The organism is Thermopirellula anaerolimosa, assembly GCF_054657335.1.
On record NZ_BAAHYX010000006.1, the window covers coordinates 2,883,577 to 2,941,247 of the forward strand.

43 protein-coding genes (1 of these 43 running past the window's edge) are annotated in these 57,671 nt (G+C 63.1%); 13 read left to right on the forward strand and 30 right to left on the reverse strand.

All coding sequences use genetic code 11. From position 1 onward, the window contains the following. Positions 1 to 41 precede the first annotated feature (41 nt). Together ACYQ6J_RS16310 and ACYQ6J_RS16315 are read left to right on the forward strand one after the other, a co-directional pair. Positions 42 to 872, forward strand: a complete 831-nt coding sequence (locus tag ACYQ6J_RS16310; RefSeq protein ID WP_460185254.1) for a phosphoribosylformylglycinamidine synthase subunit PurQ — start codon at positions 42 to 44, stop codon at positions 870 to 872. A 95-nt stretch (positions 873 to 967) separates the two neighbouring features. Then, complete coding sequence (locus ACYQ6J_RS16315; protein ID WP_460185255.1) at positions 968 to 1,363, forward strand: nucleotide pyrophosphohydrolase; 396 nt, start codon at positions 968 to 970, stop codon at positions 1,361 to 1,363. Between the two features lie 455 nt (positions 1,364 to 1,818). Here ACYQ6J_RS16315 and mobA read toward each other — a convergent pair whose 3' ends face one another. From mobA to ACYQ6J_RS16395, 16 genes are all read right to left on the reverse strand, one after another. Further along, complete coding sequence (gene mobA, locus ACYQ6J_RS16320) at positions 1,819 to 2,400, reverse strand: molybdenum cofactor guanylyltransferase (protein WP_460185256.1); 582 nt, start codon at positions 2,398 to 2,400, stop codon at positions 1,819 to 1,821. Beyond that, the gene (gene moaCB / locus ACYQ6J_RS16325; protein ID WP_460185257.1) at positions 2,397 to 3,428 is read right to left on the reverse strand and encodes a bifunctional molybdenum cofactor biosynthesis protein MoaC/MoaB; all 1,032 of its coding nucleotides are present in this window, start codon (positions 3,426 to 3,428) and stop codon (positions 2,397 to 2,399) included. The genes mobA and moaCB overlap by 4 nt, the downstream gene beginning before the upstream one ends. After that, positions 3,421 to 4,644 (reverse strand): molybdopterin molybdotransferase MoeA, encoded by a 1,224-nt coding sequence (locus tag ACYQ6J_RS16330; RefSeq protein WP_460185258.1) that lies wholly within the window; start codon positions 4,642 to 4,644, stop codon positions 3,421 to 3,423. Before ACYQ6J_RS16330 ends, moaCB begins: the two co-directional genes overlap by 8 nt. Then, on the reverse strand, positions 4,641 to 5,051 hold the full coding sequence (locus ACYQ6J_RS16335) for a molybdopterin synthase catalytic subunit (protein WP_460185259.1): 411 nt from the start codon (positions 5,049 to 5,051) through the stop codon (positions 4,641 to 4,643). Before ACYQ6J_RS16335 ends, ACYQ6J_RS16330 begins: the two co-directional genes overlap by 4 nt. Continuing rightward, on the reverse strand, positions 5,048 to 5,299 hold the full coding sequence (locus tag ACYQ6J_RS16340) for a MoaD/ThiS family protein (protein ID WP_460185260.1): 252 nt from the start codon (positions 5,297 to 5,299) through the stop codon (positions 5,048 to 5,050). The genes ACYQ6J_RS16335 and ACYQ6J_RS16340 overlap by 4 nt, the downstream gene beginning before the upstream one ends. After that, the gene (locus ACYQ6J_RS16345; RefSeq protein ID WP_460185261.1) at positions 5,299 to 5,658 is read right to left on the reverse strand and encodes a carboxymuconolactone decarboxylase family protein; all 360 of its coding nucleotides are present in this window, start codon (positions 5,656 to 5,658) and stop codon (positions 5,299 to 5,301) included. The genes ACYQ6J_RS16340 and ACYQ6J_RS16345 overlap by 1 nt, the downstream gene beginning before the upstream one ends. Positions 5,659 to 5,662: 4 nt before the next feature. After that, positions 5,663 to 6,619: a GTP 3',8-cyclase MoaA gene (moaA, locus tag ACYQ6J_RS16350; protein WP_460185262.1), complete on the reverse strand. Its 957-nt coding sequence runs from the start codon at positions 6,617 to 6,619 to the stop codon at positions 5,663 to 5,665. A gap of 126 nt (positions 6,620 to 6,745) precedes the next feature. Continuing rightward, complete coding sequence (locus tag ACYQ6J_RS16355) at positions 6,746 to 7,360, reverse strand: molecular chaperone TorD family protein (protein WP_460185263.1); 615 nt, start codon at positions 7,358 to 7,360, stop codon at positions 6,746 to 6,748. Continuing rightward, complete coding sequence (locus tag ACYQ6J_RS16360; protein ID WP_460185264.1) at positions 7,357 to 8,223, reverse strand: ethylbenzene dehydrogenase-related protein; 867 nt, start codon at positions 8,221 to 8,223, stop codon at positions 7,357 to 7,359. Before ACYQ6J_RS16360 ends, ACYQ6J_RS16355 begins: the two co-directional genes overlap by 4 nt. Positions 8,224 to 8,236: 13 nt before the next feature. After that, positions 8,237 to 9,364 (reverse strand): 4Fe-4S dicluster domain-containing protein, encoded by a 1,128-nt coding sequence (locus ACYQ6J_RS16365; RefSeq protein ID WP_460185265.1) that lies wholly within the window; start codon positions 9,362 to 9,364, stop codon positions 8,237 to 8,239. 2 nt (positions 9,365 to 9,366) lie between these two features. Then, complete coding sequence (locus tag ACYQ6J_RS16370; RefSeq protein WP_460185266.1) at positions 9,367 to 12,852, reverse strand: molybdopterin-dependent oxidoreductase; 3,486 nt, start codon at positions 12,850 to 12,852, stop codon at positions 9,367 to 9,369. Next, positions 12,849 to 14,507, reverse strand: coding sequence for a c-type cytochrome (locus ACYQ6J_RS16375; protein ID WP_460185267.1), 1,659 nt, complete (start codon positions 14,505 to 14,507; stop codon positions 12,849 to 12,851). The genes ACYQ6J_RS16370 and ACYQ6J_RS16375 overlap by 4 nt, the downstream gene beginning before the upstream one ends. A 5-nt stretch (positions 14,508 to 14,512) precedes the next feature. After that, complete coding sequence (locus tag ACYQ6J_RS16380) at positions 14,513 to 16,063, reverse strand: cytochrome b N-terminal domain-containing protein (RefSeq protein WP_460185268.1); 1,551 nt, start codon at positions 16,061 to 16,063, stop codon at positions 14,513 to 14,515. Further along, entirely contained in the window at positions 16,060 to 16,545 is a 486-nt protein-coding gene (locus ACYQ6J_RS16385; protein ID WP_460185269.1) for a QcrA and Rieske domain-containing protein, read from the reverse strand. The genes ACYQ6J_RS16380 and ACYQ6J_RS16385 overlap by 4 nt, the downstream gene beginning before the upstream one ends. Further along, on the reverse strand, positions 16,542 to 18,464 hold the full coding sequence (locus ACYQ6J_RS16390; RefSeq protein WP_460185270.1) for an FAD-dependent oxidoreductase: 1,923 nt from the start codon (positions 18,462 to 18,464) through the stop codon (positions 16,542 to 16,544). Before ACYQ6J_RS16390 ends, ACYQ6J_RS16385 begins: the two co-directional genes overlap by 4 nt. Positions 18,465 to 18,501: 37 nt before the next feature. Continuing rightward, positions 18,502 to 19,014 (reverse strand): RrF2 family transcriptional regulator, encoded by a 513-nt coding sequence (locus ACYQ6J_RS16395; RefSeq protein WP_460185271.1) that lies wholly within the window; start codon positions 19,012 to 19,014, stop codon positions 18,502 to 18,504. Positions 19,015 to 19,322: 308 nt separating this feature from the next. On the opposite strand from ACYQ6J_RS16395, the gene ACYQ6J_RS16400 reads away from it, so the two are divergent. Both ACYQ6J_RS16400 and ACYQ6J_RS16405 read left to right on the forward strand, forming a co-directional pair. Continuing rightward, the gene (locus ACYQ6J_RS16400; protein ID WP_460185272.1) at positions 19,323 to 20,378 is read left to right on the forward strand and encodes an Rrf2 family transcriptional regulator; all 1,056 of its coding nucleotides are present in this window, start codon (positions 19,323 to 19,325) and stop codon (positions 20,376 to 20,378) included. A 55-nt stretch (positions 20,379 to 20,433) separates the two neighbouring features. Continuing rightward, positions 20,434 to 22,701, forward strand: coding sequence for a nitric-oxide reductase large subunit (locus ACYQ6J_RS16405; protein ID WP_460185273.1), 2,268 nt, complete (start codon positions 20,434 to 20,436; stop codon positions 22,699 to 22,701). Between the two features lie 74 nt (positions 22,702 to 22,775). On the opposite strand, the gene ACYQ6J_RS16410 is transcribed toward ACYQ6J_RS16405, so the two are convergent. Further along, the gene (locus ACYQ6J_RS16410) at positions 22,776 to 25,574 is read right to left on the reverse strand and encodes a DUF5703 domain-containing protein (protein ID WP_460185274.1); all 2,799 of its coding nucleotides are present in this window, start codon (positions 25,572 to 25,574) and stop codon (positions 22,776 to 22,778) included. 559 nt (positions 25,575 to 26,133) lie between these two features. On the opposite strand from ACYQ6J_RS16410, the gene ACYQ6J_RS16415 reads away from it, so the two are divergent. The 4 genes from ACYQ6J_RS16415 to ACYQ6J_RS16430 all read left to right on the forward strand — a co-directional run bounded on the left by ACYQ6J_RS16415 (position 26,134) and on the right by ACYQ6J_RS16430 (position 29,710). Continuing rightward, on the forward strand, positions 26,134 to 26,415 hold the full coding sequence (locus ACYQ6J_RS16415) for a hypothetical protein (RefSeq protein WP_460185275.1): 282 nt from the start codon (positions 26,134 to 26,136) through the stop codon (positions 26,413 to 26,415). 32 nt (positions 26,416 to 26,447) lie between these two features. Then, complete coding sequence (locus tag ACYQ6J_RS16420; protein ID WP_460185276.1) at positions 26,448 to 27,425, forward strand: DUF1559 family PulG-like putative transporter; 978 nt, start codon at positions 26,448 to 26,450, stop codon at positions 27,423 to 27,425. 17 nt (positions 27,426 to 27,442) lie between these two features. After that, on the forward strand, positions 27,443 to 28,402 hold the full coding sequence (locus tag ACYQ6J_RS16425) for an ABC transporter ATP-binding protein (RefSeq protein ID WP_460185277.1): 960 nt from the start codon (positions 27,443 to 27,445) through the stop codon (positions 28,400 to 28,402). A gap of 108 nt (positions 28,403 to 28,510) precedes the next feature. Further along, positions 28,511 to 29,710 carry an MFS transporter gene (locus tag ACYQ6J_RS16430; protein ID WP_460185278.1) on the forward strand — a complete coding sequence of 400 codons (1,200 nt, stop codon included), beginning with the start codon at positions 28,511 to 28,513 and terminating at the stop codon, positions 29,708 to 29,710. Positions 29,711 to 29,790: 80 nt separating this feature from the next. Here the strand turns inward: ACYQ6J_RS16430 and ACYQ6J_RS16435 are convergent, their stop codons facing one another. From ACYQ6J_RS16435 to ACYQ6J_RS16460, 6 genes are all read right to left on the reverse strand, one after another. Then, a complete protein-coding gene (locus tag ACYQ6J_RS16435; protein WP_460185279.1) occupies positions 29,791 to 30,918 on the reverse strand; it encodes an ABC transporter ATP-binding protein in 1,128 nt (375 codons plus the stop codon). After that, on the reverse strand, positions 30,905 to 31,699 hold the full coding sequence (locus ACYQ6J_RS16440; protein WP_460185280.1) for an ABC transporter permease: 795 nt from the start codon (positions 31,697 to 31,699) through the stop codon (positions 30,905 to 30,907). Before ACYQ6J_RS16440 ends, ACYQ6J_RS16435 begins: the two co-directional genes overlap by 14 nt. Then, positions 31,696 to 32,556 carry a molybdate ABC transporter substrate-binding protein gene (gene modA, locus ACYQ6J_RS16445; RefSeq protein ID WP_460185281.1) on the reverse strand — a complete coding sequence of 287 codons (861 nt, stop codon included), beginning with the start codon at positions 32,554 to 32,556 and terminating at the stop codon, positions 31,696 to 31,698. Before modA ends, ACYQ6J_RS16440 begins: the two co-directional genes overlap by 4 nt. Further along, positions 32,553 to 35,873, reverse strand: coding sequence for a glycosyl hydrolase (locus tag ACYQ6J_RS16450; RefSeq protein ID WP_460185282.1), 3,321 nt, complete (start codon positions 35,871 to 35,873; stop codon positions 32,553 to 32,555). Before ACYQ6J_RS16450 ends, modA begins: the two co-directional genes overlap by 4 nt. A 303-nt stretch (positions 35,874 to 36,176) precedes the next feature. Continuing rightward, on the reverse strand, positions 36,177 to 37,310 hold the full coding sequence (locus tag ACYQ6J_RS16455; RefSeq protein WP_460185283.1) for a hypothetical protein: 1,134 nt from the start codon (positions 37,308 to 37,310) through the stop codon (positions 36,177 to 36,179). A 17-nt stretch (positions 37,311 to 37,327) separates the two neighbouring features. Beyond that, positions 37,328 to 38,965, reverse strand: a complete 1,638-nt coding sequence (locus tag ACYQ6J_RS16460) for an outer membrane protein assembly factor BamB family protein (RefSeq protein WP_460185284.1) — start codon at positions 38,963 to 38,965, stop codon at positions 37,328 to 37,330. Positions 38,966 to 39,273: 308 nt separating this feature from the next. Between ACYQ6J_RS16460 and ACYQ6J_RS16465 the strand changes: the two genes are divergently transcribed. Continuing rightward, positions 39,274 to 40,116, forward strand: coding sequence for a C-GCAxxG-C-C family protein (locus ACYQ6J_RS16465; RefSeq protein ID WP_460185285.1), 843 nt, complete (start codon positions 39,274 to 39,276; stop codon positions 40,114 to 40,116). Between the two features lie 524 nt (positions 40,117 to 40,640). Here ACYQ6J_RS16465 and ACYQ6J_RS16470 read toward each other — a convergent pair. The 4 genes from ACYQ6J_RS16470 to ACYQ6J_RS16485 all read right to left on the reverse strand — a co-directional run bounded on the left by ACYQ6J_RS16470 (position 40,641) and on the right by ACYQ6J_RS16485 (position 45,938). Further along, complete coding sequence (locus ACYQ6J_RS16470; RefSeq protein ID WP_460185286.1) at positions 40,641 to 42,158, reverse strand: SDR family oxidoreductase; 1,518 nt, start codon at positions 42,156 to 42,158, stop codon at positions 40,641 to 40,643. 131 nt (positions 42,159 to 42,289) lie between these two features. Beyond that, positions 42,290 to 43,216: an LpxI family protein gene (locus ACYQ6J_RS16475; RefSeq protein ID WP_460185287.1), complete on the reverse strand. Its 927-nt coding sequence runs from the start codon at positions 43,214 to 43,216 to the stop codon at positions 42,290 to 42,292. A 95-nt stretch (positions 43,217 to 43,311) separates the two neighbouring features. Continuing rightward, positions 43,312 to 44,367, reverse strand: coding sequence for a UDP-3-O-(3-hydroxymyristoyl)glucosamine N-acyltransferase (gene lpxD / locus ACYQ6J_RS16480; RefSeq protein ID WP_460185288.1), 1,056 nt, complete (start codon positions 44,365 to 44,367; stop codon positions 43,312 to 43,314). A gap of 248 nt (positions 44,368 to 44,615) precedes the next feature. Then, positions 44,616 to 45,938 carry a Gfo/Idh/MocA family protein gene (locus tag ACYQ6J_RS16485; RefSeq protein WP_460185289.1) on the reverse strand — a complete coding sequence of 441 codons (1,323 nt, stop codon included), beginning with the start codon at positions 45,936 to 45,938 and terminating at the stop codon, positions 44,616 to 44,618. Between the two features lie 427 nt (positions 45,939 to 46,365). Here ACYQ6J_RS16485 and ACYQ6J_RS16490 point away from each other — a divergent pair, with 427 nt between their 5' ends. The 3 genes from ACYQ6J_RS16490 to ACYQ6J_RS16500 all read left to right on the forward strand — a co-directional run bounded on the left by ACYQ6J_RS16490 (position 46,366) and on the right by ACYQ6J_RS16500 (position 52,174). Beyond that, positions 46,366 to 47,139: a class II glutamine amidotransferase gene (locus ACYQ6J_RS16490; RefSeq protein WP_460185290.1), complete on the forward strand. Its 774-nt coding sequence runs from the start codon at positions 46,366 to 46,368 to the stop codon at positions 47,137 to 47,139. Positions 47,140 to 47,439: 300 nt separating this feature from the next. Then, on the forward strand, positions 47,440 to 50,589 hold the full coding sequence (locus ACYQ6J_RS16495; RefSeq protein ID WP_460185291.1) for a PSD1 and planctomycete cytochrome C domain-containing protein: 3,150 nt from the start codon (positions 47,440 to 47,442) through the stop codon (positions 50,587 to 50,589). A 109-nt stretch (positions 50,590 to 50,698) separates the two neighbouring features. Further along, complete coding sequence (locus tag ACYQ6J_RS16500) at positions 50,699 to 52,174, forward strand: DUF1501 domain-containing protein (protein ID WP_460185292.1); 1,476 nt, start codon at positions 50,699 to 50,701, stop codon at positions 52,172 to 52,174. Between the two features lie 201 nt (positions 52,175 to 52,375). On the opposite strand, the gene ACYQ6J_RS16505 is transcribed toward ACYQ6J_RS16500, so the two are convergent. Beyond that, entirely contained in the window at positions 52,376 to 53,710 is a 1,335-nt protein-coding gene (locus ACYQ6J_RS16505; protein WP_460185293.1) for a Gfo/Idh/MocA family protein, read from the reverse strand. 490 nt (positions 53,711 to 54,200) lie between these two features. Here ACYQ6J_RS16505 and ACYQ6J_RS16510 point away from each other — a divergent pair, with 490 nt between their 5' ends. Beyond that, entirely contained in the window at positions 54,201 to 55,196 is a 996-nt protein-coding gene (locus ACYQ6J_RS16510) for a type I phosphomannose isomerase catalytic subunit (RefSeq protein ID WP_460185294.1), read from the forward strand. 112 nt (positions 55,197 to 55,308) lie between these two features. On the opposite strand, the gene ACYQ6J_RS16515 is transcribed toward ACYQ6J_RS16510, so the two are convergent. Further along, positions 55,309 to 56,892 (reverse strand): hypothetical protein, encoded by a 1,584-nt coding sequence (locus ACYQ6J_RS16515; RefSeq protein WP_460185295.1) that lies wholly within the window; start codon positions 56,890 to 56,892, stop codon positions 55,309 to 55,311. Between the two features lie 182 nt (positions 56,893 to 57,074). Then, positions 57,075 to 57,671, reverse strand: partial view of a beta-xylosidase family glycoside hydrolase gene (locus ACYQ6J_RS16520; protein ID WP_460185296.1) — the 3' portion only. The gene runs 66 nt beyond the window's last position; the window shows 597 of its 663 coding nt (coding positions 67-663); its start codon lies off the right edge, out of view; the stop codon is at positions 57,075 to 57,077.

Genomic DNA, 57,671 nt, shown 5'->3' on the forward strand with positions numbered 1-57,671 from the left:
GGCGCCGGCCCGTGGAATTAGAAATCACCGAGACGCAGCCCATGGCAAGCCCCCGAGTTTTTATCTTGAGAGCACCAGGAACCAATTGCGACCTGGAAACCGCCTACGCATTCGAGCGGGCGGGAGCGAAGGCCGATCGCGTTCACGTACGCCGGTTGCTGGAATCGCCGGCCATACTGCGAAACTATCAAATCCTTTGCATCCCCGGCGGTTTCAGTTACGGCGACGACATCGCAGCGGGGCGAATCTTGGCCCTGCAACTGCGTCAGCACTTGGAAGCCGTGCTCGAAGAGTTTCACTCGGAAGACAAGCTCCTTTTAGGAATTTGCAACGGATTTCAGGTGTTGTTGAAGGCGGGGCTTCTGCTGCCGCGCGATGAAGAAGGCGTCGTGCCCGCCACTTTGACGTGGAACGACTCGGGCCGCTACGAGGACCGTTGGGTACACTTGGAGACACGCACTTGGGATCGGCAGCGGCGCGGACCATGCCCTTTTCTCGAAGGCATCGATCGCTTGGAACTGCCCATTGCCCATGCGGAAGGCAAGTTCGTGCCGCGCGACGCGGAGACCTTGTCGCGATTGGAGGCGGCCGGCCACTTGGTCCTTCGCTACGCTGCGCCGCCGGAGAACAACCCCTGTTCCCGAACGCCGCCTGCCGACGCAGACGGGATTCTGCCGTTTCCCTACAATCCCAACGGTTCCGCGGCGAACGTGGCGGGAGTCTGCGACGCCTCCGGTCGAGCGTTGGGGTTGATGCCTCATCCCGAGCGATTCATCGACGCCGTGCATCATCCCAGATGGACCCGCGAAACGCCGCCCGACCCGCCATGCGGATTGCGGATATTCCGCAACGCGACGGCCTACTTCGCCTAAGAGCGTGAACCGCGGACCGTCCGCGAGCGCGGCGTCGGATGAGGAATGCAAGCCGCATCGCCGAGTCCTTGGAAACGCGAATCGGAAGTCGAGTCATGAGCACCCATCCCCCCGCCGATGATTCTACGACGGTGGCCGACCTCCGCCGCCTGGTGGAGGATTTCGTCTCCGCTCGCGATTGGCATCGGTTCCACTCGCCCAAGAACTTGGCGATGGCGCTGGCGATCGAGGCCGCCGAGCTGATGGAGCATTTCCAGTGGCTGACGCCCGAGCAGTCGCGGCGGATAGCCGACCAACCCGAAAGGCGCGACGCCGCCGCCGAGGAACTGGCGGATGTGGTGTGCTATGCCTTGGCCATGGCGAACGAGTTGGGGATCGACGTCGCCGCCGCCGTCGTGGAAAAGATGAAGAAAAACGTCGCGAAATACCCGGCGGAGAAATATCAAGGCTATTTCGGCCCGGACGATCCCGCGCTATCCGGGGATTTGTGAATGCGCTTCCCGCGCGGCGCGAAACGCAAGTACCCCCCAGTGCTTTGAACCTCCGCCGCAGGCTTGCATCTCGAGTCTCACCCTCTTCCTCATGCGCCGATTGGACTCTCGTGCGTTATTTGAGTCTCGCGTTACCTGGAGCCGCGGGCGTCATCTGGAACCTCGTGCGTTTCCTGGAGCCTCGGGCGTAAGCCCGAGGTGGACGCAGCGCCGCAAAGCCCCAAAATCGAGACGTTCGCAGCGTTTCCACCGCCGGCTTACGCCGGCGGCTCTAGTTAACGCTTCTCGCAATCACGGGGGGCTTACGCCGGCGGCTCTAGTTAGCGGCTCCAGTTAACGGTTCGCGCGATCACCCTCGGCTTACGCCGGCGGCTCATCTTCATGCCTTGGGTAATCGCCGGCGGCTTCTATTCTTACTTTTCGCAAACGTACGTTTCGCAATCGTGGGCGGGGATTCAATCTGCGTGATCCGTATCGCGTAAACGTTCTAACTCTTGCGGCGTGTTGACCTGCCATATTCGCGAGCGAAGTTCGGGGCAGGACGCCTCGCGGGCGCGGAGCGTTTCCAGCAATCCGTGCAGGCTGCGTTGATTCGATTGGAGGCGGCGCTCCACCTCCGGTAGACAGCGAATCGAAAAAACGGCGGGGAGCGGTTCCGGACGTTCGTCGCAAAGCGCGACCACATCGCACGGATCGTCTTCTCGGGGCAGCAAACGCTGCAACCACTCGGGGCGCAAGCCGGGCGCATCGCACGGACAGAGGAGCAACCACGCTTCGCCCGGTTTCAGATCGCGGAGCGCGGCGTGCAATCCTGCCAAGGGGCCTAAGCCGCCGTGGAGATCCGAAACGGTCCGCAAGCCGAGGTCGTCGTATTTTCCGGCACGGTCCGCGACGACGGTGATCCGGGAAGCGACCGCCGACGCGGCATCGGCGACGTGCAGAATCATCGGTCGGTCCCGCAGCAATGCCCTCGCCTTGTCCGAGCCGAAACGGCGACTGCGTCCGCCCGCCAGGATGTACGCCGGTAAACGAATCATACGGGCCGCGAATCTTCGTCCCCAGGAGCACGAGGCGGCTCCCTCGCGGAATGGTCCGTCGCCTCGCCGCGGAGCGTCTTGACGGCGTGGGGCAGGATATCCAAGAGCGCCTCGAGCGACTCGACCGCGCCGGTCCGCGAACCGGGCAGGTTGATGACGAGCGTGGAACCGATGACGCCCGCCTCTCCCCGCGATAGATACGCCCGCGGCGTCTTCGCATAGCAACGAAGTCGGATCAATTCGGTCAAGCCCTCGTGACGCCGCTCGACGACGTCTCGCGTGGCCTCCGGCGTGACGTCGCGAGCGCTGAGGCCGGTGCCGCCGGTGGTGAGGATCAGATCGGGCGGCGGCTCATCATTTGCCCAGCGGCGGAGCAGCGAAGCGATCTGCTCTCGTTCGTCGGGAATACAAGCGGCGGTCGTGATCTCCGCCCCCAAGCGCGATTGCAGCACTTGCACCAAGGCGGGACCGGATGTGTCGGCGGCCTCACCTCGGGAGCAACGGTCGCTGACCGTCAGAACCGCCGCCCGGATCGGAGTCTCCGTTCGTTCCCCGGCGGCGGTGCCTCGGTTGCCGTGAACGCCTCCGGATTTCTCGACCAGGCGGATGCTCTCGATCACCATGGTTCGGTCCACGGCCTTGCCCATGTCGATCACCGTGAGGGCGGCCACGCTGACGGCGGTGAGAGCTTCCATCTCCACGCCCGTCTTCCACACCGTGCGAACTTCCGCCCGGATTTCCACGACCTCGCCCCGCAAACGCACGGTAACGTCGACCGCGTCGAGGGGTAACGGATGACACAAGGGGATCAATTCGGCGGTTCGTTTGGCGGCCTGGATGCCCGCCAGGCGTGCCGTCTCGATGAGGTTGCCTTTGGTGAGGGTGCGGGCTTCAATCGCGTCCGCCAGTGCGCGACTGATTCGGACCCGGCCTTCGGCAACGGCTCGGCGCGAGGTGAACGGTTTGGCGCCCACGTCCACCATCCGGGTGGATCCGGCCTCGTCGAAATGCGTCAGGCCGTCAGTCATCGGCGAGGCTCCACGAGAAAAAGGGGCGAGGTTCGCCGTCCGTCGCATGGGGCGGGATCTCCACGAAACCGTCGCTCCGGGCCGCGCTGATGAGGTCTCCCGATCCCTGCGAAGGCACGGCCTCGGCCTCGCCCGCCGCATTCCATTGCACAAGGCGATAACGAAACAATCCCGCCGGCTTGCCGGCGGATTCGCGAAAGACGACGAGCGGTCGCGGCGCTAGCGGCACGGCACAACCGGCCAGCCGTCGCAGGAGCGGGACGGCGATGCGACGGGCCGTGATGAGGGCGGAGACGGGATTACCCGGCAGTCCCACGATCGCCTGCCCTTGCGGTCCTACCGCTCCCAACACCGGCTTGCCCGGCCGAATCGGCAGCTTGTGAAACACGATTTCGCAGCCCATGGCCCGAAGGACGTCGGGGACGAAATCGTAGTCCCCCATCGAAACGCCGCCGGTGAAGAGCAAGGCGTCGGCGTCGCCGGCCAGACGTTCCGCAGCGGTCCGCAGCGCGGTCGGATCGTCCGGCACGTGCCGAGGCCCTTGCAGTTCGATGTACGGCAGGGGCGCCAGCATGGCGGCCAGCGCCGGGCCGTTGCTGTCGCGGATTTGCCACGGACGCACTTCCGCGTCGGGTCGGTGTACTTCGTTGCCGGTGATGAGGATCGCGACGCGGACGCGGCGATGCACCTTGGGTCGCGAGACGCCGAACGCCGCCAAGGCCCCGGCCACGCCCGCGGAAATAGCGGTACCCCGCTCGACCACGATCTCTCCCGCTTGCCCGTTCTCGCCGCGCCGCCGAATGTGTCGCCCCAATTCCAGGGCGAAGGCCTCGGGAAGGACGATCGCGTCGGAAAGTTCCCGGACATCCTCGCGGGGGACGACGGCATCGCAACCGGGCGGGATGGGCGCGCCCGTGAAGATGCGCAGGACCGCTCGCGGCGGTAGCGGAGGCGGCTCGCCGCCGGCGATCACTTCCCCGGCAACGGGAAGCCGTCCCATGCCGAGGTCCTCCAGTCGAATCGCATAGCCGTCCATAGCGCTGACGTCGCAGGGCGGGCTGGGGCGATCCGCGACGACGGCCTCCGCCAAGATTCGCCCCGCCGCTTCGCTCAAACCCACCGACTCGGTCCCGATTGGTGCCAGGCGATCCGCCAAGGCTTGCACGGCGAGCGACGGCGATTCGTAGGCGAATTTTCCCGGTTGGAGGGGCGTCATGCGGACTCCTCGGCGATTCCGTCGGCGCCGACGGCGCGTTTCCAGATCGGCACTTCCTGCTTGAGTCGATCGACGTACCAATCGACCGCCGCCAAGGCTTCCTTGCGATGCACCGCCGCCACGCGGAGGCGGAACGAACAGCGCCCGACGGGCACGCGCCCGCGGCTATGCCAAACCTCCACGCCCAGCAAGGCGAAACGGTCGGCGGCCTCGCGGGCCAGTCTCAACAGTTCGGCCCGGGCCATGGGATCGTAACTCTCGTATTCCAGCGCGACGATCGGGCGACCGCCTTCGTCCGGTCGGACGACGCCTTCGAAGACCAGCACGGCGCCGGCCCCGGGCACCGTCCAAGGTTCGGCGTCGGGCAGCGGCCCATCCACGATCTCGGCGCCAACGTCGTCGCTCATCCGCCGCTCACCAAGCCGATAACGGCCAATTCGTCATTCGCTCGAACGGGATGCGTCGGCGGAACGGCCTTGTGATTGACCGCCAACACCGCCGCCGCGAGCATCTCGCGCAACTCGGGATGCCGCATCGCGAGGAGGCGAAGGACGCCGCCCGCCGTGCGATCCCCCGGGTCGGACAATTCCATCACCACCGACCGGCGGCCCGCCTTGTCGGCGTACGGTCCGAATAACAACACTTCCACGCGCATTAGGACCGGCCGCCCTCCTCGCGATCACGCTGAATCTGCTGCCAGGCCCACTGCCAAGCGGCCACGGTGCGGGGAAATCCCACCGTATTCATGGCCAACAGAACGGCTTGCTCGATCTCTTCCACGGTGGCGCCGTGGGCCAGCGCCCGGCGAACGTGACTGCGAAACGCCGACTCCAAGCCCGCCCCCATGCAAATACCCATCTTAACTAAGGCGCAGGTCTTGGCGTCCAAGGGGCCGGCCTTGTCCACGGCTTGGGCCACCTGTTCGTGCGCGGCGCCCAGTTCGGGAAATTTGCGGACAAAATCCTTGAAGGTTTGCGGAACCTTCTCCTTCGCGTCCTCAACGGGGCTGTTCATTCTGTCAACCTCCCACGGCGGTCATCACGCCGGAACCTACGGTCGGATGGATCAACGGTTTGGCGATCCAGGCTTCGTGCAAAAGACGGTCGAACTCGTCGGGATCGAATCGCGGACGGACGGCGGCGAGGTACGAACCGCGCGGGCCGTCCATCAGACAGGGGAAGATGCGACCGTCGGCGGTCAATCGCAAACGATCGCACGAATCGCAGAACGGCACGCTCATGGGGGTAATGAATCCCACCGTGACGGAGCGACCGTCCTTGAGGGTCAGACGATAGTTTCGGGCGGACTCGCGACGGCGATCGAGCGGTTCCCAGTGGGTGACGGCGGGGGCGATGCGATCCCGCACGGCTTGGGCGGAGACGTAATCGGCCGCCCAATTGGCTGCCGTCGGTCCCATCGGCATCAGTTCGATGAAGCGAATCTCCGCTCCCAGAGAGGCGGCGAACGAGATCAGGTCGATCGCTTCGCCGTCGTTCCGACCGGCCAGCACCACGGTATTCAGACGCAGCGGCCGCAAGCCGGCATCCAGCGCCGCCTCGATCCCCGCCTTGACGCGATCCAGCGCGTCCAGGCCGGTGATTTGGGCAAAGACCTCGGGTTTGAGAGAGTCCAAGGATACGTTGACGCGATGCAATCCGGCGCGGCGATAGTCGCGCGCGGATCGCGCTAGCGTCAGTCCGTTGGTGGTCATCGCCAGGTCGCGGATCGCCGGGATGCGCGCCAGACGTTCGATGATTTCCACGAGATCGCGCCGGGCCGTGGGGTCGCCGCCCGTCAGGCGGACCTTGGTCAGCCCGTGACGGTCCGCCAGATGCCGCACCACGGTTTCCAATTCGGCGGCATCCAGCAGGGCTGTCTCCTGCGCAGACTTGAATCCGGGCGGTCGGCAATACGTGCACCGCATGGAACAAGCCGAAGTCAGGGATAGCCGAAGATAGCGAAAAGTCCGCGTCATCAAAGGTTCATCTCGGCGAATATGCAGCGGGCCGCGCGTCCTAGCCGAAGCGCGCATCGGCACCCTCGCGAGGCGATCGACTCGACCGTGGGCCAAGCCGCGGGGACGTGCATCGGCGACGCTTCGCTATTGCGAAGGCGTGCCGGAGGGCGACTCCGAAATCATGTGCGGGCCGACCTGTTCCGCCAACCACTCCCCCGCCGCGATCATATAGGGAATGGGGAAAAGTCGCAAGTCTTTCATGACCGCCTCGCTCAGGGTGCCGAGGTGCCGACCCGCGAAATTCTTCTCGGCCCGGGCGATGTCCCGAGCACGATCGGCCTCGTCCGATGCCAGGGCGTAAGCCTGCTTCATCAACAAAAAGGCCGTGAAATCGGATTCCACGGCGATGTGATCCGGCGGTTCTCCGTCCTTGGGGTGATAACCGAAAGCCTCATAATGGATGGCCAATTCGGCCAGCAAGGCCCCCGGCGTGACGTGCAGCGAGTGGGTGACTTGCCGGAGCGAGACGGGGCCGCCCGGTCCGAACGTCGAATGATAAACGGCCGGATCGGCCTCGCTGAGGGCCTGCCGAGCGGCGGCGATCAGCGCGGGGTCCGCAATTTCGTCGGCCAAGGCCCTAACTTCCCGTGCCCGATTCTCGTCGGGCGGAGCAAAGAGGAGTGCGGCCAGTCGGCGGCAAGCGGCGTCGTGAAGGAGTCGCCGTGCCGTGGAATCGAGTGCGGCGGCGGAAACTGTCACGGCGTTCCTCCCATCTTCAAGGGAATCCAAGCGGTTCGCATTTTTCTTGATCCGACCTCGCCGTGGGCCGCATCCCATACGGCGAATGCGATTTGTCCGAGGTGGTCGGGAGTGAATCCGCGTCCCAATTTGCGAACGATGACCACGGCCCAACCCGTCTGCGTGCGTCGTCCTCGGCCGATCGAGCCTTGCGGTTGGACGGTGATCGTACCGGGCCCTTCCGCCGTGAGGTCTTGAACGGGAGACGACTTCGGTTGGGCGATGTCATTTCCCACGTGCTTAGCGGGGGCGTAGCGATCGGCCATCTCGCGCTGGGGCGGCGACCCCGGTTTCAGCGACGCCGCTTCGAACGGATAGTGGTCCACAACCGCATTGGGATAAACCGAACGAATCCCACGGTCCTCGCTTTCCAGGTTGCGTTGCCAAACCGCCTTCCAAAGGGTGATTTCCACGGGCCGGCCCGACTCCCCCATCTGCGGCGCGGGAAGAACATCCTCCACGACTTGCGGGACCTGCACGGCACAGGCATCGCTGAAGGCGGCAGCGCCGAGCACGTCGTCCTGCGTGGCGTCGTCCCATTCCAACCGGACCGCAAGTCGTTCGCCCGCGAGGAGGGCGCGGACGCGAAGCACGGGCGTGGAAGCCGTCATCAATCGCGGTTCCACGAGATCCTGTAAGAGCAGCGCGGCTTGGTACTCGGGCGCCGCCCGCCAGGCCGGATCGTCCGGATCTTCCGGCAGAGTGTCGGCCGTTATGGCCGTGACTTCGGCGAGAGGAGCGGTTCCGGCGGGCTTGCGGCAGCCCGTCGCCCACATCGAGGCGAGGCACGCCGAGCCGATGACGATGATCCAAGAAGTACGCATGTTAGCACCTCTCTTATGGGCAGTTGGTTCGGGCGACGCCGCGGGCAGCGTCGAAGGCTTCCCGGACGTAGACCGGTTCGCGGAGGGGAACGCGAACGATTTCTCGCTGCTGCTCGTCCCTCCCCAATACCCAATCGCCCTGCCGCTCCCAGTGAGAAATCCATTGTTCCGTACAACCGAAAAGCTGAAGCAGACCGGCGAGGTCGGGGTCGTTCGGCGCATTGCGATATACCTGCACGGCTGCCGCCGCACGCGGCCCGAAAAGCTGCTCTAAGAACCGCGTCGGTGCATGCACCGGCGGAATGTAGTACACGTTCGGTTCCAGCCCCAGTTGCGGAAAGAGCGGTAGCGCCGCCTTGCGGACGTGAACCAGATAGTCGATGGGATTGTCCGGCCGGGCCTGATCGGGCGGAGAAATGTAGCCTGCCAGACGAATCTTGCCGATGCAATTCACGAAGCACTGCGGTTGCAATCCCCGTTCCCGCTTGGGATAGCAAGCGATGCACTTCTCGGAGGTGCCCGTCAAGGGATTGAAAAAGACCTTCTTGTACGGGCAGGCTTTGACGCACTCGCGATACCCGCGGCAACGCCCTTGATCGACCAAGACGATTCCGTCTTCGGGACGTTTGTAGATGGAACCGCGAGGACAGGAGGCCAGGCAGGCGGGATAGGTGCAATGATTGCATATCCGCGCCAGGTAGAAGAACCAAGACATGTGCGGTAACTGCATGGCCGCACCGTGATCGACTTGGCCCGCGCAGTCGTCCTCGCCCACGTTGGGATTGGCGTAATCCAGGTCGCCGGGGCGCCAACCGAGCACGCGTTCACCGGCGGGAGCGGCCTCGAAGATCGTCCGGCCCGCGTAGCGATCGCCCTCCCACGACTGCGCTCCCAACGCGGAGAGCAGGTTCACGTCCCAGGCCAAGGGATAGCCGCCCCACGGCTTGGTCTCGACATTGTTCCAAAGCATGTATTCCTGTCCCTTGCCCGAGGTCCATGTCGTCTTGCAGGCCAGGGTGCAGGTCTGACAGGCGATGCATTTATTGATGTCGAATACGGCCGCGAACTGGCGTTGGGGACGCGATTCGGGATACCAATACGACATCGTGCGACCGATTTGCCAATTGAAGACGGGTGCCATGGCTATCCTTTCCGCGGAATATCGGACTGCGAGTTATCGGAGGGGGCTGAGTTCCCGATGACGAAATCGCCTTGCAGGTATTGACGCATGGCCTGGGACTCGTAGGTGGGGCGAATCCCCAGTTCGGCCGGCCGCCAAAGGCCGTTGCCTTCCAGACCTCCCGGTTCCGCCCGGGTAATCTTCACGATGGACTCGCGGGGAGCGCCCGTCGGACAATGGATATCCGGCATGAAGCCCTTGCCGATGACTTGGCCGAACATGGTCTTCCAAACGAGCGAATCGGTCATCCACGTGGGCTTGAGCCAACCGCGGGTAGCGGATTGATGCGAACCGGAGCGGAACATGGCCTGATATTGCGTTCGAGGATTCTTGGCCAGACCGTCCTCGCGAGTCTCCTGCCCCTCTTGCGATCCCGGCGTCGCGCCGTACATGTTGAACCACATGCGCGTGACGCCCCGCGGAGTGCCCGGATAGTACCTCGCACGGCACAATAATCGAGAGAACTTGTAATCCTTGGCGTTTTGTTGCCAGCCGCGGAAGGGCCGGTCCTCCGGGTCGGAGTCGATCCACACGTAGTCACCGTCCTCGATGCCCAACGCCTTGGCGTCGGCCGGGTTGATATCCACGTACCCTTCGGCCGCGAAGGGGCTTCGTTTGTCGCGGCGATAAACGTCGCCGAACGGCCCGAAAAGCATGGCGATCACGTCCGTATCGACGGGATTGGTGTGGGCGCCGTGGCGATACTTGGGCGTGTGGAAGATGAAGCGGTAGCCTTCCTTGGCCAAGGGATGGGCGGATTTGGCGGCGTCCTGCCAGGAGAGGACCACATTCCGCCCGCACCGCGTGTCGCAAGAGAGATCGTCGCGCGCCACGCCGTATTGTTCGGGACCGGCAGGCCGAATCGCTTCGTGCGGCGGCGCCACGATCACGTTCGGTTCGTAAAAAGTGGAATCGACCGGCTCTCGATACACCGGCAGATTCTCTCCCGCCTCGATGAATTCGCTTTCTTCGCGATAGAACTCGAGCCGCCCCGTCTTGGTGTACCAGGGTCGGGAGTCGGCCGTCTGCTCGTATCCTACCGACTTGGGTGTGGTGCGACTTTGCAGTACGGTCGGCACCCCTTCTTGAGCCGACTTTTCCAGGCGGCCGAAATCGAATCCTTTGGCGTCGGCGGAGTGATCCAGAATCCGCTGAAGGTAGACGTCGGTCCGCCCTTCCCGCACGAACTTCCAGTAGTCCTCGAAGCGTGTGTCCCCCGTCAAGGCGGCCAATTTCGACGCCGTGAGAGCCAAGACCTCGATGTCGCCCAGCGTCGTAAAGATCCGCTGCAACGGCGTCCGCGGAAACACGGAAAGGAACGGATTGGTAACGGAAGCCGTGATGTCGGGATGCTTCAGCTCGGCCCAAGAATCGACGCCGAACACCACGTCCGCCCATTCGCACGAAGTGGACCACCACCACTCATTGACGCAAATCAGCTCGATCTTGGGCAGCACGTTGACGACGGTGTTGTAGTGCCATTTGACGTTGCCAAGAATGGAGTTGGCATTGGCGAACCAGAGCGATTTGGTCGGGGTGGGAATGTGCGTGGAGCCAGTCAAAACCCGGTTGCCGACGCGGAGCGGATGGTCTTCGTGGTTGTAATAGTGTGCGGACTCGGGCTTCCAGTATTGCTTGGGCCGGGCCGGCTTGGCGGGATCGGTTTCGATGTCGAAGGGGTTCTCGTTGATGAATTGCGGCGCGCCATTGAGCAGAGCCACGCGGTAGTTCCCCGCGTACGACCCGACGTTTCCGCCCAGCTTGCCGACGTTGCCGGTCAGCGCGGCCAGCAGAAAGATGGCGCGATCTTTGTTGTCGTTGTTGAAGAACTGATTGGGCCCCATGCCGACGGCGAACAGCGTGGTGCCCGGCTCTTGCGCCAACTGTCGCGCCAGGCTCTCCACCGCCGCGGCGGGCGCCCAGGTGATCTCCTCCGTCGTTTTGGGGTCGAAGTGGGCGGCGTACTCCCGGACCAGATCGAAGACCGGCCGGCACGGGACCACGCTGCCGTCCTTCAGGCGCACCTGCACGGTGCCTTCCAAGAGCGCGCGACCGATGCTCGATTTTTCGCCCACTTGATCGCGCGTCACGGCACGAGGTTCGCCGGCCTCCTCATCCCACCAGACGTTGTCGCCCCATTCGCGGCGGAGGGCCTCGGGCACCAGCATGTCGGTTTGGAGACCCGGCGGCGGCTCCTTTTCGCCCGCGACCAGGACGCGCGTGGCGTTCGTCAGCTCGGCCGGTTCGCCGCCGAACACCTCCGACGCACGAAGATGTCGCAAGGTGTCCATCCGCACCAACAAGGGCAGGTCCGTCCAGCGCCGCACATAGTCGGCGTCGTAGAGCTTGTTTTGGATGATCACGTTCGCCAGGCCGATCGCCAAGGCCGGGGTCGTACCCGGCCGAACGACCAGTACGTCGTCCGCCTTGGTCGCCGTGGCGGAGTATTCGCAGGCGATAACGACGATCCTGGTGCCTTTGAGCCGGGCTTCGGTCAGCCAATGGGCATCGGGCATCTTGGTCGTGATCCAATTCATGCCCCAAACCACCAGCGTCTTGCAGTATTCGACCGAAGAGAGGTCGAATTCGACGGTTTGCTGGCCGGTGACCATGGGGTGCCCCGGCGGCAGATCCGTGTGCCAACTGTAGTTGTCGAAGCCTTTGGCGCCGAGTGCCTGCTCGGGCGGCACCTTGCGGATGGCGGCGTCCAGCAGGGCCATCGAGTTGGCGAAGCGATACATGCCGAAGATGCGAGTCATTCCCAAGAGCGGCATGCCGCCGCGGAACTTCATCACGCGCGTGCCCGCCCCTTGCACGGCCTCCACGGTGAGCGGATCGTAACCCTGCGCGGTCAGTCGTTTCTTTCCTTCTTCGCCGGAGTAGGTTTCGGCGATGTTTTTCAACGCCGCCGCCACGATCTCCGCCGCTTGATCGTGGTCCATGCGGATCCAGCGATCGCGCGCCCGCTGAAAATACTCCGCCGGGGGACGTCCATCCGCGTCGCGAGGAAAGCCCGCCTCGTACCAACGCTTGTAGCCTTCCCGCACCATGCAGCGGTTGACGCGGCGGTCGCCGTAGAATCGCCGGGTCAGCGCCAGTCCCTTCTGGCAGACGCGCGGATCCCAGCGATGGGTGACGCGGTTGCCGTCGAGGTCTTCGGCCTCGCCGTAGCGCATGGTCGGGCCGATCCGCGTGACGACGCCGGAGCGGACGTAAGCCCGCAGCAGGCAATTGTGCGTGTCGTTCGGCGCACATAGAAAAGTAAAGCTGGAATCATAACGCCACAGGTCGCGGTAGGCTTCCTCCCAATCGCGATTGGGGTACGCGGCCAGGGGATTGGTGACGTCTTCCACTCCCCAGGCTTGTCTCGCCGAGGTAACCAAGGCCCCGAATCCGGCCGCGGCCGCCGCCGCTAGGAATTCTCGCCGTGATACGTCGCCGTGTTTCATGGAGCGGTCTCCCATGTGCGTAGATAGGCCGTAATCGCTTCGATTTCCTCGGGCGCCAAGACGGGGAAGGCGGGCGAGGGACGGGTAAAGCCGGGCATGGCCGTCCCGGAACGCCCGCGACGGATCGTCTCCACCAAATAGTCGTCGGAAGCAAACTTGAGCAGATTGGGATGACGGAGGGAGGGGGCGTCCGTTCCGCTCCCGTCCGGCCCGTGGCAGCCCGCGCAGCGAGCCTCGTACAAGGCTTTGCCGCGGCCTACATCGGCGACGACCCAACGCGGATTGGAATGAACGGGTTGAGGCGGCGATATTCCCGTCCGGCTTCGCAAATGTTTCACGATCGCGTCGATCTCTTCATCCGTCAGCCCGACCTCGCTTTCCGAAAAGGCCGGCATCCGCCGCCCCGGTCGCCCGTTGCGAATCGTTTGCACGAGGAAGGCGTCGTCGGCCGTGGCTAGGAAATCGGGGTTTCCCACAGCGGGGTAAGGGGGATTGCCGGGGAAACGCTTTCCTTCCCCCGATGAACCGTGGCACCCGGAACAGAACGTCGCGAACAGTACGGCCCCGTCGGGAGCGAATTCCCGCTGCCCGAAACGCTCCACCAGCAGGCGGTCCTTGGGTTGATAACCTTCGCTTGCTCCCTCCCGCCGGAGCGATAGCAGGTAATAAGTCAAAAGGTCGATTTGGTCGTCGCTGAGTTGAAACCGCGGCATTTTGGAACCGGGGACGACGCGGGCGGGATCCCGCGTGTGTTCGGAAAGCCAATTCGCCAAGGTGTGCTCCCCGGGGACGTGCGTGAAATCGAGTCGTGCCGGATCGCGAAGCCCGATTTGCGTGAGATCGGGGCCGTCCGTCCCGCCCACCGTGCCGATCTTATGGCATCCGCGGCAGCCCAAGGATTGGAACAGAGCCTGGCCTTCCACTAGGCGAGGCGATCCCACGCGACCGGCCAGATAGGCTTCGATAATGCGAAGATCATTCGGGGGCAGTTCGGGCACGGCATGGTGCCAGACGTCTTGGCGATCCGCACGGGAACGTTCCAGGTGAGTTGGATACCACTGGGGCGAGAAGCCTTTGCGGCCGATTCGCGAGAGGTCCGGCCCTTCCATGCCGCCCACTCCGCCCGGTCGCAACGTACCGCCCCGGCCGTCGATACGGTGACATGCGAGACAGTCGTACCGTTCAATCAAATTGCGTCCGAGCGTCAGCCCGGCTTCGTCCGGAATGCCGACCTGGGTGTGGCACGAGCCGCAACCCGCGTAGGCGTATGAAAGCGGGATCATGGGTGTGGGCCAAAACGGCACGTGTCCGTGAGCGTCGGCCTTGTCGGTAGCGCCGCCCTGCCCGCCGTGGCAGACGGTGCAGCCGAAATCGGCGGGATCGTGCACCACGGGCGGATGCGGTTTCGCCATCGGTTGCGAGGCGGATAATCGCTCGCCCGAGTCCATGCCCACGTGGCACGTCACGCAACGGTCCACTCTGCTCGTCCGAGGGGCGACCACCTGGCGAATTCGAATTTCCAGATCGTCGCGGCGAGCGACGTCACGCTGAATGCCGCGCCATTCGCGAAGCACGTTTTCCTGGGCCGCCGCAGCCAACAAAAGGCAGCTAACGCCAAGGCTCGACCATAAGAGTAAATGCTTGTTCTTCTTCATCGGTCTCAGTGCCTGGGCCAATCCGAGGGCGACCAATAGAAGTCCCAGTTGGGGCCGCGAAAGTGCACGCCGATCACGGTCAGGACGAGGAATCCGCACAGAAAACAGGTGAACAGGGCCAAGGCCCCGGCCCGGGCGGATCGGTAGCGATGGACGATCCAAAGGGAATAGGCGGCATACAGCGCCACGACCAGCGTGCCGGGGTTGAAAAAGGTGATCACCGGTTGTGGGATGTCCGGAAACCATTGTCGCAGCCAGCCGAAGCGTATGGCGAAGGATTCGACGGCCAAGACCGCCGCCAATCCGTAGGCCGTCGAAGCCAGGACCAGGCGCGCGCCGCCTGGACCGCCGAACCATTCGCCGCCGCCCCGAAGCTCACGATCGAGGAAGGGGATCAACCCCAAACCGATCACGACGATCATGGGAATACCCACCCCGCCCATGAACGCCGAGTGCGCCACCATCTCTTGCAACCCCAAGAAGTACCACGGGGCCTTCGCCGGGTTTTCCGGCACGTTGGGATTGGCCGGTTCTTTCAGCGGAGCATCGATGCTGATCGACAGGGCCAAGCAGATGAGAACCGTGAACATGAAGACGCCGGCCTCGGCGTAGAAGAGGTGGGGCATGGAGGGGACCGTGTTCTCCGGCCCGCGTCCGACGACGGGACTGCGGCCCTTGACGATCGCCGCCAAATGGTAGGTCTTTTGCGGAGTCTCGGTAAAAACAGGATAGACGTTCTCTTGCGGGCCGAGCTTGGAATCGGCGTCCTCCGGGCGGGCCAGGCCGCCGTCCTTGCGAATCCGCCAGAAGTGGACGCCCATCAATACGACCAATAGCAGCGGCAGAATCACGACGTGTAGCACATAAAAGCGGATTAGGGCCTCCTCTCCCACCACGTCCGACCCCAACAACAACTTCCGTTGCAGCCCTCCCGGGTCGAACGTTCCCGTAATTCCCAAGGCGTCCGTCAGTTCTCGCGGAGATTGGGCGATGTTGGCCCCGATCGTGACCGCCCAGTAGGCCAATTGGTCCCAAGGGAGCAGATAGCCCGTGAACGACAGACCCAATGTCACCACCAACAGCCCCATGCCCACCAGCCAATTGAATTCGCGGGGTGAACGATAAGCCGCCGTGTAGAACACGCGAGCCATGTGCAACAGTACCGCGATGACCATCACGTTGGCCGCCCAGCGGTGAATGTTCCGCATGAATCGGCCGGTCGGCACCACGAAATGGATGTCCTTGATGGATTGATAGGCGACATCGGGGTAGGGCTTGTAGTAAAGCATCAACAGAACGCCGGTAATGAGAGTGAGGAGAAAGGCGGCCGTCGCCATCGCTCCCAATCCCAGCGTCGTCGTCCAGCGGAGACTCCAGCGGTGCGTGCGTACGGGATGGATGTGCAGGAACAGATTGCTGAAGACGAATTCCGAGCGTGCCCGGTCCGTGGTGGGCGAACCGGATCGCCACGCGGCATTCCACACGCGGCGCGGCACGCGCCCAAGATCGGAGGCGAATTGAGATAGTGGTTTCTTTTCGGGATTTACGGCGGTCATGCGCGCACCTTCGTGCCGGGTTTTACCGTCTCGCCCAAGTCGATCAGCAACTCCGAACCTTCCACCGTGACGGCGTGCCAAGGCAAAGCCTTGGGCGCCGGTCCTCCCACGACCTCGCCCCGGGAGTTGAACCGGGAACCGTGGCACGGGCACTCGAACCCTTGCGCTCCGGCTTTCACGATGCAACCCAAGTGCGTGCAGACCAAGGAAATCGCGTACACTCCCTCGGCGTCGCGAAAGATCGCCACGTTCCGTCCCGGCGGCACCCAAGGCTCGCCTGCGGGGGTTGAATCGGGCAAATGCACGCGAAACTTCTTGGAGGGCGAAGCCGTCACCGCCACCTTGGGAAGACGGAGCATTCCCATGAGGGCCAGCGCGGAGGCTCCCAGGCACGCCCCCACGGCCGACATCCCCAGAAAATCGCGGCGTGGCGCCGGTTCGGGGTCCAATCGCGAACGACCTTTTGCCTCGGATTCACTCATGACGACCTCCAGCTCACGGCGTGCGTGACCCTCTCCATCGAAATCGCGTCGGCGGGACATCGCATGGCGCACAACGCACAACGAATGCAGCGATCCTCGTCCTTGAGGATGGCGCTGTGGTCGCGCCGATCGGCGCCGTCGCCCAACAGGGCGTCGGCCAGCGCAGCCAAATCGTCATCCCCTTCTATTTCGCACAGCGACACCAGCTTCAGGCACCGGGTGGGGCATACGTCGGCGCAGCCGCCGCAGAGTACGCAGCGGTTGCCGTCGAAGACCGGGGTGACGCCGCAATCCAGGCATCGTGACGCCTCGCGGCAGGCGAGCGCGGCATCATAGCCCAACTCCACGGGAGCCTCCCAGCTTTGCAGGCGTCGCTCGGGAGCGGCGGCGGGAACCGCTTGCCGTCGCACGGCCTCGTAGCCCGCCTCACGGCGGTAGCGCTCTTGAGGCAAGAATGCCGTCGTCGCCTCGGGGATCAGATCGCGGCCCGTTATATATCGGTAAACGGAACGCGCCGCCTGTTTCCCGGAGGCCACCGCATCGATCAACAACTTGGTGCCGTGAGCCAAATCTCCCGCCGCGAAGACGCCCGGCGCGGAGGTAGCCAAAGTCTCCGGTTCGACGGCAAGCCAACCGGGCCGGCTTTGGCGAATGTCTTCGCCGCCGTCTTGCAGGAAGTCCAAGTTGGTGGCCTGGCCGACCGCGAGCAGCACCGTGTCGCAAGGCAACGTCATCGTTTGGGAATCGTCGAACAGAGGCGCAAAGCGGCGGTTTTCGTCGTAAACACGGACGCAGCGACGGAGTACGATGCCCGTCACTCCGCCGTCGGCGCCTCGCTGAATCTCCACCGGCCCCCATCCGCCCCACCGCTCCACGCCTTCTTCATCGCCCTCGAGAATCTCTTGCGTATCGGCCGGCATCTCCTCCAGAGTTTCCAGGGAGACCAGGCATACGCTTCCTTGAGGCTGCAAACGCATGGCCGTGCGGGCCGTATCGTAAGCGATTTGTCGCACTACGGTCCGGGCTACGTCGTAGGCCACATTGCCGCCGCCCAACACGACGACCTTTTTCCCCAAGGGGAGCGTTTGGCCGAGCGAGACGGCGCGCAGCAGATCGACGCCGCCGTATACGCCCGGCCCGTTCTCTCCGGGAAGCCCCAACCGGCGCGACTGCTTGGCGCCGACGGCGATGATGACGGCGGCGTATTCCTTGCGAAGCGACGCGAAGGAGATATCCCGCCCCACCCAACAACCGCTGCGGATGTGCACGCCCAAGGCCTGGATCACGGCGATCTCTCGACGGATCAATTCGCGCGCGAGGCGATAAGCCGGGACTCCGAGAGCCAACATGCCGCCGAGAATAGGCTCCCCTTCGAAAAGGACGGGCCGAAAACCCATCAATGCCAGGTCGTGCCCCGCCGCCAAGCCCGCCGGACCGCCCCCGATAATCGCCACGGGTTCTCCGCTCGCCGGTACCACACGGCCCGACGTCTCGGCGCGAATCCAGGCGGCCATCTCTTCCGCGTCCGCCGAGACGGACGGCACGTAGCGGCGCAGGTCGCGGAGAATATCGTCCGGCGTGCGCGTTTCCACGCCCGCCTGCTCGCAAGCGAATCGCTTCAAGGCGCGAATGGATATCGGTCGGTCCTCCGCCACGAAGTGACCGTCGGCGTCTACGCGAGGCACCTTCCCGCGGCGGCAGGCGGCCTCGCACGGCGCACCGCAAATGCGCCCGCAAATCGAGGCCAAAGGATTCGGCCCGCGAGCGATGAGATAGGCCTCTTCGAAGTCTCCCGCCGCGACGGCCCTCACGTATCCGCGTGCATCCGTGTGGACGGGGCAGGCGACCTGGCACGAAATCAGGCCGCGGTGATAGCCTTCCTCGGGAATGCGAACTCGCAGGGACGAATATCGGGACATGATGAGTCTCGCAATCGCGACGCGGAAAACCTCACCGTTACGGTTCCAATGCCGAAGCGGTCGACGGACGCGCCTCCTCTTCGCACGTAATCAGCCCTTTCAGCACGGGACAGGGTTGCAACCAGCATTGCGACCGACCGGCGACCGAAGGGTCGGGGCCCGGTCGTCGCATCAGATCGGCCAGCGTCCAGCGCGAGAGCACGCTCACGACGGCATGGTGCAATTCCACGCCCGCTTGATGAAAGGCGCATGTCAGCCTCGGGTCTAGATTTCCCTCGCAGAAGTCGCCGAGGACGACCCCTTGACAAGCCTCCACGACGGCCAAGAGCGTAACGCTTTCGGGCGGTCGGTTGAGGGAGACGCCGCCGTTAGGGCCGCGATGAGCTTTGAGAATTCCCGCCCGAACCAGGTGACGGAGCACTTTAGCCAAATAGGATGGCGATTCACCGAGCGCTTCGGCCATGGAACGGGGCGACAGCGGTTGCGAGTCGGCGTTCAAGCCGAGCATCGTAACCGCCCGCAGTCCGGAGAGCGTCGTTTTCGTCAACATAGCCTTTTCTCAGACATTTCGGACAAAACATATCCAATTTATCGGCAAAGTTTTGTCTGTCAATATCGACAAATCAGGTGATGTATGAATTGGGAGGTTACCCTGCTCCATCATTCCGGAATCCCGACGAGGCAAACCTGTCCACCGAAATCGCAACCAACGAAATACAAATTATTTGCGTCAATACTCCGATGTGCTTTTCGCCTCACGACGGTCGACTGGCGCGGAAACGGTCGCCATTTTAGAAAATAAGGCTTGACGAAAACGACAGAATGGTATAATGGCATGTGATTCGAGGAGTTCTTCGATTGATTTCTCAAACCGCCAAACATGCCGTTGCAGCCCTTTCCTTGCTGGCTCAAGCTCCGCCGTTGCGTTACCTCGGTGCCGGTGAAATCGCCGCGGAAATCGAGGCTCCCCGCAACTACCTGGGCAAGCTGCTCCAATCGCTCATCAACCAAGGGTTGGTGGAGTCGCAAAAGGGAAAAGGCGGAGGGTTTCGATTGGCTCGTCCGCCCGATCGGATCACGCTCTTCGATGTCGTCAACCCCATCGAACGCCTCGAGCGATGGTCGAACTGTTTCTTGGATCGGCGACCCTGTTCGGCGGAGGGGCTTTGTGTTCTGCACGATCGTTGGGCGGTGGTTCGCGACGCATACATCGCCTTCTTGAAGAGCACCACCATCGCGGAGCTGCCCCCGCGAGATCGCTGTCCGATGGTTCCCATTCCCGAGTTGACGAGAGAGAAGACGTCCATGAAACCGACCGAACGATTGCGTCAGGAACATCGCGTCATCGAAAGAGTGCTGGATTGCCTCCAGGAAACGGCGGAGCGATCCGAGAGGGGAAAGGGCTTCGATGCCGCGGTCGCCGGGCAAATGTTGGAATTCTTTCGAGAGTTCGCCGACCGTTGCCATCACGGCAAGGAGGAAGGGCATCTGTTTCCGGCCATGGAGGCGAAGGGGTTTCCGCGAGACGGCGGACCCACCGGCGTGATGATCTACGAACACGAACAAGGCCGATCTCTGATCCGGCGCATGGCGGACGCACTACAGGCCGTTTCCGGCGGCGACGCGTCGGCCCAGACCGCCTTTACGCAGGCCGCTCGCGCCTATTGCAATTTGCTGCGGAACCACATCGCCAAGGAGGATCAGGTTTTGTTCGTCATGGCCGACCAAGCGTTCAGCGCCGAGGATCAGACGCGACTGGCGGCGGCGTTCGAAAAGGTCGAGGCCGAAGAGATCGGGGCCGGCGTTCACGAAAAGTATCATCGGCTGGCCGAAGAGTTGGCGGAACGTTTGGGCGTCGATTCCACGCCGTCCAACCCGCCCGGCGAGGCGGGCGGCCATTCTTGCGGCCATTGATTGCGTTCTCCGGTTGAGGTTCTGGTTGCGGGCACTCTCGGCAAGGAGCGAACCCATGAGTACGAAGGGCTTGAGGAACGCGGCGATTCTCACGTTCGTGGTCAGTATGGCCATCCTGCTTGTCGGCGGATACTTCGCCTTCGACAAGGTGCCGCCCATCCCCGATCGCGTCGTCAGCGGCGGTCGCGACATCACGGACGGGGCCGCGATCCGGAGGGGACAAGACGCTTTTCAACGCTACGGCCTCATGGATCACGGCAGCGTGTGGGGACACGGGTCGCTGCGGGGAATGGATTTTTCCGCGTACACGTTGCACTGTGCGGCGGCGCTGGTCAAGCAATACCTGAACGGGGACGCGCCGCAGGACGCCTATCTGCGACTACCGCCCGAGCCGCGCCGCGAACCGGATGCGCAAGATGCCGCGGTGATTCGGTTGCTCAAGGAAAATCGCTATCAAGCGGAGAGCAAAACGCTGGAATTGGTTCCCGCCCAAGTCTACGCCCTGGAACAAATGCGAATGTACTGGGATCAGGTTTTCGGCAAGGGCGATTCCGATTACGGTTTCTTGCCGAACACGGTGCCGACGGCCGAGGAACGCCGCGATTTGGCGGACTTCTTCTTTTGGACGGCCTGGGCCGCCGTCACCAATCGCCCCGGCTTGAACTATAGCTACACCAACAATTGGCCGAGCGATCGTTTGGTGGGCAATCAACCCTCGACGGATGCCCTGGTTTGGAGCGTGGCCTCCATTTTGGCCCTGTTCGGGGTGCTGGGGGTCGTCGTGTATATCGTTCACCGCTACGGCTTTTTCTACGGCGAATCGCAGGCCGTGCCGGCGGCTTACGGTCTCCTTCAAGCCCCGGTGACGCCCAGCCAAAGGGCCAGCGCCAAGTTCTTTCTGGTAGCGGGCTTGCTCTTCATCGTGCAGATATTGAACGGCGGTTTACTGGCTCATTACACGGTCCACCCGGGCAGCTTCTACCTAAAGATCATTGGGGAGGTCTACCCGTACAGTTGGGCGAAGTCTTGGCACTTGCAACTGGCGATCTTGTGGATCGCGGTATCGTGGATGGGCACAGCCGTCTATCTCGCCCCTTTGATCGCAGGCAAGGAGCCGGCAGGACAACGAACGCTCGTCAATATTCTGTTCGTCGCGGCGCTGGCGGTCGCCGTCGGCGGCTTGGCCGGACAGGTTCTGGGCATCAAGGGGTATTTGGATCAGTGGTGGTTCTGGTTCGGCCACCAGGGCTGGGAATACTTGGAATTGGGCCGGATTTGGCAGATCCTGCTGTTCGGCGGGCTCATTTTTTGGCTGGTGGTGGTCTATCGGGCGATGGTGCCGGTGTTGCGGCGCCAAGCCGACGAAAACGAAGAGGCCGCCGACCGGCGGTCCCTGCTGCTGTTCTACGTCTTCAGCGCCGTGTTCGTCGTCTTGTTCTTCGGATTCGGCCTGTTGTACGGCCGCGGCACGCACATGACGATCGCCGACTATTGGCGCTGGTTCGTGGTCCACATTTGGGTGGAAAGCATTTTCGAGTTCTTCGGCGTCGGCGTGATCTCGCTCTTCCTCGTGACGCTGGGGCTGGTTTCGGCTCGCTCGGCGCTGCGCGTGGCCTATTTGACGGCGATCTTGGTGTTCATCAGCGGCATACCGGGCACCGCCCATCACTACTTCTGGTTCGGCGGTCCCGGCTTTTGGCTGGCCGTCGGCGGCGTATTCAGTTCCTTGGAGCCGATCCCGTTGATTCTCCTGGTCGTCCGCGCTTGGATGGAATATAAGTCCATCAAGGACGAAGGGCGCGAATTCCCCTACCGCTGGCCGCTGTACTTCTTGACCGCCAGCAGCGTGTGGAATTTCATCGGGGCCGGAATCTTCGGGTTCATCATCAATCTGCCCATCATCAACTACTACGAGCATGCCACCTACATGACCACGAATCACGGGCACACGGCCCTTTTCGGCGTGTACGGCATGCTCGCCATCGCATTGATCCTGTTCTCGTGGCGAGGACTGGTCGACAACAAGTACTGGAATGATCGGCTCTTGATGGTCAGTTTTTGGGGGCTGAACGGCGGGCTGTTTCTGATGTTTTTGACGGGGCTGCTGCCGATCGGTTTGAATCAGCTTTGGTATTCCTACGATTCCGGCTTTTGGTGGGCGAGGAGCGCGGCCTTCTATAACCTGCCGCTCATCCAGACACTCGGAAACTGGCGGATCGTCCCCGACACGATCATCATCGTCGTGGGCGCCTTGCCGCTCTTGTACTTCCTGCTCAGCACCTTCCCGCGACTGAGGAAGGATAAGGAAGTCGCCGCCGAGTAGGATGTTGCGGTCCAAGGCTTGGCCGGAGCATTCGACCCCGCCCGAGCGCGCATAAGCTCGCTCGGGCGGCGCGTTCATTCCGGCGGCAAGACGACGTCGCGACGGCGCTCCGGCGGCGTGACCTCCAGCGTTTGCAAACGACCGTCCCGATACTCGCCGCTCACGATCGTTCGATACGGCGCGTGGAGCGTGAATTGAACGTTCCAGTCCCGCGGCCAGGCGGGGAGCACGAAGATCTTCCGCCCTTCGCATTGCATCAACATGCTCTGCACGGCGATCATCAGCACGGAACCGTGGTCTTGGTCGGGTACCCAGTCGTAGTTCGGCCCCCAGAATGCCGGAAAACGCGATTCGCCGTTCCACTCCGAGGCCCGCGCGACCACGTACTCCCGCGCTTCCTCGGCCAATCCCAAGTAGGCCATGAAAACGTCGTCTTGCCGCCAACCGATGTGCCCCCGATCCAATCGCCGCCGCAAAGCCTCCACGCCTAGCTCGCGGTTGTCCTTCTCGAAGGATACCAATCGAAACGGAAAGACGGCGTACAGTTCGGGGTTCTCGATATTTCGCTTATTCGCGAATTGCGCGGCGGGAGCGAGGAAGCGGACGCCGTCCTCCTCCCGGGTAGGCAACTCGGGCAGTTTGCCCTGAAGCGATTGCCAAAAGCGTCGATCCTCGGTCGAGGTGACGCCCTCGGGAAGCGTCAGCAACCGCCGGGTCACGGCATGCAGACCGGCGATTTCCGGCATGGGGTTGGTGCAGTCCCACCATGTCTCCAGGGCTTGGGCGGGATGCATCACCAACTTGCCGTCGTCACCCAGCGGATAGTGCCGGTCGAAAAAAGTCAGTACGGAGCGAATCGCGGGCAGCGCCGAGTCGCGCAAAAAGGCCTCGTCTTGCGTGTGTTCGTAGTAATCCAAAAGCAGCCACGCCAATTCCAAACCGCTGACCCATTCCCATTTGTGCCATCCGCTGGATTGCAGCTTGTCCTCGCCTCGCTCTTCGAAGGGAGTCCATCCGTAGGTTTCGCTGAAGACGTCGCCCCAGAAGTAGATGCATTCCGGAATGAACATTCCCTCGTGGCCGAAGTACTTCTTGGTGCGATGTTCGAACAAGGGAACCAAATCTCGGGCGTACATTTGAAACAGCGGTTGCATCAATTCGGCATCGCCGCCGGCGCACATGGCGTAGTACGGCAATCGCGTGTTCTGCCACCAGTAGCCGGGGCCCCATCGCCGATAGTCGGCATCCGCTTCGCCCTGCGGCCAGGCGGTGGTGAACAGGGAACCGTTAAACTTGATGGGGTAAGGGCCTTTACCGGCGCAGGCCGTGATGAACCGTTGCAGGCAATAACCTCGACTGACGACGAAGGCCGGATCCAAGACCTCGAAGCGCTTGCGTGCCACGACGACGCCGTCGCGGAAGAGCTTGATCTCGCCCGCCGCGGGAGCGACGGTGACGGATACGTGGTGCCGTTCGCCGGCGGGCAGGGCTTCCGGCAGTTGTAGAATGTGGTCGCCCACGATGCAGCGGAGACTATTGCCGGGATACGTGTCGAGCAAGAATCCGTTGTTTTGGCCCGGCGTGGTCTTGTCGATCAGGCGACCCCCGCCCGGCGGAAGTTGCTCGGGTTTGACCCAGGTCTCCAGGGTCATGCCTTGCGAGAAGTCCGTGTCGGCGGAATCCTGCAACAGTCCGCCCGGTTCCGGCGATCCGGTGAAGAATGCGTCCGGCACGTCGGGCGGCAGGCCGGCCGGGGCTTGGGACAGCGACTTCACGGCGGCATCGTCGAGGGCCTTGTTCCATATGCTCACGCGCTCCAAATCGCCGCGGAACCGATTGCCTCCCGCTTGGTCGATGCCGAAGCGGATCGGGTGCTCGTTGCCGGGCACGCAGCGCGGCGGCGGAGTCGGAGTGGTGCCGGTGATCATCACTCGGCTGCGCGACCAGAAGTCAAGCCACAGGCGGCGGTGCCGATCCCGGTGCGATTCCAGGGGTACGGCCTCGTATTCATTCTTGACATCGACTAACGAGCGGAGCCAATTCTCGGGCGTCGCGGGATACCGACTGTGTACGTAGATCGCGAAGTGGTGCCGCGTTCCTTGCGGCGTCTGAAGCTCGCGATCGCTTAACCGACGCCCGTTCTCGGCCGTGACCGCCGCCCCGAACACACGGTCCAAGAGGGGATCGGGGCGGGAAAAATCGTCCAGACCTTGAATCCGCGCGGTCAACGCAGGGCCGATGGACTCCGTGTTGTGGTGATACCATCCGATGCCGGAAGGCCAGTCTTGTAGAACCACGTCGGGACGGGCGATCATCGCTTGGCGTTTGCCGTCCGGGTGGTCGCGGTCCAGCAGGACGTCGCTCACTTCCAAATGCCGGATTTCCGTCGGTTCCGTGCGCCACAATTCGATCGCTGCCAAGGCGGTGGTCGGTAGACCGGTCTCGGCCTCCACATGAATCACCGGCGCGGCGGCATCGATCCAAACGCCGACGGAGACCGTCTCTCGTCCTTCTCCCCACGAGGCGGTCATCGTGGCGTCGCGGAGTCGCAATCGCTGACGGAAGTTCACCACGGCGCCCGGCATGGGATCGAGCTTTACGCGGACCTTGCCCAGTTTCAGAAGTCGTCCGTATTCGTCCCAAGCGTCCGATCGCGCGATGTAGAACAGGATGGAACCGTCGGGTTCGATCCAGGCGTTGATCGCGACCTGACCGTTGCCGAGCGGCATCGAACCGCGACACTCCTCGCTGGGGCTATCCCATTCCACGTCGTACGCGTCCGGCCACGACGGCGATTCCGCCGCCGCGATAAGCCCGCAAAGGGCCGAGAGAACGGTTCCGGCGATCCTAAGCAGCAGGGAGATCGGCTTCACGGTTGCGACTCCTGAGTATTGCTAGGGTCTCGCGAGATCACGTTTCGCGCTTCGATAGGCCTTCACTTGCCCTCCGGCGGGAGTTGAAGCGCGCTGCGATCGGCTGACAAACAATTTACATCGAAAACACCCGACCTGACACACGGCGCAACGGGGAGACTATTCCGCAGCGGCGCCGGCATCGCCAATTACTACAGCCGGTGTCGATTATCTCGACAGTCAAGTCGATGTCTTCGACGTCATGGATTTTTCTTCCCGCCTATGCGTCTTCCCCATGCCGCGATTCAGATTCGCAAAGATACTTGATTTCGTCACTTAGGTAAAATCGCTCCGCTCGGATATGTGAGGTATGGAAGTTGCTCACCTCGGCCCGCGAGCGCGTTCCCACGTGGAAAGGGTTCGTATGTTAAGGTGCAGCGGCAATCGTCGATGGTTCATTGCGGTTGGAGCGTTTAGCGTACTGCTTGGGTGTCGGAAGCGACAACGGGGCGGAAATCGGCTGCCCTGTGTTCCCGCACGCGGCAAGGTCGAATTCCGCGGACCGAAGGCACAGGAAGCCTTGGTCATTTTCCATCCCATCGGGGCGGATGTTGCACGATCGGCCGGCAAGCCCTTCGGCAGGATCGCCGAGGACGGATCGTTTGTTGTGAATACGTACGAGACGGGCGACGGACTGCCGGCCGGGCAGTATGCAGTGACGGTCATTTGGCGAATCCCCGGCCCGGATGAAGAACCGGGAAGGGACGTACTGGCCGGGACCAAATACTCCTCACCGGCCACTTCGCCGCTGAAAGTATCCATCGACGGGAAGCCGGCCGAGTTCCTGTTCCGGTTGGAGTAGAGGCACGCGAGAACGCGAATGAGGAGACGAATATGGGCGTGTATCGAAGCCGTCGCCCAGCCTGCCGCTTGGGTTTCACTTTGATCGAACTGCTGGTCGTGATCGCGATCATCGGCGTCTTAATCGGCCTATTGCTCCCCGCCGTTCAAGCGTCCCGCGAAGCCGCGCGTCGGGCGCACTGTCAAAACAACCAAAAGCAGATATCGCTGGCGTTCTACAACTACGATAGCGCCCACGGCGAGTATCCGCCTTCACGTAAACGAGTGCCTGCCTACGTCGGTTGCTATCCTTTCGTCCTGCCGTACATGGAGCAAGGAAACCTGTTTGACGCCTACAACTTCGATGTGCATTGGTTCGACGATCGGAATCGTGACGTGATCAAGACCGAGGTCCCAACCTTCCTTTGTCCCTCCGCGCCGCGCGATGGGTTCCATCGCGGTACCAAGGTGGATAAGGAATTGCAAATGACGATTTCCTGGGAAGCGGCCGTCACCGATTACATGCCGGTCGGGGCGGTCAAGGAGGAGTTGATGAGTCTTGGTCTGATGGACCCGATCGGCGACGTCCGCGGCGCCATGACGAAAATGCTGGGGCCGAACAAGGCGAGCGAACCCGCCGATAAGAGCAGCGTTCCGTACGTCAGGAACCGCGTCGCGGACATCACGGACGGCACGTCGAATACGATTCTGATCGTGGAATCCGCCGGCGGACCGAATCATTACGTCGCCCGCGGACGCAAGACGGGGGCCGTAAGCGCACATCCTTCCGGTTGGGCCGACTTCGGCAACGTGACCGACATCGAAGGGTCAACCTACGACGGTTTGACGAAAAACGGTCCCTGCGCCGTCAATTGTACCAACCAAAAGAACATTTATTCCTTTCACCCCGGCGGCGCTAATGTCGGCCTGGCGGACGGTTCGGTGCGGTTTCTCCGCGAAGACGTCAGTATGCGGGTGGTCGGCGCCCTGGTCAGTCGTGCAGGAAATGAAGCGGTTTCCGAAGGTCCGTGAGGCGGGAGCGCTTCGGCGTGTCGACCAGGTTGATCGAATCTTCACAGGCAAGCAATCGCCGCGGTGCCGCATCCCGTGAGCATATCTCGCTTCTGCGACTATTGCGGGATAGCATTCCCCTTCTTTTTTGTCACCGAGGATGGTTGACCGCCGTTTTGGTGGTTGCGGTGTTGTATGCCGTTCTCGATCCCATGCAGGGAGTCGTCATCAAAAAGGTGGCCGACGGACTCTCGGGAAAAGACGCCAACGCGGCCGATACTGTGATGACCTGGATCCCGTGGTACATCGTCATCTTGATGGGATTGGCGTTTCTGCAATTCCTCGAGAAGAGTCTGAAGGGATTTTACGATCCGCTTATCACGTTCGAGCTCCAGCGGACTTACCTGCGTCGCAGGCCGCGAGACGATACTATGGCCGTCGTCTCGCGTATTCAGTACGATTGCCGCGACGCGCGGAAGGCCGTGGAAGTCTACGTTCGCGATGTTCCCGCAATCATCGTCGGCATCGTAACGGTTTTCGTCGTACAATGGACGCTTTCGCCGGATTGGTTGCCCGCCTTGTTGATCATCGTGGTGTTCAATCTCGGATTGACGCTTTGGTTAGGACGACCGATCCGGCGCTCGAATCGAGAGATGTTCCTCGCGGTGACCGAAGTCGCCCGTTCCGCTTCGCCTGATCGCCTCGACGAACTCCACGAGAAACAGGAGCGGTTGTACGGCAGAATCCGGCGGCGGGAAGGCTGGATGGGTTTCTCCGAAGTCATGATGCAGTTTACGATTTGGGTTGGTTGCCTGTTGGTGATTTGGTTAGCGCATGCCGTCCCCGCCGCGCTGGGCGTTTCGGAGGTCTCGGCGGGCAGTCTGGCCTTGTTCGTGGCGAACGTGCAATTCCTCTCCAAGCCGCTGATCAACATCGGCAAGGCGTATAACAAGTTTTGTTCGACGGAACCCGCTCTGCGACGCGCCTTTTATGAATGAGCGAAAAGACGACCGGTGCGGAACGTCTTGCCACCGCGAGTCGTCTTGCCGCCGAAGGGAAAGGGGAGGATCGGTGACGTCTCAGGCTCCGGCAGGAGGTCTCGGTTCATGATGAAATCGCGCCGCGAAGATGCCGCGACCCGGCGCATTCCCCTCGCGATTTGGGTGCTCGGCTTCGTCAGTTTGTGCATGGATGTTTCCTCGGAGATGATCCATGCCCTGCTTCCGGTGTTTTTGATATCGACCTTGGGCGCCGGCACGATTGCGTTGGGCATGATCGAGGGCGTGGCGGAGGCCGTCGCCTCCATCACGAAGGTGTTTTCGGGCGTTATCAGCGACCGCATGGGCCGACGCAAGCCGCTGGCGGTGATGGGCTACGGGTTGGCCGCCGTCAGCAAGCCCCTTTTCCCCTTGGCCGCCTCGCCGCTTTGGGTGTTCGTTGCACGATTCGTCGATCGCATCGGCAAGGGCATGCGCGGTGCGCCGCGGGACGCCCTGGTCGCCGACTGCTCGCCGCCGGAAGTGCGGGGCGCGGCTTATGGACTGCGGCAGGCCCTGGACACCTTGGGCGCTCTGCTTGGGCCGCTCGCGGCGCTGGCCTTGATGGCGGCGCTTGCCAACGATATTCGGGCGGTGTTCTGGGTCGCGACCTTCCCCGCCGTCGCCGCGGTGGTGCTGCTGATCGTGGGGGTTAAAGAACCGGCGCGAGACGATGCCGACGCCAAGGCCCCGCGCCGACTGCCGCGTTGGAGCGACGTCAAATCTCTGGGCGGCAGGTTCTGGGGTGTTCTGCTGATCGGCGCCGCGATGGCTCTGGCTCGGTTCAGCGAGGCGTTTCTCGTGCTGCGGGCGTACGACGCCGGTCTTGCCACGGCGTGGACGCCGTTGGCCTTCGTCGTCATGAACCTCACCTACAGCGTCTCGGCCTATCCCGCCGGGCGACTTTCCGATTCATGGGGACGCACGCGATTGCTGACGACGGGACTGATCGTGCTCATCGGCGCGGACCTCGTGCTGGCGGCGGACCTTCCCATCGCCATGATCCTGGTCGGCATCGCGCTGTGGGGGCTTCACATGGGGCTAACGCAGGGGCTGTTGGCCGCCTTGGTCGCCGACAGCGTCCCCGACTCGCTGCGCGGATCGGGATTCGGCGTGTTCTACTTCGTCTCCGGCGTGACCGCCTTGGCGGCGAGCCTGCTGGCGGGCGCCCTGTGGAAATGGGTCGGACCGGCGGGGACATTCCTCGCGAGCGCCGTTTTTTCGGCCATCGCGATCATCGGTTTGCCTTTGGGGACGGCTAGGAAGTGAGGCTGTCTCAAAGACCGGCGGGGGAAGGCGTCGGCATTCCGCGGTCGCCCGATTATCGGAGGCAACCGCTCCGACGGTCGTCACTCACCTGTTTGCCGCGCGGCCGATTCCTTCGCTTGAGGCTCGAAGGCCGATTCGGGCTCGGTCGGGGTTGGGATCAAATGGACGGCGGTAGCCTTGATGACGGCGGTGATCGACGAACCCGGGCGGATCGCCAGTTCTTCGTACGCCGGTCGCGTGATGCAGGCCAAGAGCGGGAATCCTGCGTCCAACTGCACGCACAAGAGCGGACTTCCGGGTTGAATCGATAGGACGCGACTGGGAAGCCGATTACGGGCGCTGCCGGTGACTTTGTCGTCGCGCTCCAGGATGACGTCCTCGCCGCGAATGCTCACCAGGACTTCGCCGGAGAGGTCGGGCGAGGCCAGCGCCGTCAAGCGGGCCGAACCGACCTGCACCTGGGCCAGGCCGTCCCGGTACCCGACGACCCGACCGGGCTGAAGCGTTTCCACGCCCAAGAAGCGGGCGACTCGCGGAGCGACGGGGCGGAGATAGACGTCGGCCTTGTCGCCCTGCTGCACGACGCGTCCTTCCAAGAGCACGGTGACGCGGTCGGCCAAGAAATAGGCTTCCGCGAGGTCGTGGGTGACGAGCAGGACGGTCCATCGCCATTCCCGGATCAGGTCGCGGACCAACCACCACAATTCGCGTTTGAGGCTCTCGTTGAGCGCGACGAAGGGTTCATCGAGGAGGACCAATCGCGGGCGATTGACCAAGGCTCGCACCAGACCCACGCGCTGGCGCTCGCCGCCGGAGAGCGTGTCGGGGCGACGGTCCAAGAGCGGGCGCAGTCCCGTCGCTCGAACCAGTTGATCCAGCAGCGGCGTGAACTCCGCCGGGGCGCGGCGTCTTGCCCGAGCGCCGTACACCAGGTTTTCCCGGACGGTCATGTGCGGGAATAGGGCGATTTGTTGCGGCAAGTAGCCCAATTCGCGCCGTTCAATGGGTAGGCCCGTGATATCGCGACCGGCCAGGAGGATTCGGCCGTTCTCCGGCTTGATCAAGCCCAGCACCGCGTTGAGGAGCGTGGACTTGCCCGATCCGGAGGGGCCGATCACGGCATGGCATTCGCCTTCGGCGGCGGCCAGGCGGATGTCGCGGAGACGGAAGCCTCCGATGGTCGCGGAAAGCGATTCAATCCGCAGCATGGACCGCCCTTCCCAGCAACCGCCGGGTCGCGTACAAGGCCGTCAGGCCGAGGATTACCAAAATCAGAATCAGGGCCGCCGTGCCTTCGATATCCGCCCCGGCCAAGCGGAGGTAAATTGCCGTGGGCAGCGTCTCGGTCCGCATGGCCATGGTGCCGGCGACCATGATGGTGGCCCCGAATTCACCCAGGGCCTTGGCCCAAGACAGCACGAAGGCCGCGATCAGACCGCGACGGACCAGCGGCAGCGTGACCGTGGTCCAGGCGTACCAGGGGGATGCGCCGAGCGTTCGGGCGACGGTCTCGAACTCCACGGGCACCTCGTCGAAGGAGGTTTTGAGGACGCGGACCGCTACGCCCAGCACCGTCACGAATTGCGCCAGCACGATCCCCGCCACGCTGAAGACGAATTGGATGAGGTGATCTTGAATCCACGCGCCGAGCGGGTTGTTGAAGAAGATCAGTAGCATGGCCCCCAGCGCGGCGGGTGAGACGATGATGGGAAACTCCAGCAGCGTGTCCACCAATTCTCGGCCGGGAAAACGGTATCGCGACAGTGCGTAGGCGGCGGGCGCGGCAAGCAGTAGGGCGGGTATCGCCGCCAAGGTGGCGGAAATCAGCGACAGACGCACGGAGAACAGCGTCCGCTCGGAGCGCAGGGTCGCGGCGACCGTGCCGGCCTCCAGGAACCAACCGAGGGAGACGATCAGCCCCCCGTAGAGTAGCAACACGGCGACCGCGGCGGCAATGGTCGAACGGCGGAGGCTCATGGAACGCTTCACTCCGAAATCCACTCATCCGGGACCGTGTATTCCCCGCCCACCGGCTTTTCCTCGCCGATCCAACGGAAGGCCTCTTCGGCCGTGGCGAAATAATGGTGCTTGGCGAGGATGCGGCGACCCTCCGGACCGCTCAAGAAGTCGATGAATCGCTGGGCGCCGGCGCGGTCCTTGGTGTATGTCGAAACGGCGACGGGTACATAGCCCACGCGAGGAATTTGCGATTTGTCCAGCGGCACGGTTTCGATTCGCCCCGGGTCCCAATGTTCGAATACGCTCCATCCGATCACGGCATCGGCCATCTTCAGGGCGACGGCGGTCGCCGTTTTTTCGCAGCTTTCCGTGTAGTTGATTAGATTGCGTCGGAAGGCGGCCTTTTCCTCGGGCGAAAACTCTCGCTCGATGATCTCCACCGCGTAGGCGCCCACGCACACGCCCTCGGGATTGGCGATCGCTACCTTCAAGCCCGGTCGCACCAGGTCGCGCAGTTCGCGGATGTTGCGGGGATTGCCTCTCTGCACGTTGATGGCCGGCACCAGGTACACCATAATCCGCTCACTGTCGGCGAACACCAGACCGTCGCGTTTGGCGATCTCCATGTAATCGGACGAACCCGGGAAATAGATGTCGCCTTGCCTCGCCAGTTTCATTTGAGAAAGGACGTAACCCGAGCCCCCGAAAACCAATTCGACCTTGACGCCGGTTTGCCGTTCGTAGAGCAGGGCGACCTCCTCGGCGGCAGGCTTGGCAGCGGCCCCCACGAACGCCAACAGTCGCGGCGCCGGGTGATCCTCATGGGAGCAGCCTCGGCCCAGCGCGATCAGCACGGATAGCGCGGCGATGGAACCCAGCGTCTTCATGGTGCGTTGCGAACTGCCGAAGCGTTTGTCGCTCCTTCCGTCCGTTCCAGTCGCACCGGTCCGAACAGTCCGGACGGCATCAGTTCGGTATCCGCCGTCAGTTTGCGGATATTGGTCCGCGTGAGGCGTCGATCCTCGGGCAGGGAAGCATCTCCGATAATACGGTTCGGCCAGAAATTCACGACCTCGATGCGCAAGCGGTTCTTGCCCGATCGGATCGCCCCACCGATATCCACACGGAAAGGCGGCGCCCAAACGATCCCGCAGGAACGATCGTTGACGAAAACCTCCGCAAGTTCGCGGACCGATCCCAAATCGAGCCAAACCCGGCCCTCACCCGCGGTCATCCAGGCGTCCGGCACCTCGAATGCGTTCTCGTAGATCGCCGTGCCCGCGTAGTAACGGATACCCGGTTCCGAGTGCTCCGTCCAACCGTCGAGCTTTTCAAAAGTAACCGTGCCGGGCCCGCCCCACTGCGGATCGAAGGTGACCTGCCACGGTCCGGCGATTTCGCGAAGGACCCGGCGCCGCGGCGTCTGCGTTTCACTCTCGGGCGGGTACGCCGCGGCGGGCTCGCGGAAGATCACGAACACGGACCCGCACGGCGGAAGATTCAACGAGACCGCGGTGCGTCCGTCTTTCTCGGAATAGACGTCGGCAAAAGAACGACGTCCCGTCACGGCGTCCCACAACTCCGGCGCCTTTCCCGATACGCGGAAGGTGGCCGTAATATGCTCCTCTGCGGTACCGCGATTGGCGACGAAGTAGATGTCCGCGGCATCCGTCCGGCGGTGAATGTAGTCCAGATCGGCGACGTCGGAGGCGTCGGAGAACTCGCAGTCGGGCGGCACCCCGGCGGCCTGAAGCACCTCGCGGGCCGTTTTGTCGGCGATCACGCGTCCGCGATCCCACAACTCCTCGACCAACCGCCGGTGTTCCGCCTCGTCATCGCTCAGGCTGGGCGAACCGCGGGGGTGAGGCCCGACGATGGTAACGCCCGACTCCGCCAATTCTCCGATCTTGCGGAGCACCGGGAGTGAAATCACGCCGTGCGAGGGCAAAACCAAGACGCGATAGCTCATGCCGTCGGGAAGGACAATCCGCCCGGATTCCACCCCGGCCCGCGTCAGCAACGCTTCCGCCGTGATGACGTCGTAATCATAGCCGGGCAAGACCTTGGTGGGATTCGTGCCTTTGTACTGGGCGAAGTTCGGTACGTGATCGCCGTAATAATAGCACGCATCCGCGACGAAAAGCCCCTGCTGAAGCATGAACTGGCAGCGGTTGATGTAATCGAAGAAAGGCTTTGACTTCGACCACCAGGTGACGTTTGGATTGAGATGCGTTCCGGCGAAGTATTGCAGCCCCGGCAGGCCGTGCTCTTGCGGCGAGCAAACGAAGGCGTGCCAGAAGAGCAGGTTGAAGCCCTCGCAACAAGCCTTGTCGAACGAGGGTTTGAGGTTGTCCCACAGGGTCTCCTGCCAGTGCGGACCGATGGTTGTGAATCCCTCCGCCGCCACAAACCGGCGACCGTAAGTGTGGGCCGCCGAGGCCGGTTGCTTGACGAAAAACCGATTGGCGTCGCCGATGCGGTGCCGCCAGGACCATGCCCAAAACTCCGACATCGGCACGTCGTTGAAACCGAGGCAACGCTGGGCGTCGATGGGGACGGCGTGCGGACCGCCGGACTCCGGATGAATCTCCAGCCCGAGTCGATGGGCGCGGTCCCGAAACGGGCGATAGTGATGCTCGATCGCAAGGTCGCCCAACGTCTTGCGGAAATCGTAAAGGAATCGGTTGCTGGACGGACGATCGCCGACGATGCGACCGGCTAGGACCGGCATCCACGGGGTCATGGCGTAACCGCGGCGCCGCTGGAATTCCGCGGGAAGGGTCGGCGTCCAGTTGAGCGGTTCGATCTCCCAGCTATCGGTGTGCAGATAGCGGAGGGTCTTCCCCGCCATGGGTCCCGCGTCGGCCAGCAGCGGTTCGACCACGGCGTCCCAGTAACGCTCGAAGGCCCCGGCGTCGAGCACGTCCAAGGCGTAACCCTCCCAGCCTTGACTGCACGTGGAGACGTAGGCACGATCGCTGACCGTATAGCCGAAGCGAAGAATCTGCCAGTCGCCTTCGGGTACCTCCCAGGTCAGCGTCCCGTCGGCCCCCAACTTGTCGGTCAAGTCGATGACGCGGTCCGGCGTGACATCCTCTTCCCCCGCGACCGGCGGATCCTCTTCGAGCAGCGGCGTGGTATCGGGCGCGGAGAAGTGCAGGGGGCGGTAACCGGCCTTCTCCGCCCAATTGCGGATCGGGCGCCGCGCGGCAGCACGCGGCCAAGCGCCGTCGGGACCCGCCAGACGCAGTTCGCGAATCTGCACATTTCTCGGATTCTGAAGCTCGCCCCGGTCATAGGCCCCGAGAATCATGAGGCGGAATACCCGGCCTGAAACGGGATCCAGCGAGAGCGTGAATTCCTCCCGAGGATTGGTGATGGCGAACTCGGCCGCCGTGCGAAACTCGCGTCCGTCGTCGGAGACCAGCAAGCGGCACGCATGCGGCCCGTACCCGGGTCGGGGCAGCAGCACCAACCGATCGATCGTGAGCGGGGCGGTGAAGGCGAATTCGATCCATTCCGGGTGATCGGGGGCCGGACCTTTTCCCGGCGCAGCGCCTTCCGAGACCCAGAAGCTGTCTCCGTCACCGTCGATCAGGAAGTCGACGGGATGCGACGGTTGGGCCGACGAAGCGGTGACCCGCGCGTCCTCCGCCTCTTCGCGGACTTGTTGGATGGGATACGCGACGACGATCGCGTCGCGGTAGTATCCGTCGCGTTGAGCGGGTTGCGGAAGCGGCCCTTGGAAGGTCGCCGGTCCGGTGACGCGGGCCTCGGACCAGACGAGCTTCTTCCCCGCATCATCGGCCGAAACGACGGGGCCGCCGAGATTCCAACCGCTCTGGATGTTGAGGCTCATTTCCAGCCCCAACCGATCGGCTTCCCGCAAGGTGTGCTTGAATAACTCTCTCCACTCGGGCGAAAAAAAGTCGGGACCGTGGGGTGCCCGTTCGTTGCCGTCTTGACTTGAGCCATCGGCATCGCAGATGAGTGCTCCTCCGAAACCCTTGGCCTTCATCTCTTCGAGATCGCGCGTGATCGCCTCGCGGGTGACGCACCCGTTGAGCCACCACCAATAGGCGCGGAGTCGGGCCTCCCGCGGCGGAGACTCCCAACCGTCGTCCAACGATTGCCCAACCGCGAAACTTGCCGAAACCGCCAAGAGAATCAGGCCCAAACTCAAATGCCGCGCGATGGATTTCATGGAAGCCGTTCCTCTACAGGAAAAAGGCACGGTCGAGACCGCGTCGGAACCGAACGTTGCATCGCCGCACGTCGCCGGCGCGTCCGCGCGCGTTAATACCGTGGAATGCCGTCTCATTATAAAAAGGAGCCTTGCCTGCACGCGACACCTTGCCGGAGGTCCCGAGTTACGAGGCGGGGAATTCGTGGAGGGGCAGGCGGACGAAAGCGGATGTTTGGAAGACGCCCGCGGCGGATCGGGTATTTGCGGTGCAGGCCGTGCGTGCGAGCGACGCCGTGACGTTACGCGACGGCGCTACCCAACTCAATCCGCCGGTGCCCACTGCACTTCGCCATGGGCCTCGATCGTCCGCGTCAGAGCCTCGATCCAGTAGCAATCGCCGATGCCGACCGGAACGGACCGCATGAAGTCGGCCAAGCGTCGGGCATCGGTCCCGGCCACCCAGCGCTCCACGGGGTGGATCATACCGATCAACTCGGGAGTCACGCCCACGCCCTCGTCGCCCGTCCAACGCGTGAAATACGGCGCTTGATGAAGCCACCAGAGCGGATAGCGGGCCTTCATCAACTCGGTGCGGCGGAGGACCTCCGACCGTTGCGTGTCGGCCAAGAAGCGGAGGACCTCGGGGCATGCATCGAGGAACATCCAGCAGTCGCCGGGGAAACTGCCGCGATTGCGCGGCGTTTGGAAATGCGCGAACCTCGTGCGCGCCAATTGGGCCGCGATCCGCGATACGTCGCGCCCCTCGTCGAGATCGGCGGCCAGCGCCTCGCTCGCCCGTCTCAACGCGCCCGCATCGCCGAACCTCTTCGCGAGTCGTGCCACGGCGATGTGCGCCCCCATTCGGCCGTACAAAATCGGCTCGCTCTCGATGCCTTCCATGTAACGGGTCTTGATGAGTTCCCAGTACCGCTGCAAGGTCTTCCAGTCGCCGCTGCGGTCTCCGTACAGCCACAGGCCGTACAGGACGTGCAAAGTCGGGCAAGGGCCGTATTCGGAGATATAGCGCCCCTCGGTCACTAATCGACCGTGCAGGGGGCGGGGAGCGCCGTCCGTCGGCCCCAGGATGCCTGACAGATAGGGTGCATGTTTGGGATCGGCAAGCGTCTTGGCCGCGTACTCGCGAATGCGGTCCTGCTGCGTCGCGGTGACGTAGGGATAAGCGTAGGCCAAAGTCGTCAACATTCGACCGCGCTCGTAATAGAGCCAATAGGCCTCGTGCGGCACGTCGGCATAGCTCAATCGCAGCGGCGCAAGAAGCCCCGCGTTCAAAATGCGTTCCACCTCGTCCTGCAATTCGGCCCTCAACGGGGCGGTCGCCTCCATATCGATGGCTGCGACGCGCGGCGTTTGCCAAAGATATCGGCCGTATTCTTCCGTCGTCAATACTGCGCCGGACAAGAGGATGCCGTAAACGGCACAGCAAACCTGGAACATCGCACGATCCTCCGCTACTAGCGCGCCGTTTCCACGCAGGTGACGGCGAAGTTTTCGGTGAAGAAGAGCTTTCCCTCGGCCAAGGCGGGTGCCGTGCGTCCCGACGGCGCGGGCGGCGTATCGGGAACGCGGACGCGGTCGCCGTCTCCTTGGGCATAGTTGATCGGCGACTGCCATCCCCCGCCGTCCCAGCGGCGATAGAGGGCGCTGATGCGATGATGCCGCGAGGTTTCCAAATCAATGACGCTGGTTCCGCGGAAGTTCTGCCTCAAGTACAAATAACGCCCGCCGGTAGTCATCGCGTACAGGTTGTCGGTCTCCGTCGTCTGATCGGCGTAGCGCCCGTTGTCGACCAGGATGCGGTTGCCGTTGCTCAGGTCCAGGGCGCTGATATCCGTGGTGAAATTGGTGCCGAAGCCGCACTTTCGGATCACGGTTCCATAGGCGGAGGCCCACCACAAGAGCGGTCGTCCGCGGGCGTCGAGGGCGGGCGGGTCGGGCGGCATGCCGCAGCCCTCGGTGACGCCCGTCGCGATGACGTAGTCCTTCTTCAAATCGTCCGTCCGTAAAGCGAAGTGCGTCTCCCACACCTTGCCCGGTCCGCTCAGCCAGCGGCGGAGGGCGGCCTGCTCGGAGGCGACGTCGGGATAGCCGGGACGAAGACTGGGGTCCCAGCCCACCGTTCCGAAGTCGGGGCCTTTCCCCGCGAGAATGGGATCATTCACATATTCGCTGCCCACGCAAATCAGCGGCACGGTGGTGAAAATCACGCGATCGGCCGCGGCTACCGGCCAAAGGAACCGGAAGCTCTGCCCCATCAGGCGTTCGCTGCGAGCGGCGATTCGGCCCGTGGCGGCGTCAAGCGCTACGGCCTCCATGGCCTCGGTTCCTACATAGACCTTGGCGCCCGCGACGCAAAGTCCGCCCTGGATCGGTGCGCCCAAAGGTTCGCTTTTCCACAGCTCCTTTCCGTCGCTCAATCGCAGGGCATAGACCCGTCCCGATTGGTTGGCTGTGAAGAGGATGCCGCCCTCCAAAGCCGGGGCGACGGTGACGGCCTTGCCGGTGTCGTATTGCCACAGTTGCTTGCCGGTGGCGGCCTCCCAGGCCGTCACGCGACCCGTCACCGTGGCGAAGGCGACCACGTTTTCGGCGGCGACTCCCGGCCAGAGCGAGCCCCCGGGATTGGCTGCCGTCCACAGCGTCGCGCCGTCGTCGGCGTCGATCGCGTACACGGTTCCCTGACAGTCCCCCACGAATACGCGCCCGGCAACGCAGATCGGTTGCATGGAACCGGCGAAGCAGAACGGTAGCCGCGCGGGCATGGGAAGGTTCTTGCCCTCCGCGCTGGTCAGATCGTCGTCCCAGCCCGGCGCTTGCTTCGATTCGCGATTGCGAAGCACGTACTCCGGCCCGAACCATATCCAACGGGCGCGGTACGGGGGCGGGACCTCGATCTCGGATCGCCCATGACGTGCGGCGTTGCGTTGCAATTGCGGCCAATCTTCCGTCGCCGCACGCCCTCCGCTTGTCGAACCGGACGGCGTTTGGGGCGGGGACGCGGCGCCGGAGCGGTCGTCCGCCAAGCACCACCCCCAAACACACGCGGCCCCTATGAGGAGAGCGGCGGATCGGGCTGTTGTTTGCAGTCCCATCGTCATCCTTCCGATCGCGATACCGGTTACGGCGGACCCGTTGCCATGCGGCGATCATTTTATTTTCCGCGGTGTCCGCAATCCAGAAGCTCGGAGAGAAAGGCCGAATCCGTCGCGAGCAAGGGCGGCAGCCATTTGCATCTTGCCGAAATATTGCATAGTTGTCAAAATATGCAATTATGATTTGCAACGAGAAGAACGGCAGTACGGGGTCGCACCTGTTGTTCGTGGAAGTCCGCGGCAAGGCGGGCGTCCATCTCGCCGAGTCGGACCGATCAGCAATCCGGCAATAAAGGAGGGATGTGTCGATGGAAAAGCAAATCGCGCGACGCAGCGTGCTTTCGTCGCTGGGGCTGTATTCCGGCGGAGTTTTGATGGCGGGATGCGCCCGGACTTTGGGAGATTCCTCGGGCAGCGCGGCGACATCCGGCGCGTCGGGATCGAGTGGGCCTGATCTTCCCAAGGCGGCACAACCGGCCTGGAAATACATGGCTTTGGACCCCGACGAACTCGCCGATCGGGCCTACGCCATGTACCCCAACGGGTCGTGCATGTACTCGATGGTCGGTTCCGTCATGACGGCCTTGGCCGAAAAGGTGGGCGAACCGTTCGCCTCGTTTCCGTTCGGCATGATGCGTTACGGCCACGGCGGGGTCGGCGGTTGGGGATCCATCTGCGGCGTGGTCAACGGTGCGGCGGCGGTCATCGCGCTGTTCTATCAAGACGACGAGGAGGTTCGAAACAGGCTGATCGGTCGCTTTGCGCGGTGGTACGAAGCGACGCCGCTGCCGACGTATCAACCCAAAACTTCGCCGTCGCCCATGGAGTTGCCGGCCAGTTCCGCGAATTCGGTGTTGTGTCACGTATCGGTCTCGCGGTGGTGCGAGGTTTCGGGCTGTCCGGCCTTTTCTAAGGAGAAAAGCGAGCGGTGCCGGCGGTTGACCGCCGACGGGGCCCGGATGCTGGCGATCGTACTGAACGAGGCCGAGGCACGGACCGAGCTTGCCGGAAGCGATATTTCGTCCGTCGCCAAGGATTGCAACGCGTGCCACGGCAAGACGCAACTGGCCGACGCGATGGTGAAGATGGATTGCCGGACCTGTCACACGCTGCCGGACTCGCACCCGTCGGAAACGATCGGCAGTCGGTAGGGGCTTGGGGAGGCACGCACCGCACCCCCGCTCTTTCACCACCAGCTTACGCTGGTGGCTCTAGTTATGCACCACCAGCTCACGCTGGTGGCTCTAGGATAAAGCGCGTGTTACGCCACTAACACCACTAGTTTACGCTGGTGGCTCCTGATTATTTCGCGTTGTGCGCAAGACCCAAAAAGAGAGCCGCCGGCGTAAGCCGGCGGTGTTACGGCGCAACCCAGCGTTCACCACCAGTTTACGCTGGAGGCTCTGGGATAAAGCGTGTGTTATGCCAATAACACCACTAGTTTACGCTGGTGGCTCCCGACTATTTCGCGTTGTGCGCAGGACCCGAAAGAGAGCCGCCGGCGTGAGCCGGCGGTGTTACGGCGCAACCCAGCGTTCACCACCAGCTTACGCTGGTGGCTCTAGGATAAAGCGCGTGTTACGCCACTAACACCACTAGTTTACGCTGGTGGCTCTAGGATAAAGCGCGTGTTACGCGGGGGGTGGGAGCGGCGCGCGATCGTCGAACGAGCGTCTCAGGGGGAATCGTCGGGCTGTTCGTTCTTTGCCGCACCGGCCTCCGCCGCACGCGCTAGGGCCTTCAACATCCCCGCGAAAACCAGGCAGTGCATGGGATACAGACCGTACCAATAGACCAGCCCGAACAGGCCCAATGGATCGAACACGGCGGTTTGGCGGATCGTGGATCCGTGATCGGCAGGCGTCACTTCGAACTCGAGCCACGCTCGGCCGGGCAGTTTCATCTCCGCCTGGAGTCGCAGGAGGCGGTTCGGCTCGAAGTCCTCGACGCGCCAAAAATCCAGGGCATCCCCGACGCGGAGATGCAGGGGATCCCGACGCCCTCGGCGCAATCCGACGCCGCCCACCAGCAGGTCCAGTAGCCCCCGCAGTCGCCACAGGCCGTCGGCGTAGTACCATCCGGTGCGCCCGCCGATCCGCTCGATGGGGGCGAAAGCCGCGGCGGGAGGGACGGAAACGGAGACGATCCGAGTATCGACAATCCGGGAGCCGAATCGCATGCCGCCCCAACGCGGCTTGATTCCGCTTGCGGAAAGGGCGTCCGACCACCGTGTCGCGGCGAATTCGCGGTCCTCGTTGTGCATGGCCCGATCGATCGCCTCGCGAAGGCCCCGGGGGCGAATGGGGAAGACCTCCAGCGCCGCGGGGTCTTCGACGACCGTGGGGTTCCGCAATCCTTCGATGAGCTTTCGCCCTACGCGGGCATAGACCGGAGTCACCAATCCCAGCCACAAACTGGACAAATACGGCGTGAGCACGGGAACGGGGATCATGATCCGTTTCAGGCCGCGCTGCCGCGCGTATTCCCGCATGATGTCGCCGTAGCCCACCCGGTCCGGACCGCCGATTTCGAAGATGCGACTCTCGCCAAGCGGCAGATCCAGTGCGGCGACCAGGTAATCGAGGACGTCCTCGACGGCGATCGGTTGGGCGGGCACATTCACCCACTTCGGGCAAATCATCAGCGGCACGCGCTCGACCAACGCCCGAATCAACTCGTACGAGACGCTGCCGGAACCGATGATGATGGAGGCGCGGAATTCGATGACCTGAGCGCCGGATGCGCGGAGCACGTTCCCGGTCTCTTGCCGACTCCGTAGATGCTTGGAGAGTCGATGTCGAGGATTGCCCAGTCCGCCCAGGTAGATGATTCTGCGTACGCCGGCCTGCTTGGCCGCGGCGGCGAAATTGGCGGCGGCTCGCGCTTCATCTCGTTCGAAATCGCCCGCCCTACCCATGGAATGAATCAGGTAGTAGGCGGTGTGGACGTCTCGGAAGGCCGCCGTCAGGGATTCGGCGTCCAGAACGTCTCCGCGGACCAATTCCGTGGAGGGAGCGACTCGCGAACGAAGGTTTTCGGGATGGCGGGCCAGGCACCGCAACCGCGAACCGCGGGCTTCGAGGATGGGTAACAGTCGCCCGCCGATGTATCCGGTGGCTCCCGTCAGAAGAATAATGTCCCGCCGCGAAGTCTCCGGAGAAGGCGGCGAAGAGGCAGCGTCGATCGATTCCATGACGCGGGAATCTCGGGATTGGGCGTCGGTCCCAACTTTACGGCGTCGCCGCGGAGGGCGTCGCTTGGCGGAACGGCAAACAGTTCCTCGGGGTATCGCGGCGGAGTCGGTCGAGGCGCTCTACGGTCGCGCTACGCTCCGCCGAGGGCCACCAGGGCCACGCCGTGGGCGTCGGCATGGTCTAATACGTCGCGACGGTGCAGAAAGATCGTTTTCTTGGCCTCGACGGCCAGGACCGCCCCACGTCCGTTCGCCACGTTGCGGACGGTATTCATCCCGATGGTGGGCACGTCGAATCGCATGTCTTGCCGGGGCTTGGCGACCTTGACGACGGTGAATCCGCCCGCCCCGCACAGTTCCCCCGCCCGAAGGATGCAGGAGTCGGTCCCCTCGATCGCCTCCACGGCCAGCACGGCCAGGTCTTTGACGACCACGGTCTGGCCGATGTCGAGTCGGCCCATCTCCTTGGCGATTCGCCAACCGAAGGCGATGTCCTGCCATTGTGCGGCGGTGGGTTGCCGACGGGTGAGCACGCCGGGTTCCACTAAGACTTCGGGGACGAGATCGGTGGCGGGAAACATGCGAATGCCGCGGCGGGCAAAGGCCTCGCACACCGTGCTCAGCAGCGAGTCGTCGCGGTTATCCTTGGCCCGAAGGAGGAAATGCGGGGCGAAGGTCCGAAAGCCATAGGCGTCGGGGAGGTGTCGCAACCAGGCCCAACGTTGGAAGAGGATGACTTTGTGGATCTTGCCGGCCATGGTGGCATGGGCGACGCCGCAGCGGCGGAAGAACCGCGCGGCGCGACCGAGTTGCCCCAACCCGATCCAGGCGAAGTCGCGGCAATAGTCGCGGATGACCGGGTCGGCATGCCCGCGGACGCCCAAGCCGAAGACGGCCATTCCGCGCTCGTGGAGGGTTCGGGCGAGGATGATCGGGTAGTCTCCCCATCCGGCGATCAGGCCGATCCTTCCGGGGATCGTGGTCGGTGGGGGCGAGTCTTCTCGCCGCGAAGGCGTCGGCAGTGGGGATTCTTGGGTTGAGGCGGCGACTCCGGACATGGTGCGCGGCACTCGTGATGAACAATGCGGCAAAGGTCCGGTCCGAAACGGCGTTTTCGCGACCGAATGCCGGGCGAGGGCGGGAGGGAAGGCTCTCAGGCCACTTCGCGCCGTTCGCCCGCCGCCGCGGAGGATAGCCGCCGGACGGTCTCTTGCAGTTCCTTGAGTTGACGTCGCATTTCGGGCAATTTGGCGAAGGCCGCCTGCTTGAGCATCTGCTCGCGCTCCGGTGTGGCGGGGATGCCGACATATCGGGAATGCGGCGGGATGTCGTGGATCACGCCGGCCATAGCCCCCAAGACGGCCCCGTCGCCGATGTGCACGTGATCGCGGATGCCGACTTGGCCGGCCATCACCACGTAATCTCCGGTGGTCGTGCTGCCCGCGATACCGACCTGGGCGCACAGCATGTTGTGCCGCCCGATCCGACAGTTGTGCGCGATCATGACCTGATTATCGATCTTCGTCCCTTCGCCGATCACCGTGGACCCGTAGGTGCCGCGGTCGATGGTGGTGTTGGCCCCGATATCGACGTCGTCCCCGATGATTACGTTTCCCAACTGGGCGGAGAGGACGTGGCGTCCGTCGCGGCAGACGTAGCCGAAACCGTACGCGCCCAGCACGGCCCCCGCGTGGATGCGGCAATTGTCGCCCACGATGGTGTTCTCGTACAGGACCGCGTTGGGGAAGATTTGCACATTGCGGCCGATGCGGCAATGGTCCAGGATGCGGACCCCGGCATGGATGGTGCTGCCCGAACCGATGCAAACGCCCTCGCCGATCACGGCGTAGGGATGAACCTCCACATCGTCGCCGAGTTCGGCCGTGGGGCTGATGACGGCCGTCGGATGAATTCCCCGGCGTTCCACCGCCCGCGGCGGGCGAAAAAAGCCGACGATCGCGGAAAAGGCGCGATGCACGTCGTCCGCGCGAATGGCCGGCAGCGGGCACTCCGGGACGGTTTTCGGGATGACGACGGCGGCGGCTTGGGTGTCTCGCAAGAGGTAGAGTCGGTCCGGTCGGTCGATGAGGGTGATTTGGCCGGCCTTCACCTCGTGGATGGGGGCCGCCCCTTCAACCGGCAGATCCGCCGGTCCCTCGTACTCGCCCCCCACGAGTAGACTCAACTGCTCAAGAGTAGCGGGATTCATCGGAAATCCTTTCCGACAGGTAATCGGCGCCTGGGTCGCGAGGCCTCCAAATCCGCGCACCTCATCCGTCCAGGTTCGCCCATCCTAGCGAAAACCCGTGGAACGGGCAAGGTCAAGACGACCGGCCCCGCATCCGCACTCTTTGCCCGGCAAACCCAATGCCAAGACGCATCGGCGCACACTTATCCGACCGCGGACAATGCCGGCGTACGACCGACGCAAGGTCGCGGCGATATGTTGCAGGCGGTTTATATTGTGGGAAGCTGCCAGGGATCGCGGCGCGGGGTGCGGCGGATACCGTCCAGCCAGTCGTTCGCTCCGGCGGGTTCCGCGAATTTCCAGTTGTGCGGATCCCATCGCAGTGTTTCGCCCGTCCAGTAGGCCAGATTCCCCAGATGGCAGACCGTCACCGACCCGGCACCGACTTCCACCGGACAGATGGGCTGCTTACGCTCCAAAATCCCCTGGATCCAATCTTGGTGGTGATTGGATGACACGTAGAGGCGGACCTTTTCGTTGTCGCCGAGCGGTTCTTTGACGATTTCGTCGGGCCAACTTTGCAGCTTGCCGCGATCGACGTACACGACGCCGTCGCTGCCCACAAAGTTGACGCCGCCCCGTCCGTCGTAGCCGTCGTGGATCAGCTCCACGCCGTTTTCGTAGATGTAACGGACGCCGCGCCCGGCGGCGGGATTTTCGGGCGGGATGATCCGCACCGGTCCGGAGCCATCCATCCCCAGGCCCCATTGGGCGATGTCGAAATGATGGGCCCCCCAATCCGTCATGCCGCCGCCCGAGTATTCGCGATAGCTCCGCCACGCCGGAAAGTGGTTATGCACGCCGCGGGGACTGAGGACGGAGTTGTACGGACGCTCGGGCGCCTGTCCCAGCCACATTCCCCAGTCCAGACCGGGCTCCATGGGTTCCTCGGGGAGGTCGCACCACTTGCTGGGTCCGCCGACCGAGGCATAGACCCGTTCCACTTTGCCGATCCGCCCGTTCCGCACGGCTTCGCAGGCCACGCGAAATTCCCGACTGGACCGCTGCTGGCTGCCGGTCTGAAAAATCACGCCGTACTTGTTCACGGCATCGATGCACAGCTTGGCCTCGGCGATCGTCAGCGTCAGCGGCTTTTCGCAATAGATGTCCTTCTTGGCCTTGCAGGCGTCCACGATGGGGTGGGTGTGCCAGTGGTCGGGCGTGGCAATGACCACCGCGTGAATGTCGTCCCGAGCGATGAGCTCGCGATAATCGTTGTAGGCCTCGCAATCGCCGTTCTGATACTTCTCGTCCACGCGGCGCTTGGCGTCCTCCCGGCGGGTGGTGTCCACGTCGCAGACGGCGAGAATCCGAACCTGATCCATTCCCAGGAATCGGCTGAGGTGGAACCGGTTCTGCTTGCCCATGCCGATGAAACCGAGGGTAATTCGCTCCGAAGGCGCGGCTTCCACGGCGCCGCCGAGAACGCTTCGGGGTACCATCAGCGGGATGCTTGCGATCGCGGACAACTTGAGACAATCACGGCGAGAGAGCCTCGATGACGGGTTGGACCGCTCAAACTTGCCGGACATGGAACACGCCTCCCTGGTATGGCGGTTTTTGGATGACCGATACCTGACTAATTCGCTGCACTTCACCGCGCGGCGGTCAGGACCAACGGAAAGTGTAGACAGCCGGTCGGCGGAACGCAAACGGCTCGCCGTTTTAGCCGCCGGTCGACAGTCGATAAGCCCGAAAAAGCTCTGCAAAACTCAATGTCCCCTCGAAAGAGCTAGAACGCATTAAGGACCAAACGTTTGAATTTATTTGCCCAAAAGGCAATACTTTAAGGATGGTAATAAAGGGCGCTTCGCATGCCGGCCGCTTCAAACGGGCCACGTTGTAGCGGTTGGAAAACAAGGACGAAAGGCTGGTTGATATAGAAACCCGGCCGATCGCGAGCAGAGGCGGGATGCGAAGTAGGGCGGTGTTTTCCGACCGGCGAAAGGTTCAAAGCGAATGGGTCGTCTGCTAGGGCTGGTTGCCCAAAAACCGATCAGCGTTCACTTGCGGGCGGAACCGTCGGCAAGTCGCGAGGGTTTGCCTCACTGCGCGGGAGCCTCCGGTTGGGGAATCGGCTGGTACGACGGATCGCGCCCCGCCGTGTTCAAATATCCCTCGCCGGAGCAGCGGGCGAAGGAATCGGAACCGCTCACGCATACCTGCCACTCCCGCGTGCTGATCGCCCACATCCGCGAGGAAAAGGCCGCCCCCGGTCCGGAAAACTCGCACCCCTTCCACTACCGCAACTGGATGTTTGCGCATTCCGGTAAGGTCAACCGAGAGGTTTTAGTGAATCTGTTGGAACCGGCCCATCGCAAGTCGTTGACCGGCGGCACGGATTCCGAAGTCCTTTTCCACTGGATTCTTCAGAACATCAAAAAGACTCGGGACATCGTAGATAGCATTCGCGACGCCCTCCGCTCCGTGGCGTCGGAATCGATGCAGTTCGTACTCTCCAACGGACGATGGATCTTCGCCTTCCGGACGGAGCATCCTTTGTACGCCGCCGACTGGAACCCGGTGAACTCCAGTCGCCCTTGGGTCGCCTGGGGTTCTCCTGTCCGCTTGGAGAGCGGGGACCTTGCCCAGATTCGGGCGGTGTTCGTCGGTTCCGAAACCTGCGGCGGCATGAATTGGGAACCGATTCCGGCAGGGCGTCTGTTCGCGGTATCTCCTCGCCTCGATCGTTACGAGATCGATTTGGAAAAAGAGGCGGACTTCGTTCACTGAACCGAAGCGGTCTTCCGTCGCACGCACTGGAGGACTGCGACCGAGCATCTTTTACGGTTGCCGCACCGGTTTGGGCGGACGACTGCGGCGGTCGATCAGTACCACGCCGACTCCCATAATTGCTTGACGGCCGATTCCGTCAATTTATAATCAATTGCGACTGACGATATTTGCCACCGCTTGATTCAACACCCCATCAAGTCCCTCCGGCGTCGTTTGCATTGCGCGGGTAAGGTTTTTCCAAGGGTTCGGCGGGCGATCGGCCGACGGTCGATGGCTCGGTCGTCAGGGAGCTTTCCCATGTTTCGGCTCTTGCGCGAGGTCTTCGGTTCGAGACGCTCCTCCCCTTCTTACGTTTCCGGACGAGTGCTCTTCGCGGCTCTGGGAATGATCCTCCTTGGGCCGCTTTCGTTATGGGCGGGAGAATCCTCGGCACCCGACTTCGATCGCCAAGTACGTCCCATCCTTTCCGACAATTGCTACGTGTGCCACGGTCCGGACCCGGGAACGCGGAAAGCCGACCTCCGTCTGGATGCGATCGGCGAGACGATCGACGCCGGGTACATCGTGCCCGGTAGTCGGGAAGATAGCGAAGTCTTCCGCCGCATCACGTCGGAGGATGCGTCGGAGCGGATGCCGCCGCCTTCCACCGGGAAGACGTTGACGCCCCAGCAAATCGAGATCATCGGGCGCTGGATCGATTCCGGCGCGGAGGCCAAGCCGCATTGGTCTTTCGTTCCTCCGTCACGGCCAGATTTGCCGGACGTCGGCAACTCGGATTGGTGCCGCAACCCCATCGATCGTTTTATTCTGGCGCGACTGGAATCCGAAGGATTAGGGCCCTCTCCGGAGGCCGACAAGCCCAGCCTCATCCGTCGGGTGACCTTGGATTTGACGGGACTGCCGCCTACGCCCGAGGAAGTGGATGCCTTTCTGGCCGACGATGCTCCCGACGCCTACGAGAAGTTGGTCGATCGTTTGTTGGCGTCTCCGCGTTACGGCGAACACATGGCCCGCCACTGGCTGGACGTTGCCCGTTACGGCGATACCCACGGATTGCACTTGGACAATTACCGCTCGATTTGGCCGTATCGCGATTGGGTCATCCAAGCCTTCAACCGGAATCAATCGTTCGACCGCTTCATCGTCGATCAATTGGCGGGTGATTTGGTCCCGGACGGCACGCTGGAGCAAAAGGTGGCCTCCGGTTTCAATCGCTGCAACGTTACGACCAGCGAGGGCGGGGCCATCGACGCGGAATTCCTCGTGCGATATGCGGTCGATCGGACCTCGACGGTGGGAACGGCGTTCTTGGGGCTGACGGTGGGTTGCGCGGTCTGCCACGACCACAAATACGACCCCATCAGCCAAAAAGAGTTCTACAGTTTGTACGCTTATTTCTACAGCATGGCCGATCCGGCGATGGACGGAAACGCCATGCTGACGCCGCCGGTCGTCAAATTGCCCACACCGGAGCAAGCCACGACCAAGGCCGCGCTGGAGGCGGAGCTGCAAGACGTCCGCGCGAAGATCGCCGATGCGCTGGCGAAGATCGAGTACGCGGATCCGGAGGCGGAATTGACCGCCGCGGCCGATTTGAGCCCGCGGGAGATCGTGTGGGTCGAGGACGAACTACCCCCCGAGGCGCAGCCTCAATTCGACGGCCACCCGTGGGAATTCGCCGCGAGCGACGAGCACCCGGTGTTTAGCGGTACCAAATCCTTCCGACGCAAGGCGGACGGACAGGCGCAGCACTTCTTCACCGGCGCCAAGCCGACGCTGACCGTCGGCGAGGGAGACGTATTATTCGCGTATGTGTTCCTCGATCCGGCGGACCCGCCGCGGGAAATCATGTTGCAATTCAACGACGGTTCGTGGGAGCACCGCGCGTATTGGGGCGAGAACGTGATCGCTTGGGGGGCCGACGGCACAGCCTCGCGGTTCCCCAAAGGTGAATTGCCGCCGCTCGGCGAATGGGTACGTCTGGAGGTGCCCGTCGCCGAAGTCGGCCTGAAACCCGGCAGTCAGATCAACGGTTGGGCCTTTACGCAGCACGGAGGCACGGTCTACTGGGATCACGCCGGCATCGTGACCAAGACGCCGCAAGCGGGCGAGCGGTACCGCTCCCTGCGACGCTGGGAACTGGTGCTGAAAGAAACCAAGGCGGGACGCGACGGCGTGCCCAAGCCGATCCTCGACATCCTCGATCGCAAGCCGGAAGATCGGGACGAAGCGGCGCAAAAGCAACTGCAAGACTACTTCGTGGAATACGTCTTCGCCGATGCCCGCGAGACGTTCGATCCGCTGCACGCATCCGTCACGGAGTTGGAGGAAAAGCTGAAGAAGTTGGACGACGAAATCGTGGGGACGCTCGTCTCGGCGGATCTCCCGCAGCCTCGCGAGGCCTTCTTGCTGGACCGCGGCGATTACGAAAAACCGAAAGACAAGGTGGAACCGGGGACGCCGGCCGTCTTGCCGCCCATGCCGGCCGACTATCCCCGCAACCGCTTGGGACTAGCGCGCTGGCTGGTGTTGCCGGATCACCCCCTGACGGCGCGGGTCACGGTGAATCGGTTTTGGCAACAGGTCTTTGGGACGGGTTTAGTGAAAACGGCCGAAGACTTCGGCTCGCAAGGCGAGCGGCCTTCGCATCCGGAGCTGCTGGACTGGTTGGCCGTGGATTTCGTGGAGAACGGTTGGGACGTCAAGCGTTTGATGCGGATGCTGGTGACGTCTTCGACCTACCGGCAAACGGCCCGCGTCACGCCCGAACTCCTCGCCAAGGATCCCGACAATCGTCTGCTGGCCCGTGGGCCGCGCTTCCGACTGGACGCCGAGGCCATTCGCGATACGGCGCTGTTCGCGTCCGGTTTGCTAGTGGAGAAGATCGGCGGTCCCAGCGTCAAGCCCTATCAACCGGCGGGACTGTGGGAGGCGGTCGGTTATACGACCAGCAATACCGCGAAGTTCGTGCAGGATCACGGCGAGAACCTGTACCGTCGAAGCCTGTACACCTTCTGGAAACGGACCTCGCCGCCGCCGGGCCTGGTGGTGTTCGACGCCCCGAACCGCGAATCGTGCGTGGTGCGCCGACCGCGGACCAACACGCCCTTGCAAGCCTTGGCGCTGATGAACGACGTGGGCTACGTCGAGGCCGCGCGGAAAATGGCCGAACGTCTGCTCCGCGACGAAGGGACGCCCGTCGAGGAACGCGTGGCCAAGGGATTCCGCTGGGTGACCTCGCGCTATCCCCGGCCTGAGGAAACCGCGGTTTTAACGAACCTGCTGCAATGGCAGCACAAGTATTTCGAGGAGCACCCCGCCGCGGCGGAGGAGTTGTTGCGAGTGGGCGAGGCTCCACGCGCGGAATCGTTGCCGCAAACGGAGTTGGCGGCTTGGACCATGGTGTGCAACGCGCTGTTGAATTTGGACGAAACGATCACCAAATAAGCGGCAGGTTTTCCGCCGCCCATCAGGCGCGAGGCGGCGGACGGTCGCGGCAACCGGCGCGTGGCGCAATGCTGCGGCACGTCCCGGTCGCCGAAACGGAGCAAGGCTTATGGATCCGCGAGAAGAACGGGCATTACTGGAAACGCGGCGTCAGTTTTTCGGTCGGGTCGCCCGCGGTTTGGGGCCGATCGCATTGGCGTCCCTGCTCAACCCGCAGTTGATGCGAGGCGTTCAGGCCGCCGTCCCGGAGCACCAACCCGGCGCCGCCGGCGTTCTTAAGCAATTGCACCACCCGCCCAAGGCCAAGCGGGTCATCTATATGATCATGAACGGGGCGCCGTCGCAACTCGACCTGTTCGATTACAAGCCGAAGATGCAGGAAATGTTCGACGCGGACCTGCCCGAATCGGTCCGCATGGGGCAGCGTTTAACGACGATGACCTCGGGCCAAAAACGGTTCCCCGTCGCGCCGTCGATCTACAAGTTCGCCCAGTACGGACAGTCCGGGGCGTGGATCAGCGAATTGCTGCCCCATTTGGCCACGGTGGTGGATGAGATCGCCATCGTGAAAAGCATGTACACGGAAGCCATCAATCACGACCCGGCCATCACGTATTTGTTGACCGGAGTCCAAGTTCCCGGTCGGCCGAGTTTGGGGGCGTGGCTCTCCTACGGTTTGGGGTCCATGAACGCGGACCTACCGACGTTCGTGGTGTTGCATTCCACTTGGAGCGCCAAGCGCGACGCCCAGGCGATCTACGAACGTCTTTGGGGCCCGGGCTTTCTCCCCTCGCAACATCAGGGCGTCAGCTTCCGATCTCAAGGCGACCCGGTGTTGTACCTGAGCAACCCGCCGGGCGTATCCGCCGAATCTCGGCGCAAGACCGTGGACGCGGTCGCGGCTTTGAATCAGAAGTTGTACGAGTCGCTCGGCGATCCGGAGATTCAAACCCGCATCGCGCAGTACGAAATGGCGTACCGCATGCAATTTTCGGTGCCCGAGCTAACCGATCTTTCGAGCGAACCGGACGAGACCTTCGAGCTTTACGGCGAGGAGGCCCGCAAACCGGGGACGTTCGCCGCCAATTGTCTCTTGGCTCGCCGGTTGGCCGAGCGCGACGTGCGGTACATCCAAATCTTCCATCGCGGGTGGGACCACCACGGCGATTTGCCGCGGGACTTGCCCCTGCAATGTCGCGACGTGGATCAGGCGTGCCGGGCCTTGATTCTCGACCTCAAGCGGCGTGGATTGCTCGAAGATACGTTGCTGGTGTGGGGAGGTGAGTTCGGGAGGACGATCTACTGCCAGGGGACGCTGACCAAGACGAACTACGGGCGTGACCATCACCCGCGCTGCTTCACCATGTGGTTGGCCGGCGGAGGCGTCAAGCCTGGCATTGTGTACGGCGAAACGGACGACTTCAGCTACAACATCGTTCGCGATCCCGTTCACATCCACGACTTGAACGCCACGATCCTGCACCTCTTGGGGATCGATCACACCAAATTGACCTACCGCTTCCAAGGCCGCGACTTCCGACTTACCGACGTCCACGGCGAGGTCGTTCAGGGGATTCTGGCCTGATCCGCGCGGCCGAGCGGGCCGACTTTACCCCGGCGAAGTCCCGCGGCAATTGCGTACCAATTGCGCGAAAAGAACCGCCGACCCAAACCCACCTCGCGAATCAACGGGGGCAGTCCTGAAAGCAGGCGGTTCGCGAGGCGGACTTTGGGCGGCGGTCTTGATCGATCGCGGCGACTACCGGCGTCGCCTAGCGTTTACCGCTCAGACGTCCAGAAGGTATCCTTCGCGGAAATTCGGCTTCACGATCGTTTCCAAGCCCGAGATATTGGGCGACTTGAGGTTCTTGGCGTCCCATTCCACCTTGGGACCGACGCCGGGTTCGTTGGCCACCCAAACGGCCAAGTTCCCCAGCAGCACGGTTTCGGTGAGCGGGCTGGCGTAGCCGGGGAAGTTGGACATGGCAGGCTCGCCGCCCTTGATGGCCTCGACCCATTCCTGGAAGTGGCCCGGCGAACGGCGATACTCGACTTCCGGAATCTCGACCTCGGGCAGGATCGTGTAACGATCGCAGTAGTCGCCGGGGGCGTACATGGTGGCCTTTTCGCCGATCAACAGCGCACCGCTGCCGGAGGGGGCGTCCGGATCATTAAAGGCTGCGAACAATTCCTTGGCCGGTCGCTTGCCGCCGTCGTACCACTTCATCTTCAAGGCCGGTCGCCAATCGTTGGCGGGAAATTCGTACGTAATCACCGACCACTTAGGGAAGCTGTCGCGGTTGTGCCCGGAGGTCTCGGCCTGCACCGAGATCGGGTCCCGCAGGTCCAGCGCGGCGTACGGCATGTTCAGGGTGTGGCAGGCCATGTCGCCCAAGGCGCCGGTGCCGAAGTCCCACCAACCGCGCCAAGAGAACGGGTGGTAGCCGGGGGCATAGGGACGGAACGGCGCCGGACCGATCCATTCCTGCCAGTGCAAGTACGGCGGAACGGGGGCCTCGGGGGCGCGCTCGCCGCCCTGCGGCCAAATGGGCCGATTCGTCCACACGTGGACTTCCGTGACGTTGCCCAACACGCCCTTCTTGATGATCGCCGCGGCGCGGCGGAGGGCCTCGTTGGCGGTGCCTTGGTTGCCCATCTGCGTGGCCACCTTCTTTTCGGCGGCGACTTGGCCCATCAACCGGGCCTCGTAGATGGTCTTGGTCATCGGCTTCTGGCAGAAGCAGTGGATGCCCATCCGCATGGCCATCAAGGCCGCCGCGGCGTGGCAGTGGTCCGGCGTGGAGACCGTCACGGCGTCGATCTTCTCGCCCATCTCTTCCAGCATCTTGCGGAAGTCATTGTACTTCTTGGCATCCGGAAACCGCTGGGCGGCACCGTTCAACGTGCGATCGTCCACGTCGCAGATGGCGACCATGGCGCCGGAGTTTCCGGCATCGGCCGAGTCGCTCTGGCCTTTTCCGCCCACTCCGATCGAAGCGAACTGGATCTTTTCGTTGGGAGACTTGCTCTCTTGAGCCTTGACGCCGCCCGCGACCCAGTACCCAACGCCGATCGCTGCCGACGTCTGCAAGAATCGCCTTCGACTTGCATGCAACTTCATCGCAATCACTCCTTCCGTCAAAGAAAAACGAATCACCAGCGACTCCGCCGAATGCCCCTTACCATAATCCGCGACTCGACCGTCGGCAAGCATCGCCCAAGCATCCGCCGTCTTTTTCCGGTCGTACCAAGACCCCTCGCTGGGCCGGAAATGCGCGATGGGATGCCTGGAGCTTACTGCTAGACACGACTCGTATCACGCCGCGACGCCCTTTGTGGTCCGAACGCGCTGGGCCGTGATTGCGGGCGGGAAGCCGAGGTAGGCGGGCCGCAACAACTTCGATCCCCATCATACCACAAACCGACAGCGCTATGCCACACTGTAAAGAACACTCTCTCGCCCCCCGGCGCCGCGCTGCCATGCCGTGCCGCAGACGCGCGAGCCGCCTCCCTCCTCAGAACTGCGAATCGGCACCCGGTCGAAAGCGTGACCTACAATGTTGTATGATCGAAGGTCCAACAGACCGCAGTCCGTACCCTGAGACCACGGAATGGAACCGATCGTTTTCCGGCCTTTTTTCCGACCGCAAATCTGGGGCGGCAGACGGCTTGCCGATTATTTGAACAAGCTGCTTCCCCCCGACGGACGGTACGGCGAATCGTGGGAGATCAGCGGCCACCCGCTGCACGTTTCCGTCGTCGCTCAAGGTCCGTGGGCGGGTACCGCGCTGACCGACTTGTGGCGGCGACACGCCAAGGAAATTTGGGGAGACGCCTCTCCGCCTCCCGAGGCATTCCCGTGGCTGGTCAAGTTCCTGGATTGCGAGGATTTTCTGTCGGTGCAGGTGCATCCAAACGACGCCGCTGCCGCCCAATTCTGCCCGGGCGAACAAGGCAAAAACGAGGCCTGGGTCGTCGTCCACGCCGAACCGGAGGCCGTGCTATACACCGGATTGCTCCCGGGCATCGACGCCGCTGCGCTGCGGCAGGCCCTGGATGAAGGCGCCGTGGAACGCTGCCTGTACGGCTTTCATCCTCGTCCGGGAGACTGCGTCTTTTTGCAAGCGGGAACCGTGCATGCGGCGGGCGGAGGCGTCTTGCTCGCCGAGATTCAACAACCCAGCGACGCCACATTGCGACTGTTCGATTGGAACCGGATCGGGCCCGACGGCAGGCCGCGGGCGCTGCATCGAGAATCCGGCTTGGCCGCCGTGGACTGGACTCTTGGGCCGCGGCAGCCGCACAAGGACGAAGGCTGCGAACCGGGACATGCCGTGTTGCTGGATTGCCCATTCTTTCGTATCCACCGCATCCGCTTGCCGGCAGGCGAGAGCACGTGCCTCGCCGGTTTTCGCGGCCGGATGTCCGTGTGGACCGTCATCCGGGGCGGAACCGTCCTCCGCACGTCGCAGGGTCGCTACCGGTTTCCCTTGGGGGCCGCGGTGCTGGTCCCCGCCGCGTGCGCCATCGAGGCTTGGGAAAACGAAGGCCGGGAGGATGCGACCGTATTGGGCTACACCCATCCCGGCTTCCGATTCGCACCGTGATCTCGCGCGGCGGAGTCACGCAGGAAGCCGTTTCAACCGGCAGCGTCCGACCGGGAAACACCGCGATCGCGCCGCCGTCTCGTGGCTCCTTATCGTCCGCATCTGCGGCGAATTATGCCTCTTGCAAGACCTGCCAGCCCAAGGCGTCCGCCAAGGCGAAGACCGGTTCCTTGAAATCGCCGTAGAACGTCACGCGATGCCAGCCCCACTGGTCCCACTCGCGGAACAGTTTCTCGATGTCGCCCACCGGTTCGCCGCACAGCTTCGTCCGGCACGCCCGATCCTCCAAGGAATTGCCGACGCTCTTAGCCTGGTGGAAGAGGATCGTTTTTCGCTCGGGAGCAATCTCCAGAGTCGTCGTCAAATAGCCTTCGGGCATGAGGGAGCGAACCGAGGCCCCTTGACGATCCTCGGAATGCGTGAGGATTTGGAAGGGGTTGGCCGGCCCCTGGGGACCGAAAGGCTTGTTCGAGGCCACGCAGTGGGCGTAGATGATTTGCCGTTTGGCGGTATCGACCACGGGATCGGAAATGAAGCCGGGGCGGCCTTGGGTCATCGTGGTCATGAGGACCATGGTGGCGGTGGAGCGTAGATCACACTCGCAGGCCCCGATCAGGCCCTCGTTATTCAACTGATGAAATCCAAGGCAGGGATAGGCGTGGATGTGCCCGCCGTAGAATCCGCCCAGGCAGTTGATTGTGATAGCGTTGGCGTTGTGGGCCTGGAGGACGGCCTTCTCGGCCAGATACATGGCGGCCGAAACTTGAAGCGTCTCGGGCGAGACGTCTTCGATGACGGCGGCGGTCTTTTTCCACATGTCGGCCACGGCGGCGGCCTCGTCCTTGTCCGCCTTTTCCCAAGCGGCGTTCAATTCCTCGAAGGCCACGGATTCGACGGGGATGCCCAGTTCTTTTTGCAGAGGCTCGATGATGCCGGGCCAACCGCCGCCCACGGCCAAGATCTTGGTTTCCTTGAGTCGGCGAAGCGTCTCTTCGACGGAAAGCACGGCGGCGGCATCGGCCAGGTAAGTCATGTCGCCAAGAGCGGGCGTGCGTTCGCGGCGAACCTTGGCCACGGCGGCGGCGAAGTCGCCCACCCCTTTCCCTTCCTTGACCAGACGGAAACAGCGGACAGCCGCAACGTGGTCATCCCAATTGGAAGACGCCACGAAGGCCACGTTGGGGGCGTTCTGACGCAAGAAGCTCGACGTGTAAACCAGGAATCCGCCGCTGCCCGCAAATTGGAAATCGAGGTACAGGGTCGGCTTGCCCGTCGCGGCGGCCGATTGCACGACACGATTCCAGCAATTCATCTGATAAACGATGTAGCCGTCGATACCCTCCGCCTGGTCCTGCTCGACGATTTTGGCGGCCTCCTCGGGGCCGGTGGCCATGGCCGGCAGAAATTCAAAATCGGGGCACCCTTCCCGAAGGACGCTCTCGATCTTCTGCATGACCGGACGAAAATCGAAACCCTTGTTGGGCCAATCCGGCCGATCCTGCACCGGGCCGTGCAAGGAATAGAGAATCCTCAGCCGCATTTTGGACGGTGCGGCGGCCGGTTGGGCAAGGGCGCGTTGTGCAGCACCGCCCAGGGCCGCGCAGGCCGCGCAACCCGCCGAGAACTCCAGAAAGCGACGCCGCGATAAGCAGCAACCGCACCCCGACACCGTGGACAACACCGATCGCTGATTCATGACGCTTCCCTCCCGTAAGAAACCAGGGTTCTCTCGCTCGTCCCGGCAGGGCCGAGGACGTGCGGTGCGTTCCCATATCCCCTTATCCCGTATCATCAACGCCGGACGAGACCGTTACCGACCGGAGCGGCTTTCGGCCTCGTCCAAAGCGATTCCCTCCTGCTTCACGCTGATTGCGTTGCCTACGGAGTCGCTCGCAGAATGCGGAAGTTTTCGAACCGAATCCAATGCTCCGCGTCCGTCGGTCCGTGATAGCACTGGATGCTGATTTCGTCGTTCTTGGGCGGCGGCAGCGGCCCTTCCGCCGCGGTGCGAAACTCCTTCTCTCCCTCGGGCCGGAATTGGGCCGTGAAGCGATCGGCGGTCAAAACCAGGCGCAGAGTGACGCGATTGCCTTCCAGCGGCACTCGACCGGGGATGATGTACAACCCGCCGTCGATCCGCTCTTTGACCAGCTTGAATACCGGTTTACCGTCGTTGTACAGCGTGATGCCGCCCTGCTCGTATTGCTCGGTGGGGGCTGTCAAGTTGGAGACGGATACCTCGACGATCAGTTTGGACCGATCGCGGTCCGGCAGCGGCCGAACCAAGGCGTTGCGGACGGTCTCCGCCAAACCGGGTTCGGCGTGGATTTCCAAGCCGCCCTCCCGGAGACGCCAATAGCCCTCGTGCTCACGGATCCATCGCCAGCCTTTCTCCAATTCCGGGCCGCGAAAATCATCGGCGAAGACAATCTCCGTTCCGGCCCCCGTTGGGGCGGCATCCTCGGCCGCGCTGCC

What these genes read in the sequence shown, in the direction of transcription:
- ACYQ6J_RS16515 (WP_460185295.1), bottom strand. Translation starts at nt 56,892, where the DNA reads ATGAATCAGCGATCGGTGTTGTCCACGGTGTCGGGGTGCGGTTGCTGC.
- ACYQ6J_RS16360 (WP_460185264.1), bottom strand. Translation starts at nt 8,223, where the DNA reads ATGCGTACTTCTTGGATCATCGTCATCGGCTCGGCGTGCCTCGCCTCG.
- ACYQ6J_RS16465 (WP_460185285.1), top strand. Translation starts at nt 39,274, where the DNA reads ATGGAAAAGCAAATCGCGCGACGCAGCGTGCTTTCGTCGCTGGGGCTG.
- ACYQ6J_RS16310 (WP_460185254.1), top strand. Translation starts at nt 42, where the DNA reads ATGGCAAGCCCCCGAGTTTTTATCTTGAGAGCACCAGGAACCAATTGC.
- ACYQ6J_RS16500 (WP_460185292.1), top strand. Translation starts at nt 50,699, where the DNA reads ATGGATCCGCGAGAAGAACGGGCATTACTGGAAACGCGGCGTCAGTTT.
- ACYQ6J_RS16475 (WP_460185287.1), bottom strand. Translation starts at nt 43,216, where the DNA reads ATGTCCGGAGTCGCCGCCTCAACCCAAGAATCCCCACTGCCGACGCCT.
- ACYQ6J_RS16470 (WP_460185286.1), bottom strand. Translation starts at nt 42,158, where the DNA reads ATGGAATCGATCGACGCTGCCTCTTCGCCGCCTTCTCCGGAGACTTCG.
- ACYQ6J_RS16345 (WP_460185261.1), bottom strand. Translation starts at nt 5,658, where the DNA reads ATGAACAGCCCCGTTGAGGACGCGAAGGAGAAGGTTCCGCAAACCTTC.
- ACYQ6J_RS16460 (WP_460185284.1), bottom strand. Translation starts at nt 38,965, where the DNA reads ATGGGACTGCAAACAACAGCCCGATCCGCCGCTCTCCTCATAGGGGCC.
- ACYQ6J_RS16495 (WP_460185291.1), top strand. Translation starts at nt 47,440, where the DNA reads ATGTTTCGGCTCTTGCGCGAGGTCTTCGGTTCGAGACGCTCCTCCCCT.
- modA (WP_460185281.1), bottom strand. Translation starts at nt 32,556, where the DNA reads ATGAAGACGCTGGGTTCCATCGCCGCGCTATCCGTGCTGATCGCGCTG.
- ACYQ6J_RS16405 (WP_460185273.1), top strand. Translation starts at nt 20,434, where the DNA reads ATGAGTACGAAGGGCTTGAGGAACGCGGCGATTCTCACGTTCGTGGTC.
- ACYQ6J_RS16435 (WP_460185279.1), bottom strand. Translation starts at nt 30,918, where the DNA reads ATGCTGCGGATTGAATCGCTTTCCGCGACCATCGGAGGCTTCCGTCTC.
- ACYQ6J_RS16380 (WP_460185268.1), bottom strand. Translation starts at nt 16,063, where the DNA reads ATGACCGCCGTAAATCCCGAAAAGAAACCACTATCTCAATTCGCCTCC.
- mobA (WP_460185256.1), bottom strand. Translation starts at nt 2,400, where the DNA reads ATGATTCGTTTACCGGCGTACATCCTGGCGGGCGGACGCAGTCGCCGT.
- ACYQ6J_RS16505 (WP_460185293.1), bottom strand. Translation starts at nt 53,710, where the DNA reads ATGAAGTTGCATGCAAGTCGAAGGCGATTCTTGCAGACGTCGGCAGCG.
- moaCB (WP_460185257.1), bottom strand. Translation starts at nt 3,428, where the DNA reads ATGACTGACGGCCTGACGCATTTCGACGAGGCCGGATCCACCCGGATG.
- ACYQ6J_RS16450 (WP_460185282.1), bottom strand. Translation starts at nt 35,873, where the DNA reads ATGAAATCCATCGCGCGGCATTTGAGTTTGGGCCTGATTCTCTTGGCG.
- ACYQ6J_RS16485 (WP_460185289.1), bottom strand. Translation starts at nt 45,938, where the DNA reads ATGTCCGGCAAGTTTGAGCGGTCCAACCCGTCATCGAGGCTCTCTCGC.
- ACYQ6J_RS16340 (WP_460185260.1), bottom strand. Translation starts at nt 5,299, where the DNA reads ATGCGCGTGGAAGTGTTGTTATTCGGACCGTACGCCGACAAGGCGGGC.
- ACYQ6J_RS16395 (WP_460185271.1), bottom strand. Translation starts at nt 19,014, where the DNA reads ATGTTGACGAAAACGACGCTCTCCGGACTGCGGGCGGTTACGATGCTC.
- ACYQ6J_RS16335 (WP_460185259.1), bottom strand. Translation starts at nt 5,051, where the DNA reads ATGAGCGACGACGTTGGCGCCGAGATCGTGGATGGGCCGCTGCCCGAC.
- ACYQ6J_RS16375 (WP_460185267.1), bottom strand. Translation starts at nt 14,507, where the DNA reads ATGAAGAAGAACAAGCATTTACTCTTATGGTCGAGCCTTGGCGTTAGC.
- lpxD (WP_460185288.1), bottom strand. Translation starts at nt 44,367, where the DNA reads ATGAATCCCGCTACTCTTGAGCAGTTGAGTCTACTCGTGGGGGGCGAG.
- ACYQ6J_RS16430 (WP_460185278.1), top strand. Translation starts at nt 28,511, where the DNA reads ATGATGAAATCGCGCCGCGAAGATGCCGCGACCCGGCGCATTCCCCTC.
- ACYQ6J_RS16385 (WP_460185269.1), bottom strand. Translation starts at nt 16,545, where the DNA reads ATGAGTGAATCCGAGGCAAAAGGTCGTTCGCGATTGGACCCCGAACCG.
- ACYQ6J_RS16330 (WP_460185258.1), bottom strand. Translation starts at nt 4,644, where the DNA reads ATGACGCCCCTCCAACCGGGAAAATTCGCCTACGAATCGCCGTCGCTC.
- ACYQ6J_RS16370 (WP_460185266.1), bottom strand. Translation starts at nt 12,852, where the DNA reads ATGAAACACGGCGACGTATCACGGCGAGAATTCCTAGCGGCGGCGGCC.
- ACYQ6J_RS16510 (WP_460185294.1), top strand. Translation starts at nt 54,201, where the DNA reads ATGGAACCGATCGTTTTCCGGCCTTTTTTCCGACCGCAAATCTGGGGC.
- moaA (WP_460185262.1), bottom strand. Translation starts at nt 6,619, where the DNA reads ATGACGCGGACTTTTCGCTATCTTCGGCTATCCCTGACTTCGGCTTGT.
- ACYQ6J_RS16490 (WP_460185290.1), top strand. Translation starts at nt 46,366, where the DNA reads ATGGGTCGTCTGCTAGGGCTGGTTGCCCAAAAACCGATCAGCGTTCAC.
- ACYQ6J_RS16455 (WP_460185283.1), bottom strand. Translation starts at nt 37,310, where the DNA reads ATGTTCCAGGTTTGCTGTGCCGTTTACGGCATCCTCTTGTCCGGCGCA.
- ACYQ6J_RS16420 (WP_460185276.1), top strand. Translation starts at nt 26,448, where the DNA reads ATGGGCGTGTATCGAAGCCGTCGCCCAGCCTGCCGCTTGGGTTTCACT.
- ACYQ6J_RS16365 (WP_460185265.1), bottom strand. Translation starts at nt 9,364, where the DNA reads ATGGCACCCGTCTTCAATTGGCAAATCGGTCGCACGATGTCGTATTGG.
- ACYQ6J_RS16390 (WP_460185270.1), bottom strand. Translation starts at nt 18,464, where the DNA reads ATGTCCCGATATTCGTCCCTGCGAGTTCGCATTCCCGAGGAAGGCTAT.
- ACYQ6J_RS16315 (WP_460185255.1), top strand. Translation starts at nt 968, where the DNA reads ATGAGCACCCATCCCCCCGCCGATGATTCTACGACGGTGGCCGACCTC.